The 57,671-nt window shown below is 65.9% G+C and carries 38 protein-coding genes and 1 pseudogene (2 of these 39 cut by a window edge); 16 read left to right on the top strand and 23 right to left on the bottom strand.

Annotated features, from left to right (window positions below; translation table 11 throughout):
• A protein-coding gene (locus DIE02_RS22610; RefSeq protein WP_124484771.1) for an MFS transporter crosses the window boundary here: on the top strand, window positions 1-813 show its 3' portion. It extends 567 nt beyond the left edge of the window; 813 of the gene's 1,380 nt are visible here — the last part of the coding sequence; the start codon falls outside the window, past its left edge; the stop codon is at window positions 811-813.
• 215 nt (window positions 814-1,028) lie between these two features.
• Here DIE02_RS22610 and DIE02_RS22605 read toward each other — a convergent pair whose 3' ends face one another.
• The gene (locus tag DIE02_RS22605; RefSeq protein ID WP_260426175.1) at window positions 1,029-2,087 is read right to left on the bottom strand and encodes a porin; all 1,059 of its coding nucleotides are present in this window, start codon (window positions 2,085-2,087) and stop codon (window positions 1,029-1,031) included.
• Between the two features lie 459 nt (window positions 2,088-2,546).
• Here DIE02_RS22605 and DIE02_RS22600 point away from each other — a divergent pair, with 459 nt between their 5' ends.
• Window positions 2,547-3,284, top strand: a complete 738-nt coding sequence (locus DIE02_RS22600; protein ID WP_260426176.1) for a helix-turn-helix transcriptional regulator — start codon at window positions 2,547-2,549, stop codon at window positions 3,282-3,284.
• Between the two features lie 63 nt (window positions 3,285-3,347).
• Here the strand turns inward: DIE02_RS22600 and DIE02_RS22595 are convergent, their stop codons facing one another.
• From DIE02_RS22595 to DIE02_RS35610, 14 genes are all read right to left on the bottom strand, one after another.
• Entirely contained in the window at window positions 3,348-4,055 is a 708-nt protein-coding gene (locus DIE02_RS22595; RefSeq protein WP_260426177.1) for an ABC transporter ATP-binding protein, read from the bottom strand.
• Entirely contained in the window at window positions 4,052-5,827 is a 1,776-nt protein-coding gene (locus DIE02_RS22590; RefSeq protein WP_124484770.1) for an ABC transporter permease subunit, read from the bottom strand. Before DIE02_RS22590 ends, DIE02_RS22595 begins: the two co-directional genes overlap by 4 nt.
• Window positions 5,805-6,650: a branched-chain amino acid ABC transporter permease gene (locus DIE02_RS22585; protein ID WP_124484769.1), complete on the bottom strand. Its 846-nt coding sequence runs from the start codon at window positions 6,648-6,650 to the stop codon at window positions 5,805-5,807. The genes DIE02_RS22590 and DIE02_RS22585 overlap by 23 nt, the downstream gene beginning before the upstream one ends.
• Window positions 6,651-6,654: 4 nt before the next feature.
• A complete protein-coding gene (locus DIE02_RS22580) occupies window positions 6,655-7,839 on the bottom strand; it encodes a substrate-binding domain-containing protein (RefSeq protein WP_124484768.1) in 1,185 nt (394 codons plus the stop codon).
• A 36-nt stretch (window positions 7,840-7,875) separates the two neighbouring features.
• Complete coding sequence (gene iaaH, locus DIE02_RS22575; RefSeq protein WP_124484767.1) at window positions 7,876-9,297, bottom strand: indoleacetamide hydrolase; 1,422 nt, start codon at window positions 9,295-9,297, stop codon at window positions 7,876-7,878.
• Between the two features lie 198 nt (window positions 9,298-9,495).
• Entirely contained in the window at window positions 9,496-10,728 is a 1,233-nt protein-coding gene (locus DIE02_RS22570) for an MFS transporter (RefSeq protein WP_221622556.1), read from the bottom strand.
• 149 nt (window positions 10,729-10,877) lie between these two features.
• Entirely contained in the window at window positions 10,878-11,930 is a 1,053-nt protein-coding gene (locus DIE02_RS22565; protein ID WP_124484766.1) for a carbon-nitrogen hydrolase family protein, read from the bottom strand.
• 151 nt (window positions 11,931-12,081) lie between these two features.
• The gene (locus DIE02_RS22560; RefSeq protein ID WP_124484765.1) at window positions 12,082-13,041 is read right to left on the bottom strand and encodes a helix-turn-helix domain-containing protein; all 960 of its coding nucleotides are present in this window, start codon (window positions 13,039-13,041) and stop codon (window positions 12,082-12,084) included.
• Between the two features lie 83 nt (window positions 13,042-13,124).
• The gene (locus DIE02_RS22555) at window positions 13,125-14,270 is read right to left on the bottom strand and encodes an alpha-hydroxy-acid oxidizing protein (protein WP_124484764.1); all 1,146 of its coding nucleotides are present in this window, start codon (window positions 14,268-14,270) and stop codon (window positions 13,125-13,127) included.
• A 93-nt stretch (window positions 14,271-14,363) separates the two neighbouring features.
• Window positions 14,364-15,710 carry an MFS transporter gene (locus DIE02_RS22550; protein ID WP_124484763.1) on the bottom strand — a complete coding sequence of 449 codons (1,347 nt, stop codon included), beginning with the start codon at window positions 15,708-15,710 and terminating at the stop codon, window positions 14,364-14,366.
• Entirely contained in the window at window positions 15,707-15,832 is a 126-nt protein-coding gene (locus DIE02_RS36095; RefSeq protein ID WP_260426178.1) for a hypothetical protein, read from the bottom strand. Before DIE02_RS36095 ends, DIE02_RS22550 begins: the two co-directional genes overlap by 4 nt.
• A gap of 141 nt (window positions 15,833-15,973) precedes the next feature.
• Complete coding sequence (locus tag DIE02_RS22545) at window positions 15,974-17,425, bottom strand: aldehyde dehydrogenase (RefSeq protein ID WP_124484762.1); 1,452 nt, start codon at window positions 17,423-17,425, stop codon at window positions 15,974-15,976.
• A gap of 55 nt (window positions 17,426-17,480) precedes the next feature.
• Complete coding sequence (mdlC, locus tag DIE02_RS22540; protein WP_124484761.1) at window positions 17,481-19,070, bottom strand: benzoylformate decarboxylase; 1,590 nt, start codon at window positions 19,068-19,070, stop codon at window positions 17,481-17,483.
• A gap of 413 nt (window positions 19,071-19,483) precedes the next feature.
• Window positions 19,484-19,636 carry a hypothetical protein gene (locus DIE02_RS35610; protein ID WP_185702648.1) on the bottom strand — a complete coding sequence of 51 codons (153 nt, stop codon included), beginning with the start codon at window positions 19,634-19,636 and terminating at the stop codon, window positions 19,484-19,486.
• Between DIE02_RS35610 and DIE02_RS22535 the strand changes: the two are divergent.
• Window positions 19,615-19,836, top strand: a pseudogene (locus tag DIE02_RS22535) (ankyrin repeat domain-containing protein); the annotation flags it as partial. The gene DIE02_RS35610 and the pseudogene DIE02_RS22535 sit on opposite strands and share 22 nt — an antisense overlap.
• Window positions 19,837-19,988: 152 nt before the next feature.
• Here the strand turns inward: DIE02_RS22535 and DIE02_RS22530 are convergent.
• From DIE02_RS22530 to DIE02_RS22520, 3 genes are all read right to left on the bottom strand, one after another.
• Window positions 19,989-21,905, bottom strand: coding sequence for a serine hydrolase (locus DIE02_RS22530; RefSeq protein WP_124484760.1), 1,917 nt, complete (start codon window positions 21,903-21,905; stop codon window positions 19,989-19,991).
• A gap of 9 nt (window positions 21,906-21,914) precedes the next feature.
• Entirely contained in the window at window positions 21,915-22,796 is an 882-nt protein-coding gene (locus tag DIE02_RS22525; protein ID WP_124484759.1) for a sterol desaturase family protein, read from the bottom strand.
• A 477-nt stretch (window positions 22,797-23,273) separates the two neighbouring features.
• Entirely contained in the window at window positions 23,274-25,043 is a 1,770-nt protein-coding gene (locus tag DIE02_RS22520) for a hybrid sensor histidine kinase/response regulator (RefSeq protein ID WP_124484758.1), read from the bottom strand.
• 139 nt (window positions 25,044-25,182) lie between these two features.
• On the opposite strand from DIE02_RS22520, the gene DIE02_RS22515 reads away from it, so the two are divergent.
• On the top strand, window positions 25,183-25,842 hold the full coding sequence (locus tag DIE02_RS22515) for a response regulator transcription factor (protein WP_124529781.1): 660 nt from the start codon (window positions 25,183-25,185) through the stop codon (window positions 25,840-25,842).
• A 121-nt stretch (window positions 25,843-25,963) separates the two neighbouring features.
• Here DIE02_RS22515 and DIE02_RS22510 read toward each other — a convergent pair whose 3' ends face one another.
• Window positions 25,964-38,368, bottom strand: coding sequence for an LWXIA domain-containing protein (locus DIE02_RS22510; protein WP_124529779.1), 12,405 nt, complete (start codon window positions 38,366-38,368; stop codon window positions 25,964-25,966).
• 570 nt (window positions 38,369-38,938) lie between these two features.
• Between DIE02_RS22510 and DIE02_RS22505 the strand changes: the two genes are divergently transcribed.
• The 3 genes from DIE02_RS22505 to DIE02_RS35605 all read left to right on the top strand — a co-directional run bounded on the left by DIE02_RS22505 (window position 38,939) and on the right by DIE02_RS35605 (window position 41,496).
• Window positions 38,939-40,198: a porin gene (locus DIE02_RS22505; protein WP_124484755.1), complete on the top strand. Its 1,260-nt coding sequence runs from the start codon at window positions 38,939-38,941 to the stop codon at window positions 40,196-40,198.
• Between the two features lie 334 nt (window positions 40,199-40,532).
• A complete protein-coding gene (pal, locus tag DIE02_RS22500) occupies window positions 40,533-41,024 on the top strand; it encodes a peptidoglycan-associated lipoprotein Pal (RefSeq protein ID WP_124484754.1) in 492 nt (163 codons plus the stop codon).
• 301 nt (window positions 41,025-41,325) lie between these two features.
• Complete coding sequence (locus tag DIE02_RS35605; RefSeq protein WP_185702646.1) at window positions 41,326-41,496, top strand: hypothetical protein; 171 nt, start codon at window positions 41,326-41,328, stop codon at window positions 41,494-41,496.
• A gap of 95 nt (window positions 41,497-41,591) precedes the next feature.
• On the opposite strand, the gene DIE02_RS22495 is transcribed toward DIE02_RS35605, so the two are convergent.
• From DIE02_RS22495 to DIE02_RS22485, 3 genes are read right to left on the bottom strand one after another with little or no spacing between them, the layout of a single operon-like run.
• Window positions 41,592-42,851 carry a cytochrome c gene (locus tag DIE02_RS22495; RefSeq protein WP_124484753.1) on the bottom strand — a complete coding sequence of 420 codons (1,260 nt, stop codon included), beginning with the start codon at window positions 42,849-42,851 and terminating at the stop codon, window positions 41,592-41,594.
• On the bottom strand, window positions 42,848-43,534 hold the full coding sequence (locus tag DIE02_RS22490) for a (2Fe-2S)-binding protein (protein WP_124484752.1): 687 nt from the start codon (window positions 43,532-43,534) through the stop codon (window positions 42,848-42,850). The genes DIE02_RS22495 and DIE02_RS22490 overlap by 4 nt, the downstream gene beginning before the upstream one ends.
• The gene (locus DIE02_RS22485; protein ID WP_124484751.1) at window positions 43,531-46,407 is read right to left on the bottom strand and encodes a xanthine dehydrogenase family protein molybdopterin-binding subunit; all 2,877 of its coding nucleotides are present in this window, start codon (window positions 46,405-46,407) and stop codon (window positions 43,531-43,533) included. The genes DIE02_RS22490 and DIE02_RS22485 overlap by 4 nt, the downstream gene beginning before the upstream one ends.
• Before the next feature lie 496 nt (window positions 46,408-46,903).
• Here DIE02_RS22485 and DIE02_RS22480 point away from each other — a divergent pair, with 496 nt between their 5' ends.
• The 6 genes from DIE02_RS22480 to DIE02_RS22450 all read left to right on the top strand — a co-directional run bounded on the left by DIE02_RS22480 (window position 46,904) and on the right by DIE02_RS22450 (window position 52,855).
• The gene (locus DIE02_RS22480) at window positions 46,904-48,463 is read left to right on the top strand and encodes a sensor domain-containing diguanylate cyclase (protein WP_124484750.1); all 1,560 of its coding nucleotides are present in this window, start codon (window positions 46,904-46,906) and stop codon (window positions 48,461-48,463) included.
• Between the two features lie 271 nt (window positions 48,464-48,734).
• Window positions 48,735-49,010, top strand: a complete 276-nt coding sequence (locus tag DIE02_RS22475) for a hypothetical protein (RefSeq protein WP_044844576.1) — start codon at window positions 48,735-48,737, stop codon at window positions 49,008-49,010.
• A 244-nt stretch (window positions 49,011-49,254) separates the two neighbouring features.
• A complete protein-coding gene (locus DIE02_RS22470) occupies window positions 49,255-50,289 on the top strand; it encodes a succinylglutamate desuccinylase/aspartoacylase family protein (protein WP_124484749.1) in 1,035 nt (344 codons plus the stop codon).
• A 34-nt stretch (window positions 50,290-50,323) separates the two neighbouring features.
• Window positions 50,324-50,533: a type II toxin-antitoxin system MqsA family antitoxin gene (locus DIE02_RS22465; protein ID WP_124484748.1), complete on the top strand. Its 210-nt coding sequence runs from the start codon at window positions 50,324-50,326 to the stop codon at window positions 50,531-50,533.
• Between the two features lie 406 nt (window positions 50,534-50,939).
• Complete coding sequence (locus tag DIE02_RS22455) at window positions 50,940-52,082, top strand: DUF3182 family protein (protein ID WP_260427227.1); 1,143 nt, start codon at window positions 50,940-50,942, stop codon at window positions 52,080-52,082.
• Window positions 52,079-52,855, top strand: coding sequence for a S9 family peptidase (locus DIE02_RS22450; protein WP_124484746.1), 777 nt, complete (start codon window positions 52,079-52,081; stop codon window positions 52,853-52,855). Before DIE02_RS22455 ends, DIE02_RS22450 begins: the two co-directional genes overlap by 4 nt.
• A gap of 154 nt (window positions 52,856-53,009) precedes the next feature.
• On the opposite strand, the gene DIE02_RS22445 is transcribed toward DIE02_RS22450, so the two are convergent.
• A complete protein-coding gene (locus tag DIE02_RS22445) occupies window positions 53,010-54,278 on the bottom strand; it encodes a M20 family metallopeptidase (protein ID WP_124484745.1) in 1,269 nt (422 codons plus the stop codon).
• Between the two features lie 755 nt (window positions 54,279-55,033).
• On the opposite strand from DIE02_RS22445, the gene DIE02_RS22440 reads away from it, so the two are divergent.
• The 3 genes from DIE02_RS22440 to DIE02_RS22430 all read left to right on the top strand — a co-directional run.
• A complete protein-coding gene (locus DIE02_RS22440) occupies window positions 55,034-55,594 on the top strand; it encodes a GNAT family N-acetyltransferase (protein WP_124484744.1) in 561 nt (186 codons plus the stop codon).
• 62 nt (window positions 55,595-55,656) lie between these two features.
• Complete coding sequence (locus DIE02_RS22435; RefSeq protein WP_124484743.1) at window positions 55,657-56,598, top strand: ABC transporter substrate-binding protein; 942 nt, start codon at window positions 55,657-55,659, stop codon at window positions 56,596-56,598.
• A gap of 40 nt (window positions 56,599-56,638) precedes the next feature.
• Window positions 56,639-57,671 carry the 5' portion of an LLM class flavin-dependent oxidoreductase gene (locus tag DIE02_RS22430; RefSeq protein WP_124484742.1) on the top strand. The gene runs 26 nt beyond the window's last position, so the window shows 1,033 of its 1,059 coding nt (coding positions 1-1,033); the start codon lies at window positions 56,639-56,641; its stop codon lies off the right edge, out of view.

The raw sequence follows: 57,671 nt of genomic DNA, 5'->3' as shown, positions 1-57,671 counted from the left end.
CTGTGGCTCACGTGCCGCCATGTCGAGCATTCGCCGCGCCATCCCGGCCCGCTGAACACGATCGGCCATCTGCTCGGCGCGCTCGCGCTCGCGGCGCTCAGCTATACGCTGATCGAGGGGCCGGGCACCGGTTGGCGCTCGCCCGCCATCGTCGCCGGCGCGGCCGCGACGTTTGCCGCCGGCGCGGCATTCGTGTGGCGCGAACGTCGCGCCCGCGACCGGATCCTGCCGCCCGCGCTGCTGCGCAACCGGCGCTTCGTCGCGGGCGGACTGCTCGGGCTCGCGATCAATTTCGGCATCCTCGCGGAAATCTTCCTGCTGAGCCTTTACCTGCAGCAGACGCGCGGCGCGAGCGCGCTGCGCGCCGGCTTCGAGCTGTTTCCGCTGATGGCGATGTTCGGCATCGGCAATCTCGCTTCCGCCCGCGTGAGCGCGCGGCTCGGCCCGCGCGGCACGCTGCTCGCGGGCCTCGCGCTCGCCACGCTCGGCAGCGCCGCGCTGATCGGCATCGAGGCACTGCCCTACACGACGCTCGCGATCGCGGTCGGCATCGCGAACTTCGGCGCGGGCCAGGCCATCCCCGCGATGAATCTCGTCGTCATGCAGTCGGCCGGCCCCGCGGACGCGAATCTGGCCGCCGCATCGCTGAACGCGAGCCGGCAGATCGGCTCGCTGGTCGGCGTTGCGATCGCGTCGGTCGTGCTGCACGCGATCGCCAGCCCGGAGCGCTCGACCGCGGCCGGTTTCGCCGTGATCGCGAGCGTCTACCTGGCCGGCTTCGCGATCGTGTTCAGACGCATCGACCCGGGTTGACGCCCCCGCGGGCCGCCCTTCTTCATGACAGCGAGGACATCATGCACACAGCGACTGGCCGCAAGGGATGGTGGATTCAACCGGTCGATGCAACACACTAGACACTGCCTAAGCAGTGGCTCGAGCTTCTCTGCATCCGACAACACTCTGGACTGTGCCCCTTCCCCAACAGATTGGTGAAGCTCCAGTTCGCCATCGGTCTTGCCCCGCAACAGTTAGAACTTGTGCCGAATGCCAATTCTCGCCGCAGTCTGAAAACTCGTGCTGGACGGCGACCCGAGCGCTGCTTCGATTTGAGCGCCGTGTGCATGATCATGCGCGAGCGCCCCAACGAAATAAACGTCCGTGCGTTTGGAAATGAAGTAATCCGCCCCGATGGTGACCTGATTCGCGCTGCCGACCCCGTTATTGCGCTCTTGAAACTGGAACCCTGCTCCAAGCGAAAGATCTGGCCTGACAAAGTAAGTCATGCCACCGTCATAGGTCAGCGCCCGAGCTTTGGTGCCGCTGCTCAACTGGACATCGGTCACTACGCCGAATATCTGGGCTTTCCCGAGACTGTAAGTTGCACCGCCTGCGTATTCCGTCAAATTCGCGGAGTTTGTCGCGTTATGCTGCTTGAAATACGACAGCGATGCGGCGAGCCCACCTTGACTGTAGTTCAGCAGAAAATTCATCGAGCTATTGGTGCCCAACGAGCCGGCGACATTGCCGAAACCATACATGGCGCCGGCACTGAAACCCGAAATCTTTGGCGAGAGATACTTCACCGAGTTATTGACGTTATCGCCCCACAGTCGGTTATCAAGCGTATACCCGCCAGCCGCATACGCCGGGATTCCCCACCCCAGGATGCCCGCTGCCGTGTTTCCTGCGATCGAGTACGCCGGGAAAATATCGCCGATGAAGTCGTATTGCCGCCCGAGCGTCAGCGTCCCGAAGCGCCCGTCAAGGCCCACGAAGGCTGCACGATTGAACAACAGCCCGCTCTGCGCCAAGGCCCCGTTGGAAAGTTGAAAGCCACTTTCGAGCGTGAAGATCGCCTTGAGCCCGCCCCCCAGGTCCTCTTTACCCGTCAGCCCCCACCGATCTCCCTGCGAAGACCCGGACGCAAACTGCACGAGCGCGCCATGTCCGGTGCTCGACGTCGCATTGTTCGTGTACGTAATGCCCGCATCCACCAGCCCGTACAGCGTCACTGAGGACTGCGCATGTGCCGCGCCGCACCCAACCGCGGCGCAGACAACCATGCTTCGCTTGATGACCATATTCATATCGCTTTCCTAATTTTATAGCGTAGTTTTCGTTGACGAGAATGACTGAGGAAAACGTCCCGCTGGAAATGCATCGGAATCGTTTGGTCAATGGGCAGGCGTCTCCGGGTAATCCTGCAGCTTGCCTCACTACAACGAACAGTCTCAGCACGTCCGCTTCCCACTGTGCGTCTACTCTATGAGCAGCTTTTTTTGAGCCCCATCGTTAGAAATGTCGACACGAATTCCCTGGCCTCCCCCCTCGCTCACGAAATTCGAAGGCCCCGGCGAGCGTCCCTTTTTGATCTGTAGGTATGCCGTGGATCCAGCTGAGACATGAATGCAACGAACAGGTAGAGGAAGCGAAGTTTCGTTGCCGATCAGCATTTTTTCCCTGCTATGCTTGACGTGTAATGCGAGCCTGTCTTTCAAGGCTGCCGCGCATGCTGTCTCTTGATTCTTCCTACCGATGAGGCACCCTTGAAGCCACCAGTTCACGACCTCACGCTCGACGAACTCCGACTTTTCGGGGACATCATCGGACGGCTCGAAGAGCTCGGACCGATGGTGGATGTAAGACGCGTCGTTTTGCCAGACTTGACCCGGCTGCTGCGATCCGATTTCTGCGTCTCGTACAACTGGGATGCAGAAAAAGGAACATACGTCGACCCGATCGCGGTCAATGTCGACTCCGATCATGTGCGCCGCTACACGAGCTGGTACCAGCACAATGACCCGATGACGGCGCAGCTCTGCAAGATGCGCAAAGCCACCTTGGTGGAGGAGGTCATGGACCGACCTGCACTAGAGAAAAGTGAGTTCTATAACGAGTTTCTCGCACAGGATGGTTTGCATCACGGGATCAACATGTTTGTTTTCGACGGCGAGCGCCAGCTCAGCGATCTGAGAATCTGGCGGACACAGGATCGACCTGAATTCGAGATGCGCGACAAACTCGTGCTCGATGCGCTCGAGCCGTTCCTTTGCCGCGCCATCAAACGTCGGGCAGGTAGTGCAACGGGTCTCACCGACCGTGAGAGCGAGATCGCGCAACTTGTCGCGAAGGGTTGTACCGATCAGGATATCGGCCGCCTGCTCTGCATCAGCTTGTCGACCGTGCGCACCCATTTGCGGCGGATCATGGACAAGAAGGGATTCTCCAACCGCGCGGAGCTTGCTGCTTCCGTCGCCGCGGCTAGAACGACCGCGCCGTCATGAGTGTTGAACGGCACGATCGACGATCAGGTGCACGCGACGCGACGAATCGTTTGATACGGAAGACTAAACCGCCAATACGGCTTCGAGCTGGTCGCGAGACATATCGATCGAGTCGCCCGACAGCACGATCTCTCCATGATCCAAACCGATGAAATTGTCGGCGATCGAAGTTAGAAACGTCAGATTCTGTTCGACAACCACGAACGCCGCTCCTTCTGCGGTCCGAGACCGGATAACAGACGCCATGCGCTCCAGGTTCTCCTGCTGAACCCCTTCCGACGGCTCGTCGATCAGCGTGAGAGGCGAACGCTCCGCGATGATTCTGGCGAAGGAAAGCAACTTCTTTTCACCACCGCTCAGCTTTCCAGCCGGCTGCAACAACCGCTCTTGCAGACGCGGGAAGATCCGGAACAAGTCGTCGTATGCGTCCAGGCTTCTTGTCTTGAATCCGAGTGTCAGGTTGTCTGCGACGCTCAAATTGTCAAAGACAACCCGTTCCTGCGGCGCGTAGCTCATCCCCAAACGTCGTCGCTGATGCGACGGCACTTTGCCGACTTCACCCCCGTTGACGGTTACGGCACCGGACATGGGCCGGATGACGCCCGTCAAAGCGCGCATCAGCGTCGACTTGCCCACACCATTGCGGCCGAATACACCCAGGACGTTACCCGCAGCCACCTCGCCGCTGATCCCTTTGAGCACCATCGTGTCACCATAGCCGGCGACGATCGACGAAAAGCTCAACATGGCTTCTCGCTGGCGTTCGCTCATTTTCTTCCTCCTGAGTAGACAGCCTTGACCTCTGCCGACATCTTGATCTGCGACAGAGACCCGACCGCGAGGCTTCTTCCCTGATGAAGCACCACCACGTTGCCGGCGATCTTTTCGAGCGCGCTCATGTCATGCTCGATCACGATGGCTGACGCCTCCAGTTCGCCGACGGTCGACGTGATCGCGTCCATCATGTGACGGGTTTCGTGCGCCGAGAGGCCCGCGCACGGCTCGTCGAGGAGCAAAAGACGCGGCTCGGTGATGGCCACCATCGCGAACTCCAGCATCTGGCGCATCCCTTGAGAAAGATCTCCCGCACGAACAGCCATATTCGATTCAAGAAACCCGAATTTTCCAAGCGTGCGGACGCGTTGAACCGAATTCCAATGCAGGGGCGCCGCAGTCAGCATCTCTCGAGGACGGATCCGATTCGCCCACAGGGCGATCTGAAGATTCTTGTCGACGGACAACTGGGCGAAAACCGTGGGAATCTGAAACTTGCGGCCGACTCCCAGTCGGGCGACCTGCCAGGCCTGAGAGGACGAAATCTCGGCCCCGCGAAAGTGGATTTCGCCTGAACGGACTGGCAAGCGGCCCGTCATTGCATTGAACGTCGACGTCTTCCCGGCGCCATTGGGGCCAATGAAACAATTGATGACCCCGGCTCCCACCTCGAGATCGAGCCCGTTGAGAATGTTGACGCTACCCTGGCTGACTTCCACCTTCCTGAAACTGAGCAGCGTGGATTGAAGCGGTCGTATGTCAATCGTAGCGATGTCGGGCGCATTGGCCCGTTTCTCCGGAATCGTGTTCGCGACTCGCAGACCCGCAATTCGGGCAAGCGCAGCGGCCATGCCGGCCAGGCCATCGGGAAACAGCCGCACCACACCGATGAAAATCAGCGCAACCAGCACTTCCCAATAGGTAAACAGATCACGCCAGGTCGCTGCGAGCAGTCCGATCACGACGGCACCGAGTTGCGCGCCCAACGGACTGCGCTTTCCCCCGACGGCCGCCCAGATGACAAACTGCGCTGACAACGCCACGCCGACCGCCTGAGGACCGACGAGGCCCTCATGAGGCGCATACAGCGCGCCCCCCAAACCTGCGATCGCGCCCGATAGGCCAAAAGCGGCAGCCTTCAGTTTGTGTGTCGCGAATCCAAAGAACTGGAGGCGATCTTCATTCTCTGAAGTGGCGGCCCAGAGCGTCCCGATCGGTCTGCGGTTCAACCAGGTGATCAGCGCCGTGACGACAACCGCAGCCGCGGCGATCACGTAATACAGGCTTCCATACCTGTCGGTCATCGGCAGATCGGGGATATCGGTCAACCCATTGAAGCCGCCGGTTACGCTGCTCCATTGATTGGCGACCAGAAACCCCAACATGCAAAGCGCAAGGGTAATCAACGAAAAGAACGGCCCACTGTCGATCCGGCGCGCAAAGACGATCAATCCGATTGCATAGGCCAGGGCCGCCGGTACTGCAATTGCAAGCGGAAGCATAATGATCTGCCATTCGCCACCGGCCGCGGCGGCGCAGCGCAATACAAAGGCGCTGACATACGCACCCAGCCCGAAAAACAGGCTTTGGCCCAGCGGCAAGAAGCCCGCATTCCCCCAGCACAAAGCAACGCTTTGCGTGGCCATTCCATACAGCAACAGAAGCCCGATCTGGTTTGCGCTGTAATCACCGGCCCACCGCGGCAAGCTGAGAAGAATCGCCGCCGTGACAACCTGGAGGGCCGTTTCAACGGCGCGAGACGAGGCCATTTGGGCGACTCCACAAGAAATAGATGGACAGGATCAGGACAGCGGTATAGCCCGACGTCTGATCGATGAAACTCGACACCGCGACCTGCGTCCCTCCGATGACGAACGTGCCTACCGCGAGACCGAGCAGGCTGCCCAGGCCACCGACAACGAGCACGAAAAACGAATTGAGCAGATAGTCGAGGCCCATGTATGGCTCGACCCGCACGATCGGTGCGAGAAGCACCCCCGCCAACCCGGCCAGCACCACACCCGTAATGAACGTGCCGCTGGCCAGTCGGGTCGTATTGATGCCGGCTGCCTTGGCAAGAAGCGGATTCGCGACCATGCCTCGAATCCGCGCGCCCGTCTGGCTGCGGCTGTACCATGCGGCGAGCCCCGCGAATGCCAGGCCCACCGCGAGCATCATCGCGAGCCGGAATGCCGGATACTGGGTGCCAAGGACATCCATCGATGTGCCATCCGCACCCGTCACGTCCTGGTAACCCTTTCCGAACAATGCGACCACGCCTTCGCGCAGTAGGATCGAAACGCCCCAGGTTGCGAGCAAGGTGTCGAATGGCCGCTCATACAAAGGGCGAACCAGCAGGCGCTCGACGATCCATCCGACAGCAGCGCATACGACGATCGCCAAAGGTATGCCAAGCAAGGCGGGTAACCCGAGACGCTGCACGACGACCACCGAATACGCGCCCAGCATGATGAACTCGCCATGTGCCATGTTCAACACGCCCAGCAGCCCGAACACGATTGCCAGACCTATCGTCGTGAGCGCGAGGGCCGCGCATGCGTATCCGAGATTGAGAAGATGGGAAAGCAGCATGACTTCAACCCGCACCCGCTCCGCTCGCACAGGTTTCGGCCGAGCTCAGTTGTGAGAACGTCTTGACGACGTCGTATCGGACGCCTGATGCCTTCGCGAGGAAGATGTCGGCCGTCACATTGCGCGACTTCATCGTGACCGCGCCGCGCGGGCCTGTGTAACTTGCGCCATCGGAAGTCTTCGTCAGATCGCCGATCGACGCGGAATTCGCCTTCCTGGCCATGGCGTCATACATCAGGATGCCCTCGTACGTCGACTCGCCGATGCTGCTCAAAACCGCCGAAGCACCGAACTGCTTGTGATAGCGCTCCAGAAACTGCCCGGACGTGGCGGTCGGCGTCGAGAAAAAGCCGGAGGCCGAGTAGAGGTTCCTGGAGTTGGACGCACCGATGCCGATCAATGTGTTTTCTTCGACCATCGTGCCGAAGCGGATCATCTTGTCGCTGAGACCGAAGCTCGCAAAACTTCGGTTGAACGTGACGGCCGACCCGCCCACCAGCGTGATGAAGACCGCATCCGCCTTGCTGTCCCGGATTTTGCCGAGTACAGCGTCGAAGTTGTCGACGTCGAATGGAACGTACTCTTCACCGACCACGGCCGCGCCGGAACCCTGAATCGCCTTTTTCGCCACTTCGTTCGACTTGCGCGGCCAGATGTAGTCGTTGCCGATCAGGAACCAGCGCTTGACCTGGTGTTTGGCGGTCAGCCACGGAATGACCGGCGCCAGTTGCTGCGCAGGCGTCTCGCCAACGAAGAACGTGCCCTTCGCGCAATCGCCGCCCTCGTACATCGGGGTATAGAAGTAAGGCACCTGGCCTCGGAACAGACTTTCCAGCGCCGTCCGGACAGCGCTATCGTGCGATCCGACAAAGACCTCCGCCTTGTCGCGCTTCCAGAGGCGGAGCGCCGTCTGCGCCGACTCGGAAGGTGCGGCGCCGGCGTCGCCCACCAGCAACTCGAGGGGGCGCCCCAAAACGCCCCCGCGCGCATTGATCTCGTCGATTGCCAACGCCGCACAGTTTTTGCAGGCTTGACCGAAAAATGCGGCCGGCCCGCTCATCGGCGCCATCAGCGCCAGCTTCAGCGGCTGGTTTGCCGCGCGTACCGATGCCGGAACGAGCCCCCCGACGCCCACCGCGGCACTTGCAGCACCGAGCGCAATACTTTTCAGGATATTTCGACGATTCATTTGCTTGCCTTTCTCGTTAAGCCGTTGCCGGATGAATCAAACGTGTGCGTCGAGACGCGGGAACGTCGCGGCACACAGCACGCGCTCCATTTCCTTGCCGATCTGCAGGATTCGCTGATCCGAATACGGAGCACCGTCCAGCGCCAGTCCAACCGGGAGCCCATCCTGGGTCAGACCTGCGGGAATGGTGATGCCGGGTACCCCGGCATTGCTGCCTGGTTCGGTATTTCGCGTGTACGCGGCAAAGACATCGAGCGCTTCAGACCCGACCGCCACGGTTTCAGAGCCGATGTTGCAAGCCGGAATCAGGACGGTGGGAAATAGCAGCGCGTCGGCCTCCATTTCGCGAAGACACGCCACGTAAGACGTGCGCGACCGCTCTCGCGCGAGAAGCGCTTCGGTATATTCGGCCGCGGAAATCGCACCGGCCCCCAGGATGTCGCTGACGATGCGGACTACATCCGGGCTTTTGATCCGGGCAACGATCTCCGGGAACGTCACAGCCACGCCACCTGTTTCCAGATAGCGGCCCACGGCACCGCCAAACTCGAAAAACGGGATGGTTGCGCTCTTCTGCGCACGGAAAAACGGATAACGTCGCAGGTCTACGTCAACCAGTTCGAAGCCTGCATCCTCGAGCTTCTGCAGCGCATGTTCGAGTACCGGCCGCGCATCGGGTGACAGCCCCTCCCACAACGTCGAGTACGGGACTGCCAGGCGAAAGTCACGTGCACCGTCGACAACGGGAGGCGCTGAACCACTTCCGGACAGGATCTCGTCCAGCAACAACATGTCGGAGACGGTTCGGGCAATCGGACCGACCGTGTCGCGCGTGGGCGATATCGGTACGACTCCCTCTGACGGATAGCGTCCATGCGTGGGACGAAAGCCGACCAGTCCACACAGCGCCGCCGGTATTCGCACCGATCCGCCCGTGTCGGTGCCGAGCGCCGCCGGCACCGCACCACTCGCCACCAGCACGGCAGACCCGCCGCTGCTTCCGCCAGGAATTCTGGACGGGTCATACGGATTGCGGGCCGGGCCGAAAAATCCGTTGTCGTTGGTGCAGCCGAAAGCGAGTTCGTGCATGTTGGCTTTGCCCGCGACCAACGCACCCGCTTCGATCACGCGCGCCACGACCGGCGCGTTCGCTCGAGGTACGGCGTTGCGCAGCGCTGCCGTTCCAGCGGCTGTCGGCATGCCCACGCAGTCGATGTTGTCCTTGATTGCCAATGGAATGCCTGCAAGTGACATCCGGCCTGTTCGGGCTGCGGGAGATTCATCATGCGCCCGCGCCGATTGCAACAATTTCTCCGGGTCGACATACACGAACCCGTTCAGCGACTCGGTTTCAGCCTGTCGATCCATCAGCGCCTGAACGTATTCCAGGCAGGAGATCTCGCGTCGATCGATCGCACCTTTGGCGTCGACGACTGAAAGCTGCGGGAGGGTTGGCATCTACGTCTCGCTTACATTTCGGTCTTCGTAGATTGCGCGCCTGCTTTTTTGCAGCGTATCGTCAGAAATGACGACGACACGCTCAACCGTGGCAGCGTCACCTCACCGCGCCCGATACAGCCCCGCGACCGACGTCGGCGGCCTTGATCGCGCGAGTCCCCGCAAAGGTCTGAAATCCGCCTGCTCTTTGCCGAACGTTCAGACCGTGTCGATGTTCGAGACGGAATGCTTCGACGTCGCGGCCGGCACCGTTTCATCGAGAAACATCCCCACGAAAGCGCTCACCAACGACACCCCACCGACGATCAGCATCGGATAGCCAAGACCGAACGTGTCGGCGAGCCCGCCAGCCACCACCGGCATCAGGACTCCACCGATGAGTTCACTGACAGCGGTAGGAACGCCTACGGCGGAGCCAGTCAGCGTGGACGGTACGGATTCGCATGGAATCACGGCAAGAAAGAGCGGTGCGATGCCGAAGCCGCAAATCCCGGCAGCAAAGAGATTCGCGAACATGACGATCGGAGAAGCGTGACAAAGAACGAAAGCCAACATCAGGATGCCGTAGCAAGTCGCAGAGACGACGAGCACGATCCGCCGCCCGAGCCGATCAGAGATCGCCGGAACGGCGATCATCCCGATAAACCCGCCGAAACCCCATCCGGAGATGATCAGGCCGACCGTGCCGAGGCTGAGGCCCGCCACTTTGGTCAGATAGAGCGCGACGAACGTCGAGAACACGAACAGGCCCGTCTGGAAAAGCGATCCGATGACCGTGGTCAGCCAGATGTTCTTGTATCGCAGCACGGTCAAGGGGCCGCCCGATGCCGATCGGACCTGCTTGTCGCGATTTGCCTCCGACTTCCGCATGGTCCTGCCGATCAGGAACGTCAGCAAAAGCCCCGGGATACCGAGAACGAAGAACACCCACTCCCAGCGCATATGCATCGCGAGCTGGGTAGCGATGATCGGTCCAAGACCGATACCAAGAAGGGGGAAAAACGACTGGTGAATGCCAAGATTCAAGCCGCGCCGACGCGGCGTCGATATCTCGTCGATGGTCGCAACGCTGGCGCTGAAGACGCCCCCCTCTCCCACGCCGAGGAGGCCGCGCACAAGCAGCATGCTGTGGAACGACTTGGCGACACCGGTAAAGGATGTCATCACCGAGAAGAAGATTGAAGAACCGAGCAGAATCTTGCGACGCCCATGGCGGTCGGACAGACTCCCGAGCACCCATGTCGAAACTGCCCAAGTCAATGCGAGAACCGAGGCGATGGCGCCTGCCTGCGTGTTGTTCAGTTTGAGCTCCGGCAGCAGCACCGGAAACAGGTACACGATGACCAGACGATCGAGACCGACGATTCCGAACAGCACCGCAAGAAAGATGACCATCTTCCATTCGTAGTCTCGATTTTCTTTGTAGTTCATATCGACGTCCTAAATATATGGTCGAGACCGGATTGCTGTTATTTCGAAAAAACCGTCCGGTTTCAATCGATATCAAGCAAACACGGTAGCGACATGAAAACCTCTGACCCGGCTCGCCATGGCATGACATGGCGAACTCGATGGTCCCGTTACTGATCTACGCCACTTCCCGCAAGCTCGGACAAGCAGCCGTTGTCTGATGACGTTTGAGCATCGGCGCGCGTCTCCACCGGCGTTCTGTCGAGAGTCTCGGCGAAAGGGGGGCGCGGCCGCCGATCGATCAGCAATCGCAGAACGTCCGGCCGCGAGTAATGCCCCGCGGGATCGAAAACGCACTTCGAAAGCGATTGCAGGCCGAGATCGATGTTGGCGTAGAGCAAGCCTTCTGCGGTTTCGTCGATCTTTTCGAACAATTCCGCCCCGTCAGGCCCGTATCCAACGCTATGGCCACCGCCTGGCCGCAACAGCTGACGTTTGTCCGCGGTGTCACACAGACTCTCGACCATCTCTTCGGTGACGACTGTCGAAGGCGCAAGGACAAAGCACCCTCCTTCGACGGCGTAGGTTCGCGAAACCGCGTTGTTCACCTGGTGGCTCAATGCGCTCGCAAATTCATAGAGGGAAAAGCTCGGCCAGGCGGCAACGTGGACCTGTTCGCCTTGCGCATACATGGCGGCTTTGGTCAAAGGTTGCACGTGCTCGGCACAACAAAGCGCGCCGAGCTTTCCCAGCGGACTGTCGACCACGGTCAAGCCACTGCCCTCCCCGTCACCGAAAACCGTCCGTTCGAGGTGTGTGGGCTTGAGTTTCTGTCGTTGCAGGAGTGTTTCCCCGTCGGGGCCGATAATCCATTGGGAGATATACAACGAGTGGCCCTTGCGCTCCGAGAGTCCCATCACCACCGTGATACGGTTTTTTCTCGCCGCGTCCCTCAGGGCGTCGGCTTCCGGACTGTCGTAGCTCAGTGAGTTGTCGAAGTAGCGCTGGACATAGCCTTTGCTCATATACCAGGCCGGGGTACCGAGCCAGACATAGAACGGATAGCCCGGCAGCCAGACTTCGGGGAATGCGATCAGGTCGGCGCCGGCCTGCGCGGCCTGTTCAATCAAGCGGATGGACTTTTCGATTCCGGCCTGAAGATCGAGGAACGCCGGGGCGGCCTGCACCACAGCCGCTTTATATTGGGGATGGTTGAGAGCCAAGATATTCCTCCACGACTCGCGGGCGGGACGCCCGCAACGTTGTAGATGAAGTGTCCCGGGCCAATATGGCGGACGCTTGACTCTGACAGAACAGGATTTTCACTTTTGCTGCCAGCAGGTGGGATCGCTGTCGCAGCCAACTCAGGACGCTTCAGAAAGCGTCGCAATGCTTCGCACGGTAGTCGCGGGCGGACATTCCGAAGTGACGTCGAAACGTACGGCTGAAATGCGATGCATTATTGAAACCCCATGCCATCGCAATATCGGTAATCGAGCGGTTTGCGTAGGCGCGCTGCTGAAGCCACTCGCCGCATCCATTGAGTCTGGTCGTACAGATGATCTCGCCTATCGACTCTCCGGCCTCGGCGAACAGTCGGTAAAGGTAACGGCTGGAAACCCCAAGCTCATCGGCGATCTGTTCGGGTCCCAGTTCCGGTTCGTGGATACGATCCTTGATGAACGCACGCGCCCGGAGCAGATGCATCTCCTTCACGTTGGATTTCGGCAGGGGAACCGTGTTGAAATGATCGGCCAGCGCCAGGGCGACCAGATTTGCGGTCACATCGGCAAGCTTCCCGCAGCCGGCCACGGCGCCTTCGTCTGACGAAAGCGCTCTGTGCAGGGATGCGATATGGTCGGCCGCGACGCGGCGGATCCCCGTCGCCGCGGGAATCCTCACTGCCGTATGCTGCCGGCCACACGGCACCAATTTCTCCAGCGCCCTGCGCGGAAAGCGGATCGTGTAATGCTCCCCGGAAAAATGCCACGCGAAATTGCGCGACGAGTCGAACAGCACCATGTCGGTAGGGTCGACGAACGCGGTGCGGGCATCCTGCTCGATTGCACCTCGCCCCTCGATCTGTATCGACACGAGCAGGTAGTCGTCCGCCGTGCGCCGCACTTCCTCCCAGTCATGCGCCGCAACGTGATCGACCGCCGAGATCCGTGACACGCACACTCCGTCGGTGTTCACGCTGGAGATCTCGCCACGAAATCCCTGATCGGACTCGGTCCTGAAAACCATGGGGACGCAGCTGGCCCGAACCTGATCCGCCCATGCCACAAGCCGGTCGTCGCGATGGTATTGATCCGTAGTAATCACTTGATTCATGGCACAAGATTCCGACTACAAATACGCGGGATAGCGATCCCGAACAATTGCGCATCCAGAATCCCGCGTCAATGCGCAGTAACCTATGACGGTCGCTTCGAAATGTAGCTGCGATCGAGCTCCCCGACCGAGCGGCAACCGATGAGGGCGAGCGTCCGGTCTGTTTCCCGTTTGATCATCTCGATGACGTCGCTCACGCCGATTTCCCCTCTGGCTGCCAACCCGTATAACGTGGCGCGCCCGAGCATCACGGCATGTGCCCCCAAGGCGATCGCCTTGACGACGTCAGCCCCTGTCCGTATCCCACTGTCGAGAATGACAGTCGTTCCCGAGGTGCGCTCGACAATATCCGGCAGCACATCGGCTGTCGCGGGCAGGTCGGCGAGCTGCCGGCCGCCGTGGTTCGAAACGATCACGCCGTCCGCGCCGAGCTCGACGCACCGCGCGGCGTCGTCGGCCGTCACGATGCCCTTGACGAGGAGTTTGCCCGGCCATTCGTCCCGCAAACGGCGCAGGTCGTCCCAACTGAAGCTCGCATCCATCTGTCTGCGAAGAATCGCTGCCTGGGAGGCCGTGTCCGATGCATCGTCCGTAGCGAAATTTCTCAACTCCGGCATGCCGTGCATCAGATAGGACCAAAGCCAACGCGGGTGCGACAGTCCGTCGACGGCCGCGCGCGCACTTGCCTTGAACGGCATGGCAAAGCCGTTGCGAAGATCGCGTTGGCGAAAACCGTTGACCGCTACATCGGTGGTGAGGATCAAGGTCGAATAGCGAGCCGCGCGGGCACGATTGACCAGGCTCTTCGCGAGGTTGCGATGAACCACATACAGTTGAAACCACAGTTCTCCGTCGGCTCCTTTTGCCACCTCTTCGATGGACATGTTGGAAGCCGTCGATAGCGCAAAGGGAATACCGGCCTTGGCCGCCGCACGCGCAAGTGCGAGGTCGCCCTTGGGCCAGAATGCGCTATTGAGACCCGTTGGTGCGATCACCAGCGGTGATGGAATCCGCTGGCCTAAAAGTTCCACCGACTGCTCTCGTATGCTGACATCCGACAGCCGGCGCGGCAACAACTGCAATTTATCGAACGCCGAACGGTTGTGCCTCAGTCCCGATTCATCGTCCGCCGCGCCTTCCAGATAGTCGAACACCATTCGTGGCAGCCGCCGTCTGGCTTCGTCACGATAGTCGCTGACGGAGAAAATGCCGGGAAATCCTGTTGTCATGATTGACGTACTGTCGGAGTAGATCGTGATGCGAAGAACACGAGGCGCGCTGCAGTCCGGATTCGCGCGCCTCTGTCAAGCTGGAGCCTGAGGTCAGGCGCGATTGACGGGCGGAACATGACGACGCACGATCATCAGGCAGATAAAGACCATCGACATCGCCCCACCAAGCATGCCCAGGTACGCGGACGCTCCCCCCTGCGTGATCACGAATGCCCCGGCGAATGCGCTGAGTATCGCTCCGAGCCGCCCGAATGCAAGCGCGGATGCGGTCCCGGTCGCGCGTATCTCGGTTGGGTAGACGTAGGCGCAAAGGGCATACATCGTCGACTGAACTGCGTTCACGAAGAGGCCGTGCAAACCAATTCCGAACACAAGCAACGTCGTGTGGGCAGAGACATCGATACCGCGCAGGAAAAGCGCGCTCGCGGATGCCATCAGGCAGCACACGAGCAAAGGCCAGCGTGACCCGAACCGGCCGATTGCCACTGCGCAGCCCAGTGCGCCGATGACGCCCCCCAGGTTGTAGGCGGTAAGACCCGAACCCGCCACCGAAGGGCTGAGCCCCTCGCCTGCAAGCATCGTCGGCAGCCAGCTGAATGCGCTGTAGACCGCGATCAGGTTCATGAAGAAAGCGATCCAGATTGCAATCGTGTCACGGCCTTGATCGTCCGCGAACAGAGCACGAAAGCCCGGACGCCGTACCGCTTTCTGTTCCTTCTGATCGGCGAACACGGCGTCCGGCTGAATCGAGCGGGACATGCGGGTCAGCAGGTGACGCAGTTCGTTCCAGCGTTCGTCATGGCGGACAAGGTAACGGGGCGATTCCGGCATGGCGAGATACAGCAGGAACGCCAGTGCCACGGGAAGCGTGCCGCCGATGAGAAAGAGCCCACGCCAGCCATAGTGAGGAAGCACGACGCTCGCGAACAGTCCCGCAAGCATGCCCCCCAGCGGTACGCACACGATGGTTGCGGTGACTGCGAGCGTCCGCCGGCGAGCCGGCGTAAATTCCGCCGTCATGGTCGTCGCGCTTGGCAGCGCACCACCGATACCCAGTCCCGCGAAGAAGCGCAGGATTGCAATGGTCATGACGTCAGGCGATAGCGCAATCGAACTCGTCGCCAGGCCAAATACCAGCACGCTTCCAATAATGGCCCAGCGCCGACCGAACCTGTCCGCGAAAAGGCCGGCGAACGCGCTACCGATACCCATGCCTACGAGGCCGGCAGCAACGGCGGGCGCAAATGCGTTGCGCGTAATGCCCCATTCCTTGATCAAGCTGGGAATGGCGAACCCGATGAGTTGCCCATCGAAGCCATCCATCACGATCGCGAACGCGGCGAGAAAGACGACCATTCGCTGAAACGCCGAGAACGGTCCGTCATCAAGGGTGCGGCCTATGTCTACGATCGGCAGACCGGGATTACGATCGTTCATTTCGCCCCCCCGACCAGAGCAGTGAAGCCTGAATCGCCGGCCTGGGTAATCCGTTTTCCGACGTGATGGCCCGACTCCAACTGGGTGCGATCGAGCGACCACTCAAAATTGACAATAGGCATTGCAGTCTCCTTAAGCCGATCGCTCGTCGTTACAGGAGCGAAGGCTACTCACCGGTACAGGGTTGTTGTTTTGTTCGCGCCCACGATCCAGCGGCGCGTCTCGTCCGTCGCGAACAAGACGCGCCCCGACCGTGGCAACCATCAGAACGGATAGTGACGAGGCGTCGTTTGCACGGTGATCCAGCGCAAATCGGTAAATTCCGCGATTCCCGCCTTGCCGCCGAAGTGCCCGAAACCACTGGACTTCATCCCGCCAAACGGCATTTGCGCCTCGTCGTGAACCGTCGGCCCATTGACGTGGCAAAGCCCGGACTCGATACGCTTCGCTACCGTCAACGCACGCGCGACGTCACGGCTGAAGACTGCCGCCGACAGACCATATTCGTTGTCGTTCGCGCATGCGATGGCCGCTTCGTCTCCCTCGACGCGGACGATCGCCTTGACCGGCCCGAACGACTCCTCCCGGTAGATACGCATGTCGGCCGTGACGTGATCGAGCAGCGTGGCCGGCATGAGCGTGGTCTCGGATTTTCCTCCGCAGACCAACGTCGCGCCTTTCGCCAGCGCGTCGTCGATCAGGTCGTTGCACTTCCTGACGGTCGTCATGTCTACAACGGAGCCGAGCACGGCCGGGCCCTTTCTCGGATCGCCAAGCGGCAGGCTCTTCGCCTTTTCGGCCAAGCGCGCGACGAATTCGTCGGCGATGTTCGCATCGACGACGATGCGTTCGGTGGACATGCAGATCTGACCGGAATTTGCGAACGCCCCGAATGCCGCGCCTTGAACCGCAGCGTCGATATCGGCATCGTGAAGAACAAGAAACGGAGCCTTTCCGCCGAGCTCGAGTACCGAGGGCTTCAGATACTTCGCGCACTGGGTGGCGATGATGCGGCCGACGCGGGTCGAACCCGTGAAGTTCACCCGTCTGACCGCGGGCTCGGCAATGAGCGCTTCGACAATGGCGCCGGCATTCGCCGGCGCATTCGTGACGAAGTTCACGACGCCGCGCGGCAGCCCGGCGTCCTGCAACGCCTCGATGATGAGGCCGTGGGTCGCGGGGCAAATTTCCGAACCCTTGAGCACGACGGTATTGCCGCAAGCCAGCGGCAACGCGATGGCACGCACGCCGAGGATGACGGGCGCGTTCCACGGTGCGATCCCGAGCACGACGCCGGCGGCCTGCCGAACCCCGAGCGCGAGATTGCCGGGCACGTCCGACGGAATCACTTCGCCCGAAATCTGCGTGATCATCGCAGCAGCTTCGCGCAATCCGTCGGCCGCAAGCTTGACGTTGAAATCGGCCCACAGGCGGGACGCGCCCGTTTCGGTTGCCATTGCCAGCGCGAAAGCGTCGCGCTTTTCTTCGAGCGCATCTGCGGCTCGATTCAGCAATGCGCGTCGCTCGCCGGGCCCCATCGCCGACCAAGCGGGAAAAGCGGCGGCGGCAGCGTGCACCGCGGCCTGTGCATCGGCGACGGTCGCGGCGGGTGCGGTCGATGCAACCGTGCCATCGAGCGGATTGCGGCGCTCGAATGTCGCCCCATCGCGAGCCATCGTGCGCTCGCCGTTGATCAACATCGATACCTGATTCATAGCCGTCTCCTGGAATATGCTTGAAAAGCCAGCCTGTCGAACCACCGACTCGCGGTCAGGCCACGACAATTTCTACAAGGCGCGTTTTGCCCGAAGACAAAGCGTCTTCCAGCGCGGACTTCAGCGACGGCGCGTCGCTCACTCGCACCCCTTCGCAACCCATGCTGTTGGCCAGAGAAACGAAATCCAGCCCCGCGAGGTCGGTGCCCTGTACCGGATCCGACGCGGAGAAGCCAAAGACGGGCGCAAATTCCTGCAAGGCGGCGTAGCGGGCGTTATTCAGGATGACAAAGGTGATCGGGAGATCGAGTTGGACCGCGCTATAGATCGCTTGGGGCGAATACATCGTCGAGCCGTCACCGATGAGGCCGATCACGCGGCTGCCGGGTTTGCCCAACGCCACGCCCACCGCGGCGGGCATGCCGTAGCCCAGACCGCCGCTTGCCATCGTGTAAAACGTCTGACTGCGCGTGAACGGCAGATAACGCTGCATGACGGGCCGCGAACTTGGCGCCTCCTCGACCACGATATCCGCTGCGTCGCGCACCTCGGAGAGCGTCTGTAACGCATACGCGACCGACATGACCGCCGTGGGCTCGGCTCGCTCGACGACCTCGCGAGGCGCCGGCAACGGCCGGCCACGCGGCGCCGGACGGGCGAGCAGGTCCGACAGCCCCAGGCGAACGTTCGCCACCACCGACGTGCCGACCGGGGTCCACGCCGCGGTAGCCGGATCGTCGATCAGCTGGTACAACGCCGCGCCGTCAGGCACATGCGGCCCACTGCCTTCGACGTGATACGCAAAAGCCGGCGCCCCGACCACGAAGATCAGGTCATGCCCATCCAGAATCCGAACGATTTTTTCGCGCATCGCCGGAAGGAATCCGGCGAAAAGTCGGTGATCTTCAGGGAAGCTGCAGCGTGACGACATCGGCGCGACATAAACCCGCGCATTGTGGCGCTCGGCGAGCTGGATGGCCTCGCTCCAGGCGTCGGCACGATCGAGTTCCGCGCCGACGACGATGGCCGGCCGTTTGCAGTTGTCCAGCGCGTCACCGATCTCCGCGATCGATGCCGGATCGGGGCGGAACCGGGTGCTGACCCGTGTCGCCTCGACCAGGTCGGCCGGCTGATCCCAGTCGTCGACCGGAATGGAAACGAACACCGGGCCACGCGGCTCCTGCATCGCCACGTGGTAAGCACGGGCGAGCGCAAGCGGAACATCCGCGGCACGAGCCGGTTCGATGCTCCACTTCACATAGGGCCGCGGCAACTCGGTTGCTTGCGATGCCGACAGAAACGGATCGAACGGCAGAATTGAACGGGCCTGCTGGCCGGCAGTAATGATCAGCGGCGTCCGGTTCCTGAAAGCCGTGAATATGTTGCCCATCGCGTTGCCGACACCGGCCGCCGAATGCAGATTGACCAGAGCGGCATTGCCGGTGGCCTGGGCATATCCATCCGCCATACCGACGACGACGGCTTCCTGCAATCCCAGCACGTACCGGAAGTCCTCCGGGAAGTCTCGGAACATGGGCAGCTCGGTCGAGCCGGGATTGGCAAACACCGACGTCATGCCGAGGCGCCGCATCAAGTCCACGACGGCATCGCGAACGGTCGGCTGCCCACTTGTGTTTCGTTGCATCTCGAGTCCTCTGCGGTTCGCCACTCAGGCTGGCGGTGATTGGATGAGCCGCAGTATGGGATTCGATGCATTGTTTGAAAATTGCCAAAATTGCTCAAAGTCATTACTTTCTGGCATGGGTCCATCGGGCTGCCGGATGGGTCCATTCTGCCGGGAAGCCTTGCGGGTCAAGGCCGTACGCCGTCATCGCCGGCTCTGCGGCGGCCGCGGTGAGCGGCCATGGCGATCCCGTTCAGGGAAGACACCTAGTACCGGACAACTCGGGACCTTGTTCGATTCCTTCAGCCCCTTTCAACGGCCGAGCGGCCGTCGCGGCTGAAACAAGCGGCAGCGTGACGCTGATCGACGCGGCCATGACAACTGCGCCGGCGCACGCTCGCGTGTCCCGCGCCGGCTTCACCCGGGCGGGCCGCCTACGCGTCGGTCCAGGCGCCGGTGCCCTGCCGATACTGGATCGAGCCGTTGTTGAACCGCACCTGCAGGTTGCCGTCCGGCAACTGCACCCAGGTCGTCATGTCGAGGCCCTGCATCAGCCCTGCGAAGAAATCCCGCCGGCGAAACGGCATTGTCGTTCGCCGCGCTGTTCGGCCGCCTCGACATGCTGCCGGTGCTCGTCGGCCGTGGCGCGAACCCGGATCACGTCGATGCGCTCGGCCGCACCGCACTGCAGAACGCCATCCTGCAAGGCAACGACGCCGCGGTTGCGGCGCTCGAAAAGGTGGGCGCGACGCCGAATGCCGATGTGACGTTGCGAGCGAGGCCGTGACCGCTCGAGCTTGCCCTCGAGGTTGACTGCCTGTCGATCGTCATGCGGCACAAGGTCACGAAGGCACACGTTCCGGCCTTAACACCGGAGCCGGCTTGCCGGCGCGTCGGTCATGCCGCTGATGTCGCGCCTCGCGCCCTTCCCGCCGGCCCTCACGCGCGCTGGCACAGCCATCCGGAAGCCGCCATCGTCTCGACATTGCTCACGTTCGTCATGCTGATTTCGAACAGATCGCGGCCAGGCATCACCGGTATCTGCACGGTCATCCCGCAGCGGTCGTCGGCCAGCGGCTTCAACAACTGGTAGTTGAAGTGGGCGCCGCCGCTGGTGCTGTAAGCGAACAGGACATAGCCCGGCAACGCGTCGAGGCTGCCGAGCGACACCCGCAGCTTGCCGCCCGAGAACACCGACTGCGCCGATTCGTTGATCACGTTCCACGACGTGTTCACACGTGCCTGCCAGGCGGCGTCGAGCCGCGGCAGCGCCGGCAGTTGCTGCGCATACGGCGTGACGCGGAACACATAGCCCGAGCCGTCGACCACACGCTTGGTCAGATACCGATTGCTCACCGCGTTGCCCGCGTCGTCCGTGCCCGGCAGGATATCGAACCGGTACGACACGGTATCGCCGTCGCTCCACCACCAGCCGTCGCTGCGATACACGTACGGCGTGCTGTTCGAGCCGGCGTCCGTCCACGCCGTGCCGTTCCATTGCGTCAACGCCAGGCTGCCGTCCGCGTTCACGACGACCTGCATCGGCGCCGATTCGTTGCCGTAGACGCCGCCGACGGCGGAAACGTCCGGCGACGCAGCCGCCGGCGGTGCAGCGACATTCACCTTCGCGGGGGCCCCGGCGATGCTGCCGTCCTCCTGCAACGCCTGCAGCAGGATCGCGGGCGCGATGCCGGCCGCGTCATAGCCGGTGCTGCCGGTGATCATCAGCGCCATTTGCGCCGCCGGCAGCACGTAGAAATGGCTTGAAAAGAACTGCGTGCCGCCGCTCTTGTACGCCCCGGCGGCGCCGGCCGCGCGCAGGACCGGATCGTCGACGTCGTCCCAGCCGAGACCATAGGCATACGAGTAACCGAGGCGGGTCGACTTGATCTGCCACCGGTCGGTCTGGTCCGTCAGCATGTCGGCGATTCCGGCCGCCGACGCGATGCGCCGCCCCTGGAACACGCCGTTGCCGATGAACAGTTGCGCGAGGTTCATCATGTCGAGCGGCGTCGTCGACAGGCCGCCGGTGGCGTACGGATTCGCGAATTCCTGCCCGTACTGGATGCCGTTCGCGTACGCCAGCGCGAACTGGCCGCTCGTCGGCACGCTGGTCAGGAAGCCGGAATTCGTCATGTTCAGCGGCGCGAGAATGTCGCGCTGAACGAAATCGGCGAAGCTCAGCCCGGTGACTGCCGCGACCACCAGCTCGAAGATCGTGAAACCGTCGTTGCAGTACACCGCGAACTGGCCCGGCGGATGATTCAGGTGTTCGTTGGCGAGCACCTTTTGCGCGGTCGCCGCATAGCCCGGAAGCGGTGCATACGAGAACATGTCGTCGACGTTCTGGCCGGGCAGCCCGGACGAATGCGACAGCAGATGACGCGACGTGATCTGCGTATACTGCGGCGACAGCATGGTGAACGACGGCACGTACCGGACGATCGGCGCGTCGAGGTCGATCAGCCCGCGATCCTGCAGGATCACGCCGGCCAGCGCCGCGATCACTTTGGATACCGAACCGATGTTGTAGCGCGTCGTCGGCGTGGCGGCGACCGCCGGGTTGATCGACGCATTCCCGAACGCCTGCGCCCACACGACCTGATTGCCCTTGAGCAACGCGACCGAGATGCCCGCGAGGTTCCGCGGATGGGCATCGAGCGCGGCCTGGATCGTTTGCCGCCCCGCCGCGATGGTCGCGTCGTAGGTCGACCGCTGAATCGTATCCGCGCCGCCGCAACCGGGCAGCATCGCGGACAACAACCCCGCGCCCGCGTATTCGAGGAATTGCCGGCGGCCGGCGCTGGATGGCGCCGCATCGTGGCGCCGGTCGTGTGGATCGCGTGTGTGAGCCATATCGCCTTCTCAGGAAACCTGCTGTGCGGCACGCCGCGCATCGCGCGTCGTCAGGGAACTGCCGTCGGGACTCCAGCCGGGCGGCCGGATCAGATACTGGATCGCGGTGTGCAGGCTGTCGGTTTTCGCGAGGTCGCGCGCGATATTGCGCCACTCGTAGAACGCGATCCTGAACGGATTGTCGGTGCCGATGCTCGACGTCAGCCCGTAGTGCGGCGTGAATCGCTCGGGCGTGTACGAGCGGAACAGCCGATCCCAGATCATCGTGGTGCCGGCGTAGTTGGTATCCAGATAGTCGAAATCGCTGCCGTGATGGACGCGATGCTGCGACGGCGTGTTCAGCAGCGCCTCGAACCAGCGCGGCATCTTGCCGATCGCTTCGGTGTGGATCCAGAACTGGTAGATCAGGCTCACCGACTGCATGAACAGGATCATCTTCGGATGGAACCCGACCCACGGCATCCACGCCCAGAACAGGAACGATCCGGTGATCGTGCCCGTCCACGTCTGGCGCAGCGATACCGACAGGTTGTATTGTTCCGACGAATGGTGGACCGAATGCGACGCCCAGAACCAGCGCACCTCGTGACTCAGGCGGTGGAACCAGTAGTAGCTGAAATCGTCCGCGAAGAAGCACAGCACCCACGCCCACCAGACGTTCGTCGGAATCGTGAAGAGCCGGTGCGCGTACACCCAGCTCAGTACCGCCAGCACCAGCCCGCCGGTCAGCACGCTGGCGACGAATGCGCCGGCCGCGAGCGCGAGGTTCGCCAGCGTGTCGCGGGTCCGGTACAGCGACCGGCCGAGCATCGTCGCGAGTCCGATTTCCACCGCGATCAGCACCGCGAAGGCCGGGAACGCGGCCACCATGATATTGGGCAGATTGTCCATCACCGTTGCGCTCCAGGCAGGCGGGCGGCAAGGCCGCGCCATGACCGTTCAAGGATTCGACCGCGAGAGGCCGGTCGGCTCATGCGCAAGGCGAGCGCGATTCAGGGTGCAGGCACGGCACCCTGTCGCGTTGCTTTCAGAAAGGACGACGCCTGGAACAGGATCGGCCGCACTGCGACCGATCCTGTTCCGCGGCATCAGGCCGTGCCGGCGCCGTGCCGATTCGATCGGACGTGCGGCCTGAACCGTGGGTTGGTCTCCCCGGCTGTCCTGCCTTCTTCGCTACCCCGCGCGACTGTTTTTTACGATTGCCAGCAGGTGCGAAGGTACTGCACCCGTTTCGTTTGGGAAATACCGCAGATGCAGTAGTGCCGTCGCCGCTGCGCCGGCCGCGCCGGCTGCCGTCGCGAACGCGTCGCATTCGCGTGCGGGTGCCGAGCAGGCGCGGTGCGATGACATCGCGGCGTCGTCACGCCGTCACGCCGGCGCGTCGATCAAGGTCTGCATTTCCTGCGGGTCGAGCGGCTTGTGCATCACGCTGAAGCCGCTCGACGAAGCGGCATGGATGCCCTCGGGCGACGTATCGCCGGTAATGATGATGGCCGGAATCTCGCGTCCGATGACGCGGAACACCCGGTGGACGACATCGGCGCCGGTCACGTGCCCCGCCAGCCTGAAGTCCGTCACGATCATGTCCAGTTCGGCGCGCCGCGGCACGGCAAGCTCGATCGCACGCTCCAGCGATGGCGCGGCGATCACGGTATGCCCCCAGGTCTGAAGCAGCGTCTGCATGCCGGCCAGCACGTCGCGATCGTCGTCGACGACGAGGATGGTCTTACGCGCCTGCCCCCGCCCTGCGCCCGCACGCTCGCCCGACGGGTGCGCGCCGGTGGCGTGCGACGGGGCATGGTCGGCCATGGCCAGCCGCACCGAGAACAGCGAGCCGCGGCCCGCGGTCGAACGCACCTGCACGCTTGCATTGATCAGCGCCGCCGTGCGCTGCACGATGGCGAGCCCGAGGCCCAGCCCCTGCTCGCGGTCCCGCGCCGCGTTGCCGATCTGGTAGAACTCCCGAAAGATGTGCGGCAGTTGATCGCCTGCGATGCCGATGCCGGTATCGAAGACCTGGATCTCGACGTCGGTGCCGCGACGCCGGCAGGCCAGCAGGATGCCGCCGCGCTGCGTATAGCGCACGGCATTCGACAGCAGGTTCGACAGGATCGTGTGCAGCAGCACCGCATCGGTTTCCAGCCAGATCGCGGTCGGCCGGATCCTGAGCGTCACCCCCTTGGCCAGCGCGGCCTGACGAAACTGGCTGTCCAGCGCGTCGAGCGCCTGCTGCAGCGCGAAGCGGCGCGGCTCGACATCGATCACGCCCGCGTCGAGCCGGGAAATGTCCAGCAACACGTTCAGCAATTGCGACATGCCTTTCAACGCGGTGCGGAGCCGTTCGGCGATGTCGTCGAGAGCGGTTCCGTCGACGCTCGGCGCGCGCGCCATCGCCCGCAGCGTCGCGATGTAGAGGCCGAGCGCATGCGTCGGCTGACGCAGGTCGTGGCTGGCGGCGGCCAGGAATTGCGATTTGCTTCGATTGGCGAGTTCGGCGCGCTCCTTCTCCTGCGTCAGTTGCCGGATCAGGTCGACGTTCTCGAAGCGCAGCGACACGGCATCGCGCACGGTACGCTGCAGCGTCCGGCTGAAGGCGAGATTGACCGCGAGCAGGAACAGCGACAGGAAGCCCAGCACCGAAAACAGCGAGCTGCCGTACGCGAACGAGCGGATCGCGAACGGCAGCACCGTCGGCAACGCATAAGCCACGTAGGTCGGCCACCACGACGAGAGCGACGCCACCGAGCCGCCGGTCATGCCGGCCAGCACGATGCAGATCAGCGCGGTCACGATCGTGTTGTCCGGCGAAAAGAACAGCACGCCCATGGCGCCCCACAGGCAGCCGGACACGCCCGCGAACACCATGTATTTCCGCGCGCGGCGCGTGGCCGTCCCGGCAGGATGTTCGCCTGCGCGGCGATCCCGCCAGACCATGGCGGTACGGATCGCGGTCAGCACGCAGATCGCCGCGGCCCACGCGAGCAGCGCATGCCGCGACACCTCGTGCCACAACAGAAAGGTGGTCAGGCTGACGACGGCGATGTTGCCGAACAGGATCGGCGGAGACTGTCGGTACAGCGTATTGACCAGTTCCAGCTGCACGTCGGCACGGTATTCTTGCGCTATCCTGTTTGCCATTTCAAAATCGCGTAGCGGATCCGGCGTTGAACGGAGCGGGCGTCGATCTCGCCCGCCGCGTGACACGTCGCAACGGGGTTGCATCGTATTGTCGCAAAGGAACGAGCTTCCGGGTGCCCCGGGAGAAGGCGAAAGAAAAATGAAAAAAATCGTGCTTGCCGAAGATCACGCCATCATTCGCGACGGGCTGAAGTTGCTGCTGAAGACGCGAGCGAACTGGACCGTCGTGGGGGAGACCGGCGACGGCCGGATGGTCGGTCGGCTGGTGTGCGATACGCAGGCCGATTTGCTGTTGCTCGATCTCGATCTACCCGGCTTCCCCGGCATCGAACTGGCGAAGCAAGTCAAGGCGCAATCGCCGCAGACCAGGATCCTGGTCGTCACGGGCAATCAGAACCCGGCCACGGTCCGGGCGGCCGTGGCGATCGGCGTCGACGGCTACATGCTCAAGCACGAAGACGGCGACGAGCTGCTGCGTGCCGTCGCGCTGGTGCTGTCGGGCATCCGCTATGTCAGCGACTCGCTCGCCCATGTCCTCGAGCACACCGGCGCCACCGCCGTGCCGCCGGTGACGGCCCGGGAGAAGGAAATCCTCGTGCTGATCGCCAACGGGCACTCGAGCAAGGACATCGCCATCAGGCTGAATCTCAGCGTGCTCACGGTACGCAAGCATCGACAGAACCTGATGTCGAAACTGGCGCTGCACAACGTCGCCGAAGTGATCGCGTATGCGCTGCGCGACGGCCTGACCGTGCTGCCGCGGTCCGACGATGTCGGCGCGGAGGCAATCCTGCGCTGACGCGCGGGCCGGCGACGACGACGCATGCATGTGCATCGTGGCACGCCCGCCCGTCGGTCGTCGTCACGCGCGACGTGTCGCTTGCTTCCGCCCCGCACACGTTCCGCGCGCCGCCCCCCCGTCACCCGACCACGACCAGCTGCCCCGGATCGATCTCGCCCGGCTTGCTCGCCAGGTTCGGGTTCAGTTGCAGGATCTCGTTGAGCGCGACGTCGATCCGCTGACCGTCCGACATCCGCTGCTGCTGGTCGGCCGGCACGTGTGCCGCGGCAAGCAACGATCCTTCGTGACTTTGCGCGATCGTCCACAACGAATCGCCGGCCGCCACGGTCACCGTCAGCGGCGTGGGCACGGGGCTCGGTGAACCCGTCGAAGGCTGCGCCGGTTGCGATGGCGTGCCCGACGGCTGCGCGCTCGCCGTCGCCGTCGCCGACGCCGATGCCGACGCCGATCCCGACGGCGTTGCCGACGCATTCGGCTGCACCGGTGCGCCCGTCGTGCCGGGCGACGGCGCAAACGACGCACCCGGCGTCGGCGCCCCGGCACTCGAACCCGACGGTTTCGGCGACGAACCCGGCGCCTTGTGCTGATCGTCCGACGCGGTTGCCGACGTGTACAGGCTGATCCCCTGCATGATCCCGAAGATCGCCACGGGCGCCAGCGCGATGCCGGTCGGCAAGCGCTCCATCCACGGCGTCGCGTTCGGGAAATGCGAATGCAGCCGCCCGGCGCCGAGCAGCGCGCCGGACATCGCGGTCAGCGTGCCGGTCACCGGATCCACGGTCAGCGCGGTATGCACGCCGGTTGCGATGCCGACCGCCGAGGTCAGGTAGTCGCCGGTCGCGCTCGCGATCCGCGCCAGCTGGCTGCGGTTCTCGGCATTCACGCCGCGCAGGCTGCCCTTGTAAACGATGCCGGTGTAGACGGCGCTGAACGCGCCGCCGATCGCCTGTCCGCCGGCCAGCAGGTCGCCGTGCGTGATCGCCCTGAACGCATTCATCGTGATCGAACCGCCGTAGCCGCCGAGCGCCAGCACGCGACCGACGCGGCCGACCGAATGGCGCGGGCTGCCGTGATGCAGCAGCTTCAGCGACGTCCCGCCGACCACGCCCTGCATCTGCGCGAGCATGTCGGCGGAGATCGCCTTCGTATGCGCGACGGTATCGTCGAACGACAGCATCCCGTCGTCGTTCAGCGCGCGCAGCTGGGCGGCCATCGCCTTGCCTTCGTGCGCGATCTGCTCCAGCTGCGCGCCGCGTGCGTCCACGTCGAAGCCGTTCGCCTTCAGTTGTGCCTGCAGCCCGCGCACGAGCCGGTCGACGACGCGATCGAACACGCGCGGATCGCCGTTCTTCAGGCTGGCGACCGCGCCGTGATGCAGCGCCTGGAACACGCGCCCGACCCGCAGGCCCGCATACAGCGAGTTCGTCGCGGTGCGCACCGACTCCCGGCCGACCGCGACGAGCACGCCCGCGCCGGCGCCGCCGGTCACGGTGGCCGCCGCGATGTCGCCGGCGATCCGCCTGGACGACGGCGGCGGCGTGTTCTCGCCGATCGGTTCGTCGTGCACCCGCAGCGCATGCAGTTCCGCCTGCGCGCGCTTCGCGTCGGGAATGTCGACCTTCGCGAGCTGCGCCGCTTCCCGGCGGCTCGTGCCGATCGGCTTGGTGCCGTCGTTGATCAGCGCCGGATCGTGCACGACCGCGCGCCAGTGGTCGAGCGGGTCGGCGGCGGCCGGCCGCTTGCCGGTGGTCACCCGGTCGGGCACGCCGGCGCCGTAGTCGGCCAGCCAGCGGCCGCCGAACCTGCGTGCGCCCTCGTCCGTCCCGGTGCGCGGCGGGTTGCCGTCGGCGTCCCACAGCGGCATCGCATGCTCGATCGTCGCCTTGCGCGCCTGGTTCAGCCAGACGGTCGTGTTGCCTTCGTAGAGCTTCTGGCGCAGCGCGGCGATGTCCGCGGGCGTCATGCCGTCCGCGGCGCCGAGCCGCTCGACTTCCGCGAACAGCAGCTGATGCTGGTTCGCCAGCGTCTGCCGGTCGACCCGCTCGAACACGCGCGTGAGCGCATCGGCGCCATGCAGGCGGTCGATGATCTCGGGCCGGTTGCGGTTCTCCACGATCAGCTTGGCGAGCGCGCCGGTGAGATCCTGGTTGCCGATGAAGTCGGCGCCGTGGGTGCCGTACGACAGCCCCATGTGCACCCATTCGAGCCCCTTGCGCTCGAGCACCGCGCGCAGCAGCTTCTCGTGTCCGCCGCCCGGCACCGATTCCGGCACCGCGTCCCAGCCGTGGAACGTGACCATCACGTTCGGCGCCTTCGTGTCGGGATGCGCGTTCGACCAGCGTTCGAGGGCGGTCATCACACGCACGTAATCGTGATACGTGTCGTTGGTGCCCGACTGGAACCGGTAGTCGGCGCCGGACACGAGCGCGCGCGACGGCGCCGTCTCGAGCCGGATCGCGAAACCGGTGCGTGCGGCCTCATCGAGCCAGCGATGCAGATGCGCGAGATCGTCGAGCGCGAGCGCCGTCCCGTCGGAGCCCGGGGCCGGATGGATCATCCCGTTCTCGCCGTCGAACACCGCATGCTTCTGGTCGCCGAGCGCGCGCACCGCGCGCAGGAAATCCGGATCGTGCGCCTTGCCGAGCACCGCCGCGAGCGAATGCGGATCGATCACGAGCGTGGCGACCGGCATCACGCCGCCGTACCGCTCGACCAGCGCGCCCATCAACGCCGGATCGTCGCTCAGCGAGAACGAGCGCGCCATCGGCACCATGCGATCCTGCAACGCTTCGCTCGAGCGCGTGAAGATCTGCCGGATCCGCTTGTCGGCGACGGTCGCCGCGCCCAGGTTGCGCGTCCGCGCGCGCAGCTTGCCCGGCACCGGCAGGAACCGCGATGCGGACGTCGACACGTCGCGCGCGACGTACAGCTTGTTGAGCAGCGTGCGCCACATGCCGACGTCGACCATCACGGCCTGCGGCTCGCCCTTCAGCACGAGGTTCACGTCGCCGGGCCGCTGCGCCTGCTTGTTGTATGCCTCGATCTGCTGGTGCGTCGCGAAATACTGCTCGGGCTTCGCCGCGCCGTGGCGCAGGCTGAACTCGACGGAGGTCGCCGACGACAGCCCCGGCTGGTACGGCTCGATCGACAGCGGCTCGGGCGCGGTGCCCTTGCTCCCCAGGCGCCGCAAGTCGGCGAGCACCTCGTTGTAGCCGTGCCGCGTGCGCGCCGCGAGCGCGCGGAACGGCGCCGAGTGCAGGCCGCGCGCTTCCGCCGCCTTCCATTGATCGTGCAGCGCCTTCGCGCGCGCTTCGAGCGCGGCGACGCGCGTCGGCCGCGCGCTGTTCAGGAAATCGCGCGGCGACAGTTGCGTGAGCAGGAAATGCACGTCCGTGCCGAAGCGATCGTTGCCGATCGGCATGGCGTCGAGCGGCACGCCCGGATGGTTCTTGTTGCTGACCTGCGGGATCTTGTCGAACCAGCGCATCTCGCCATCGCGCTCGGCGATCACGCCGAGCGGATCGCCGAGCGCCTCGGCCACCGCGCCGTCCGTCCTGAACACGTAGATCACATGGCGGCCGCCGTCCAGCGCGCCGTTGCGGATCGCGGTCAGCAGGTGCGACACGCTGTTGCCGCTGAAGTCGACCGCGTTGAGCGCGGACTGGTCCGACGGCAACAGATGCGGATCGACCGGCGCCAGCGGCGCGGCGTTCGCGTCGTCGCCCTGCTCCGCGCGCGCCAGCGGCCGGCGCACCGGGACGATCGACTGGAACAGGTCGCCGGCCGAGCGGATCGGTTTCTTCTCGACGGCCGGCGCCGCCTTCGCCGGCCGGAACCCGCCGATGCGGTCGACGGTGGCCGGCGCCACGTCGCTGACGACGAAACGGATCCCGCGGCGCGGCGACCGGCCGACCGGAATGCCGCCGCGACGGCGGCGCCGGAACACCGTGCGCAGATCCTGCTCGGGAATCTCCGTATCGCCGAGCGACGCCTTTTCGAAATATTTCCACTCGTGATTCGTGTTGCGTTCCGCATGGCCGAGCACCTTGCCCGTCTCGTCGTCGACCACGTGAATCCAGCGCTGCGCGCCGGAAACCGCACGCACGGCCTGGCGCGGCCGCTTGAAGACCGGCGCATCCTGCAGCTTCGACACGTCGCCCGCGAGCGTCGTCTCGATCGCATGGCCCGACGCCGTCACGTCCCACGACGTCTTGCCGTCCGGCGTCTCGATCTTCGACGGGCCGCCGAACGCCACTAGTTCGTCATGCGCGACCGGCGACACATGGAAATCGAACTTCCCGCGTGCGCGTCGGCCGCCGCTGTTGGCATTTTCCAGCGCCTTGGTGAGCGCGGGCGGCATGCGCTTGCCGTTCAGCATCCGCACCGGGCCGAGCGCGCCGTTCGCGTCGGTCTCGAGCACCGCGACGAAGGCCGGCGGCGTGTAGGCCGCGGCGCCGTCGGGCGGCGTGTGATGCGCGGTGACCAGCACATGCGCGTTGGGGCCGAACTGCCGGGCGAGTCCGTCCAGCGTGGGCGCATGCCGGCCGTCGACACGCTTGAGCGTGCGGCGGCCGAGGGTGTCGAGCCAGTCGGCGGCGCGCGCCTGATGTTCCGCCTCGATCGCTGCGGCACCCTGCGGCGCGGCCGGGGCGGCTGAATGACCGGAAACGGTAGCCGGGGTCACTGCAGCGGACGGGTTGCTTGCCGGGTCGCCGGCCGGGCTCGCCAGACGGCCGGCCGGCCCCGCGTGGCCGAACCTCGGCCAGGTCGGGTTGCCGTCGACCGCGCCGAGCGCGCGCGTCCCGCCGGCATGCACGGCCGCATAGCCTTCCGGCAAGCCGGAACGATCGACGCCGACGAGCCGGTACGACACGTCGCCCGTCGCCGCATCGCGGGTGCGCACGACGTACATGTCGACGCCGGCCGGCTTGAACAGCGAGCCGCCGTCGGGCGTGGTGATGCGCAGCGCACTCGCCGGATCGTGGCCGAGCGCCGACAGCAGCACGACGTCGGCCGGTGCGGCGGCCTCGACCGCGGCCAGGTGCGCGGTGGCGCTGGCCGCGACGCGTTCCGCCGGCGTCAGGTCGCCCTGCGCGAACGCGGTGTCGTCCGGCAGCGCATCGGCCGGCACGTACGCGTGATTGCGCGGCCCGGCTTGCGCCGCATCGAGCGCCTGCCCGAGATCGTCGTGCGCGACCGTCGTCACGCCTTCCGGCAACGCGCGCCGCGCTTCGGCGGCCGTGCGGCCCGTCGCGTGCGCTGCCGACGCCGCGGCGTCCGGCACCGTGCCGCTGAACCGGAACCAGCCCGCCTCGGGATCGAGCGCGCCGAAATCGGTGCCGCTGCCCAGCACGATGCTGCCGTCGCCCGTCACGAATTCGACGCGCAGGTTCGTCAGGCCGGCCGCGTCGAACGCCTGCATCACGTCGTCGATCACGCGGGTCGGCTCGGGGCCGTCGAGGAAATAGCTCGGCCAGTGCTGGCTCACGGTGCCGCCGGCCTGCGTCACGCGCGCGGCATCGCCGATCACGCCCGGCCGGTCGGCCAGCGCGCTGCGGAACGGATGGTCGAGCGTGACCGATTCGAACGTGCCGTCCGGAATCGGCGTGAAGTCGTAGCCGGGATCGGCGAACGTCGGATCGGGCACGCGCGGCACCGTCGGACGCGCCGGCCGCTCGGCCCGTGGCGGCGGCGCCGTATGCGCGGCGCTCGGCGCCGGTTCCGCGTCCGGTCCGGCGGGCAGTGCCGGGCGGCCTGCCCGCGCGGGATCGCCGACGAAGCGCTGCATCGGCAGGCGATCGGTGTCGACCTCGCCGGTCCGGCGCGTCACGCGCACGGTGGCCGAGCCGTCCGGCTTGACGAGCAGGATGTCCTGCGGCGCCCAGACCGACGTCGGCCGCCCGGTGAGTTCGGACAGGCGCTGCGCGAGCGCGGCCGCGAACGTCCCGCTCGCGGCCCGCACCTGGCCCGGCGCGACGCGCAACGGATCGTGCTTGTCCGACCCGCCGAAACAGGAATACAGCGTCACGTCCTGCCCCGCCTCGAGCTGCGGCGCGACACGCTCGGCCACCTCGTCCGGCGTCACCGGCCGGCCTTCCGGGCCGAGCATCGCATCGGCCGACATGCCGTGTCCGAACACGACGTGATGGCCCGGCGGCGACATCAGCCCGCGCGCGCCGACCGGATGCAGCGGGTCGCCGGCCGGCATCAAAAGCGTGTCGGCCGGACGCAGGAATTCGGGGTGCTGCGTCGCGTCGACGCCGGTCACGTCGTCGAAGCCCGGTTGCAGTACCGACTCGCCGCGAATCGTCGTCGTCATCACGCCGTCGTTGGCGATCGCGCGGTCCGTATAGACGCGGCTGTTGTTCCGGTACGTCTTCTGCGGAATCCCCGACAGGCCGTCGTCGGCTTCGGCCTCGGCGGCCTGCTCGGTGCGCGCGGCCCACTCGTCCGCCGTGAAAATCTGCCCCGGCGCGACGTCGACGACCGGAACCGGCTCGTCGACGGGCGGCTCGCCCGCATCCGGCTCTGGTGCGAGACGCGGATGCGCCGGGAGCTGCGGCTGGGCCGGCCCATGTGCCGTCGCGCCCGGCCGCGCGGCATCGCCCGGCGTGCCGGTGTTGCCGCGCGGCCCGCTGTCGGCGTCCGGATCGATCTGCGCGTCGATCGGGCGCACCGGTTCGACCGGCGCGCCGTCGTACCCGTGCGCCACCGTGCCCGGCACGGGTTCGCCGCGCCGGGCGAACACCAGCGGCGGTTCGCTCGCGTCGGGCGCCTCCGGGACATGCAGGTAGAGCCGGGTCGACACATCTGGATCGTGTGCCGGCACGACGATGTCGTCGCTGTTCGGGTGCAGTTCCAGCGCACCGGTGCCGCGTATCGAATTGGACGCGATCGAAGCGATCACGGGCACCTGAAGTTCATACGCGAGCTCCTGCGCGAACGGGTAGCCGCCGGAGCCGAGATAGCAGCCGGTCAGCAGCACGCCGTTGCCTTCCGTGTAGGCCGGATCCTCGAGCAGGCTGCGCGCGAATTCCCTGGGCGACATCGTGTTGCCGTCTTTCGTGATGGCGATCGCGCTGTCCCAGCTCACGTCGCGCGGCTTCGTGCCATGCGATTCGGCGATGTCGAAGCCCGACACCTTCAGGAACTGCCGCGCGGTCGCGTGGCCCAGCAGGTTCACGACATTCGAGCCCGGCACCGGCCGCAATTCCAGCGGATTGACGCGAACCGGCTGCGCGCGGCCGGGCGAGAACTTGCCGTTCACGTCGGGTTCGATCTGGAAGCGCGCGAGCCGGCGGCCCGGATCGGGGATCGCGCGCCGCCAGCCGGCCGCGTCGTCGTCGCCGAGCCGGCCGAACACCGGCGCCTGGATCAGGTCCGCGAATTCCTGCAGCAGTTCGGGATCGGCGCCGCTGTGCGGCCCCTCCAGCGCGATCGGCGTGCCCGGCGTATAGCCTTTCCACGCCAGTTCCTCGAGCGCGTGGGTCATCTCGAGCGCGCTCGCCGGGCGGCGGCTGCGCGGATTGATGACCGCGCCGCCGCGATTCGTCAGCACGCGCCAGACGTAGACGCCGAGCGGCACGCGCGCGTCGCCCGACGCGCCGCTGGCGCCCCAGCGATTCGACACCGGGCGCGGCGCCACGGTGCTCCAGTCGACCGCGTGCGCGCCCTGGTCGATGACTGCCAGCGCCGGCGAGAAGCGGTAGGTGCGCGGCGCATGCTGCACCGAATGGTCCGGCTTCCCCGCGAGACTGGGGGCGCCGGGCTCCACCACGATGCCGGTCGTATAGCCGGAGTCCGGGCTGCCGTCGCTGCGATAGCGCGGCGAACGCCACGCGACGAAGCCGCTTGCGCCGTACACGTCCACCCCCAGCACGTTCGCGAGCAGTTGCGCGAGCGGGCTCACCCGCGTACCCGCGCCGCATGCATAGAGGATCACCGGCGATTTGCCGTCCCAGCCGCTCTGGCGCACCAGCTCGGCCAGGTCTTCCGCGCTCATCGGCTTGCCGGTCGCGCTCGCGAACGCGTCGGACCACGCATGCGCGTACACCGCGAAGTAGCCGGGCGGCACCGGCATCAATGGCCGCTCGCCCGCCGGCAGCCGGTTCTCGGGCTGGTCCGGATGGTTCGAATAGATCGCGAGGTCGGCTTCGCGGCGCGGATACGCGCCCCATTGCGTTTCGTCCATGCCGGGCGGCGCGTTGATCACGTCGACACGCCGGCCGTCCTCGCTGCGGATCAGCGGCTTGGCGGGATCGAACCCGCGCGGGTACATCACGCGCAGCGTGCGATCGTACGCGTCGTTCATCGACAGCATCAACGCGTCGCCGGCGTCGTTTAGCCCGACCCGGGCGACCACCGCTTCGGGCGGCACCGTACCGTCCGCGGCGAGCGCACCGTGGTCGACCAGCGCGACCTGGTAGCGGCCCGCCGCCACGCCGCCGCGGGCGACCATCATCGCGTCGTGGAACGACGCGTAACGCGTGACGCCGATCGTGCCGTCCTCGCTGGAGGCGGCGGCCGCGAGCTTCACCGGATCGTCCCCGGCCGCCGCGCGCCGCGCGTCCGCGTTCGCCGCCCGGATGTCGTCTCCCAGGTTGCCGCGTTCGGTCGACGGGAGTCCGTCTTCGTCCGGCTTGCGCACGTTCCCTTCGCCGTCCTCCAGCGCGTACACGTAGTATTCGACGTCCTCGAGGCGGTTGCCGCTGTCGAGAATCGACCCGACCACGCCGGCCAGCGCGTCCGGATCGGCCGCCACATGCGCGGGAATGGGCCACGACGCGGGGCGTCCCGCCGTGGCCGGCGTGCCGGCCCCGGCCGGCGTCGCATCATCGCCCGCGATCGCGGCGGCAACGGCCGGCGTCGCTTCGCCGTCGATCCCTTCGGCATCGGGCGCGAGCCGCAGCAGGATCGCGTCGCCGTCGTCCGGCGTGCCCTGCGTGCGGCGCGCGCGCAGCCACGCGGTGAAGCGCGACCGCAGCCCGCCTTCCGCCGGCGACACCGGCTCGCCGTCGCCGACGGGCTCGCCGAAACTGGCCGCCTGTTCCTCGGCGTGCTGCCACGGGTTGCCGATCTCGCCGACCGTGAGGCGCTGGTTCGCCAGCCCGTTGGCGAACATCGCGTTCGCCACGTCGATCGTGATCGGCCGCTGCGTCGCCGGCGGGGCCGGCGTCTTCGTGATCGCCCGAATCGGCCGTTCCATCAGCGTATGCGAGCCGAGGCCCATCTGCGCGACGCCGATCCCGAGGTTCAGCAACTGCTGCGCGCGATCGGAATCGGACATCGCGTCCCAGTTCTTCACGAGCGACACGCCCTGGTCGACCATCTGATAGCCGCCGATCGCGCCGCCCGTGACGTTGAGCACGCCGGCCGTGCGGCCCGTCGTCTGCGCGACCGACTGGAACGCGTCCGCTTCCTGCGCGAAACGGCCGAGACCGGCCACGTCGGCCGTCACGCCCTCGCCGCGCGATGCCAGCGTGACCATGTCCGAGACCTGGCCCGTCGTGCGCAGCAGCGACGACGCCTCCGCGAGCGACTTCGCCGCGACGCCGAGCCCGCCGCCCGCGATGCCCGCGCCGCTGCCGATCAGGCTGATCCAGTCGCCGCGCGCCTGCGCATTGCCGAAGCCGATCGACTGCCCGTGCTCGCTCAGATTGTTCAGGTCGCCGATCGCGGCCGGCACGCCGACTGCCATCCCGGCGCCGACCGCGGTCCACGCGGCGCCGAGCATCAGGCCGCCGACCGGCGCACCGATGCCGCTCGCGACCAGCACGACACCGCCGGCCGCGGCGAGAATCCCCGTGCCGATCTCGAGATAGTGTTCGACGTGCTGGTACCACTCCGTCTTGTGCGCGTCGATCGATTCGTATTGAGAGTAGCCGCCGGACGCCGCGCCGTTCGTCAGGCTCTTCGGCACGTACAGCTTGCCGTCGTCCGACAGTGCGTTGTTGTGCTGGTAGTCGTCGACGGTGTCGTACTTCCAGCCGCGATCGTCGATCAGCTTGAACTGGTCCGGATGGTTCGCGACCTGCACCTTGAACAATGCGCTCGGCGCGGTACCGGTCCCCTTCGACACGTAGTAGATCGGCACCAGCGACACGACCGCGTGGTCGCCGCCGACCTTGCGGATCTGGTCGACGACGGTCTGGATCATCTGCGTCGCCGCCGAATTCCTCGCGTACAGCGACCGACTGTTGACCGCCACCCCGTTCTGCAACTGCCCGTTGCCGACGATCAACTGCTCGAGCATCGCCATCGACGGCACGTCGTTGCGGTCGGTCGGCGTCGCGGCCGGGTCGTCCGGCTGGATTCCGAGCCCCGCGCCGACGAAGTTCGTCATCTGGTCGGAGCCGGTGGTGAACGTGTAGGACTTGTCGTCGAAGTTCTTCTGGAAGTCGTCGAAATACGCCTTCAGCTGCTTGTCCGGATCGGCCTGGAACAGCTTGTAGCTGGCGTTGGCGGCGTCCTTGTTCTGCTTGTTCTGCGCACTCTTGATGCCCTGGTCGTAACGCAGCTGGAAGTCGTTCGCGAAGCCCGCCTGGAACCGGTCGTCGTTCTGCATCTTCGACAGCAACGCCTTCGACAACGCCGGATCGACACCCGACGACAGCGCCTCGCGCACGGTGTCGAAACCGTAGCCGGTGTTGCTGCCCCGCAGCGTGTAGATCAGCGTCTTCGCGTTGCCCTTGTCGTCGAGCAGCCAGTTCGCGACGTCGTCCTCGCGCCGCACGGGCACGCCGCTCGCGCTCGGCTGCTGGTCCGCCAGCCCGACCGCCTTGCTGAGCCCCTTGTAGAACTCGGTGCCTTGCCCGTACGGCTGCGGCGTGCCCGTGTTCGTCTGCATCCACTTGTTGCCGAAATCGTGCTCGACGGTATCGAGCACGACGCCCGCGAACTCGGGCGGCGCATTGTTCAGGATGTCCTGCATCCACTTGCCGGCCTTGTCGGCGTTCATCGTGTCGTCGTAACGCGCACGCATGCTCGCCTGATCCGTTGCATCCGCATCGGGCTTCTGCATCAGCGGATCGATCTGCGTATGGATGAACTTCGCGTCGAAATGCGGCTGGCCGGCCTGGGTCCACAGCGTCTGGCGCTCGTCGAGCGAGAACGACGCGTCCATGTTGGTCTTCAGCACCTGGAGCGCCGCGCCGGGATTGCTGCCCGGGCCCTGCATCAGCTGCGCGACCTGCTGCTTCGTGTACTGCAGCCGCACCTCGGGCGCCGCCGCAAGCAGCGTCTGGATCTTCTGGTAACCGGGATTGTTCTTGTCCGCCTGCGCCTGCGCCATCGCGTACGCGAACACGCCGCCCGCCTGGTCGATCTGCGCGTTCAGCGCCTTCGCGTCCGCGTCGCTCTTGCCGTCGGTGCTCACCGGAATGCCCGTCAGCTTGACGAACGCTTCCGCGAGCGGATTCTGCTGCGCGAGCGCCTTCTCCTGCGGCGACAGCTTCGGATCGTTCGGATCGACGGTCACGCCGGTGTCCTGCAACAGCGCGAACGTGACCGGATCGGATTGCGCGAGTTGCTTCATCTGCGGCGACAGCGACGGATCGTCGGGATTGATCGTCGCGATCGTGCGCTTGAGCTGGCTTTCCTCGCCCAGCGCGTCGACGAGGCCGGTGTACCACATGCCGTCGTGATTCTGCTTCACCGACGCGACGACCTGCTTCTGCTCGTCGGCCGTCACGTAGGTCAGTGCGGTGTCGTCGCCGCCCGTCACGACCTTGTCGTACTGGCTCTGCGCCTGTGCCAGCGCCTGCGTGACGTCGGCCTCGTCGGCACGGCGCAATCCGCCCGGCTCCTTCTGCCACGCCGCGTAGTCGGCCTTCGCGTCGTTCAGGCGCAGCGTCGCGGCCGACGTGCTGTACTCGTGGCGCAACGCGGTGGTGAGGGCCGTGTAGGCGTTGTTGGCATTCGTGTCGGCCGTGCCGGCCGCCTGGCGAAGTTGCACGCCGGTGTCGGGATCGGCGCGCCGGATTCCGCCCGGCAGCGCGTCGTACTGCTTCACGTCGGCGTTCGCGGCCTGGTCCTTCTGCATCGCCAGCGCGAACTGGAACGCCTTCACGTTGGTCGCCCGCTCGGGCGCCGATTCGGCCGACACCGCCTTTTGCGCATCGTCGAGCACCGAGCCGAGCACCGGATCGTTCGGCGTCGCATTGCGCAGATCCGCGGCCACGCCCGCGATCGCCTTGTTCGTGTCGCCGCCGCCGTCGGCCGCGACGCGCATCTGGTTCTCGACGGCCGCCTGCACCGAGCCCCATGCCGCTTCGGCCTTCTTCACCTGGTTGTCGAGATCGGCCTGCGACGCGCCCTGGTCGTGCAGGCGCTTGAGCGTCGCCATTTCGGCCTGCGCGAGCTGCAGCAGGCGCTGCGTCTCGGCCTGGGCGGCCGCGAGGGCCTGCTGTTCCGGCGTCTGCGCCGGCGGGGTGCTGCCGGCCCCGTTCGTCGGTGCCGGATCGTTGTCATCCTGCGGCTGCGGCACGTTCACCGGTCCGCCCCCGCCCACAGCCATCAACACCATGTCCGTTCTCCCGCGGCATGCGTGACGTGCCGGCACAGCGGCAGGCGGGCCACGCGCAATGGTCCATTGTGCCGAACGGGCGCATGTGAAAAAGCCGCGCATTACGTAGTCGCCGGGCCGGTTGCGGCAGCGCGGGAAGACCCGCGCTACGAACGCAATCAACCCGATGCCGCGATTCGGTCCTTGGCGCTTCGGCGCGGAAAATTTTGCTGGTTGCCGCGCATCGGGTCAGAAATACACGCTGCCGCCGACCGGCGACACACGACCTTTCGCGACGCGTCACCACCCCGCCGCCCTCCGCCGCCTGCTCCTGAACGCGCCGACGCTCACGCTGAACCGCCCCGGCGCTGCCGAATCGTTCCGCACGCGAGACGGCCGTATTTCGCGCAGATTCGACCGAAACACCCCGCGTCGAAACGCCGCGATTCCACGCGATCCCGCAGAGGACCTTTCCTGTGCAGCGCCTTAATCGCCGGTCGCACGTTCTCCAATAATGCCCACTCGATCCGTCGGCCCGCGCGCCGATACGACCCACCGGCGATCGGGCCGGAGACCAGCGAAAAAAGTCATATGCATTCCTATAAAACAACCAAGCCCGCCGGCGCACGCGTCGCCGCGCCGCTTGCCGCCCGCCGCGGCCGTCGTACCGGTGCGCTCCCGCTGAGCGTGATTGCCGCCTGTGCGGCCGGCTTCCTGATTCCCTGCGTCGCGCGAGCACAGAGCAGCGTGACGCTGTACGGCCTGATCGATACGTCGATCACCTATTCGACCAACCAGCGTACGCAAGGCGCCGGTTCGCCGGGCAGCGGCAGCGTCGCAATGACGAGCGGTGCGTTGAACGCGTCGCGCTGGGGGTTGCGCGGTCGCGAGGATCTCGGCGGCGGGACGGCAGCGGTCTTCACGCTCGAGAACGGCTTCTCGGGCACGACCGGCAAGCTGTCGCAGAAAGGCGTCGACCTGTTCGGCCGTCAGGCGTGGCTCGGCCTGAGCTCGCGGACGGCCGGCACGCTCACGTTCGGTCGCCAGTACGACCTGATCCTCGATTTCGTGACGCCGCTCGGCGCGTCGGGCCCCGGCTGGGGCGGCAACCTCGCGGTGCATCCGTACGACAACGACGACTCGAACCGCAACCTGCGCATCAACCATGCGGTGAAGTACACGAGCCCGACGTATCGCGGGCTGACGCTCGGCGCGATGTTCGGATTCTCGAACACTGCCGGCGCGTTCTCGAACAACGCCGTATGGAGCGCGGGGCTCGGGTATGCGAACGGGCCGCTGAAGCTCGGCGCCGGTTACCTGAAGATCAGCCGCGACCGCAACGCGCCGAATCCGGACGGCGCACTGAGCACGCTCGACGGCTCCGCGACGATCACGGGCGGCAACCAGCAGATCTGGGCCCTGGCCGGCCGCTATGCGTTCGGCCCGCATTCGGTCGGTGCCTCATGGTCGCATTCGGCCACCGACGGCGTGAGCGGCGTGCTCCAGGGCAGCGGCATCACCCCGCTGAAGGGTGAATCGCTCGTGTTCGACAACTTCACGGTCGACGGCCGCTACTTCGTCACGCCGGCGTTCAGCGTGGCCGCCGCGTACACGTACACGATGGGCCGTTTCGACACGCGCACGGGCCAGACGCGCCCGAAATGGAACCAGGTGGTCACGCAGGCGGACTACGCGTTCTCGAAACGCACGGACGCGTATCTCGAAGCCGTCTATCAAAGCGTGAGCGGCGGCAACGGCAACCCCGCGTTCAACGCGACCGTCTGGACCATGACGCCTTCGGCCAACAGCAACCAGGTCGTGGTCGCGCTCGGGCTGCGGCACAAGTTCTGAGTGCGCCGGCGACGCGCGACACGCCCGCACCGGAAAGGCGCATCACGCATGCGCGGCGCATGCTGCGCGCGTTCGCGCAAGCAAGAATGCGTCCTGCGTCGTTTCCGCGCGAAAAAGACGAAGAAACTGGTCACGCTGTGACATTTTTCCTAATCTTGTTGCAGCGGCGCCGTGCGTCGGCGTCCGGCCGAGACAATCTTTCATCTGGCACGTCGCCGGCTTACGAAAGCGCATCGCGCACGGAAGCCGGCGCTTTCATGTCGTCTCGCCGCATGCGTGACGCGGCAGATCGCCCCACCACGCTTTCCATGCAGTCAACCGCAGGAGACGCACGATGAGCAAAACGAACCGATTCGCGGTCATTGCGGCGTTCGCGCTGCTGGCGGGTTGCCACCACGCGGCGAAAACGCCCGAGAATGCCGAGATGGCGCCGGCGCCATCGAGCGAAGCGGTCGCCACGGTGGCGGCCGACGATCTCGACAACCCAAACAGCCCGCTCGCGAAGCGCAGCGTCTACTTCGATTTCGACCAGTACTCCGTGAAGCCGGAATACCAGACGCTGCTGCAGGCGCACGCCGACTACCTGCGCAGCCATCCGTCGCGCCGCGTGCTGATCCAGGGCAACACCGACGAACGCGGGACGTCCGAATACAACCTCGCGCTCGGCCAACGCCGGTCGCAAGCCGTGATGGGCGCGCTCGAAACGCTGGGCGTGCAGGCCACGCAACTCGAAGCGGTCAGCCTCGGCAAGGAAAAGCCGGTCGCGCTCGGCCACGACGAAGATTCGTGGGCGCAGAACCGCCGCGCCGATCTCGTCTATCGTTGACCGGATGCCGCCGCGACGGCGACATTCCGGCCCCGTCCTCCCGTTACCTGTCATGCGACGAATCGCCGGGGCGCCCCGGCTGCGTGCTCGTGCTCGTGTGAGCGCGTGCGCCACTGCGCGAGCACGGCGCCGCCCGACGCGCGTGCGCCCCGCGCGCCGATTCGTGTCGCTATATGCCGCGACGCACCGATACCCAAAAAACATGGAATAAACCGCCTGACGGAGACGTTTCGTCATCGCGCGGTCGCCGGTTCACGCGAACCGCCCTGCCGCGCGGCCTGCGCGGTCCAAGGAGAGTGAAATGAAATCGGCAAGATTGGCCGCGGCGCTCGTCGCGGCGCTGGTGCTGGTGCTGTCGGCGGGATGTACGTCGTCGGGCAGCGGGATGTCGCAAGGATCCGGCATGAGCCGCTACGGCGGCGCGGGCGGCAACGGAGGGGGTAGTGGCGGCGGAGGCGGCGGAGGCTACTGAAACACCGCCTCCCGGAATCGGGCGAGGCATCGCGCGGGAACACAGCCGGGAACCGGCTGCGTTGCGCGCGACGCCCCGCCCTGCCGCTCGACGGCTCAACGCATGGCCTTCACGTCGGCCGGCGTGACGCTCGCGGGCTGTCCACCCCACGTCGCACGCAGGTAGTTCGCGAGCTGCGCGAGTTCGTCGTCGCTCAGCGTGTGCGAGAAACCCGGCATCGGCTGCAGGTTTTCGTAGCCGGCAAACTTCTGCTCGTCGACGCCGTCGAGCATCGCGACCAGCAGGTTGCGCGCGTCGCCCTGACGCAGCGTCGAATTGCCGTTCATCGGCACCGCCACGTGCGGCTTGCCTTCGCCGTTGAAGCCGTGGCAGCCCGCGCACACCGCGAGATACACCGAGCGGCCGGCCGCGAGCTGCGCGGCGTCGGCCGACACCGGCTTCACCGGCTGCGGTGCCGGCGGCGTATCGCCGAGCAGGTACACGGACAGCGCGCGCAGGTCGTCCTTCGCCAGGTACTGCGTGCTCAGGTGCACGACCGGATACATTTCGCCGAACGCCGAGCCTTGCGGCGCGATGCCGACGCCGAAGAACGTCTGCAGGTCGGTGCCCGTCCAGCCGCGCGCGGCGAGGCCGGCCGGCGTGATGTCCGGTGCGGCCACGCGGCCGAGCGCCGCGCCCGCGAACGGCTTCGCGCCGTCGAGCTGGCCCGTGAACGCACGCGGCGTGTGGCATTCCGCGCAGTGGCCGAGCGCGCCCGCGAGGTAGCGGCCGCGCTGCCAGTCGGCGGACTGGCCGCGCGACGCGTCGGGCAGGCTGTCCTTCAGGAACACCATGTCCCAGAACACCATGCCGAAGCGCAGGTTGTACGGGAACTTGAGTGCGTGCGCGCGGTTCTCCTGCGCGACCGGCTTCACGGTCCTCAGGTACGCGTACATCGCGTCGCTGTCGGCGCGCGTGAGCTGCCGGTACGACGTGTACGGCATCGACGGATACAGCCGCTTGGCCGGAGACTTGCCGTCGTGCAGCGCGGCATAGAAGTCGTCCGCGCTCCAGCTGCCGATCCCGTGATCCTTGTCGGGCGTGATGTTCGAACCGTAGAACGTGCCGAACGGCGATTCGAGCGGCGCCCCGCCGGCGAACGGCGCGCCGTCCTTCGCGGTGTGGCACGCCGCGCAGTCGGCGGCCTTGACGAGATAGCGGCCACGCGCGACCGGGTCGGCGCCGGGCGCGCCGGAAGCCGCGTTCGAGGCAGGCGCGTCTTGGCCGCCGCAGGCGGCGAGCAGCAGCGCGCAGGCGGCCGCGAGCGCGGGCAGGCCCGCGGCCCGCGCGGCACGATGGGCGAATGTGCGTTTCATGCGGCGTCCTTCACGAGTCCCGGCGTCGTCAGGATCACGTCCTTCACGGCCTGGTAGTAGCGGACGTAACCCGTGCAGCGGCAGAGGTGCGCGTTCAGCGCGTCGGTGATCGTGCGTTCGACGTCGGCCTTCGCGACCGGCTCGCGCGCCAGCCGCTCGATCAGCACCGTCGCCGCGTTGACGAAACCCGGCGTGCAGTAGCCGCACTGGAAGCTGAAGTGCTCGAGGAACTTCTGCTGGATCGGCGACAGTTCCACCACTTCGCCGGCTTCGTTGCGCTTCGCGTGGCCTTCGATCGTGCGGATCGAACGGCCGTGGAAGAAGTGCGCGCCGGTGATGCAGGTGCGCATTTCCTCGCTGGTGCCGTCCGGCTTGTCGACGATCACGACGCATGCGTGGCAGATGCCCTGCCCGCAGCCGAGCCGCGAACCGGTGAGGCCCGCGTACTCGTGCAGGAACTCGATCATCATCAGCCCCTCGGGCACCTGCATCGGGCCGACGGACTTGCCGTTGATCTTCAATGACAGCGGCTTCAGCTGAAAGCGCACGAGCGGACGCTCGACGGCGGCCGGAGCGGCAGCGGATGCGGATGCCGGCGCGGCCGAAGCCGCGTTCGGCACGGACGCGGCGGTCGCGGCCGCGCCGGCGCTCGCGGCCGACGCGGCGGTTTGGGCGGTCGTCATGCGAGCACCTCCTGAATCTTTTGCGGGGTCACCGGCAAGTCGGTGAAACGATGGCCGATCGCGTGCGCGATGCCGTTCACGATCGCGCCGACGACGGGGATCATCACCACTTCGGCGACACCCTTCGGCGGATCGGTCTCGGACAGCGGCGGCAGGATGTCGCCCGTCTGCGACCACACGGCGACGTCGGTCGCGCGCGGCAGCTGATAACGGTTGAAGTTCCACGTGCCGTTGCCCGGGCCGTCTTCGTAGAGCGGCAGGTACTCGTGCAGCGCATGGCCGATACCCATCGCGAGGCCGCCCTGCAGCTGGCCCGACACGAGCTGCGGCGAGATCTGGTTGCCGCACTCCATGATCGAGTGATGCGTGAGCAGCTCGACCTTGCCGGTCGCTTCGTGCACGGCCAGCTCGACGATCGTGCCGACCGCCGTGTAGTACGTGACGGCCGCGTTGTTGCGGCTCGTCGGCGGGATGAACACGCGCTTGCGGTCCAGCACGCGATAGCCGTTCGCGGTCGGCGCCAGCGTGCCGTGCAGCGCGGTCGCGCCGGCCGGCGCGACGGTGCCTGGCAGCGGGCCGTCGGCGCCCGTCTTCGGCGCGCCGACACGCAGCGACAGCCCGTCGATCGGCAGACGCTCGACCGCGCCGCCCACGTCGAACTCGGCGTCGGTCCATTGCCAGCGGTTGAACACGTGCACGACGGCGCCGGTCGGCAGGCCGAGCGCATGCGCCTGCTTCGCGAGCTGCTCGAACGTCAGCGGCTCGAGGCCGTCGGCGCTCAGCTTGCCGTCGACCCAGCGCGCGTCCTCGATGCGGATCGTGTACGGCGCGGCCTGGCCGCCGCCGAGGCCGCGCGTCCAGATCGACATCGCGGCCGGCCACAGCCCGTAGCGGAACACCGCGCGCGCGGCTTCGCGCGTGCTGTGCGTGAAGTAGTACGCGGAGTTGGTCGCGCTCGACGGCGACGCATAGCCCGGCGACCAGCGCGGATTCGCGCTCAGCCGATCCTGGTCGGCCTGCGACATCAGGTACGGATCGCCGCTCGTCTCGACCGGCAGGTCGGGCCATTCGGTCACCGCGACGCGCACCTCGGTCGCCGGGCGGCCGAGCCACTTCGCGACCGCGACGGCCTGCGACGTCGACATCCCGGTGCCGATCTCGGCCGCCGTGTGTTGCAGCGACACCTTGCCGTTCTCGTCGAATTCGACCTTCGCGAACGATGCCTCGGCACCCGTGCCGAAGTCCTTCTGCACGCACGCGAAGCCGACACCGTAGCGCTTGCCCGGGTTCGCGGCCTCGAATTCGGCCTTGCGCGCCGCGCGACGCGTCCACAGCGGATGCTGCCTCGCGCGCTCCAGCACTTCGTCGACGCGCAGCGCGCCGGCGGGAATCGCGCCCTGGGTGTTCTTCATCCCCGAACGCAGCGCGTTGCGCAGGCGGAATTCGATCGGGTCGAGGTTCAGTTGCGCGGCGATCTCGTCGACGGCCATCTCGGTCGCGGCCATGCTCTGCAGCGTGCCGTAGCCGCGGGCGGAGCCGGCATCGATCGCGCGCGACGCGATCGCGACCGCCGCGAGGTCGCTCTTCGGGAAGTAGTAGATCGATTGCGCGGCCGTCGCGCCGACCATCGCCACCGACGGCGAGAAATTCGAGCGCCCGCCGCCGTTCGCCTCGAAGTCGCCCTTGAACGATTGCAGCAGGCCCGTGTTGCGGTCGACCGCGATCCGGTAACGCATCCTGAACGCGTGACGCTTCAGCGACGTCTGGAACTGCTCGTAGCGGTCGTTCGCGAACCGCACGGGGCGGCCGTCCGCGTACAGCGCGCAGACGAGCCCGTAGAACGGCACGTTGAAGTGATCCTTCGAGCCGTAGCCGACCGTGTAGCACGGATGCACGAACAGCTTCTTCACCGGGAAGCGGCATTTCGCGACCATCGCGGCCGCGTTTTCCGACACTTCGAGCGGCGACTGGGTCGGCACGACGAGGTGCAGCGACTGCGTCGCGGCGTCGTACCAGCAGTTCGCGTTGTCGGGTTCGAGCGCGGCGGTGTCGACCGACTGCGTGTTGTACTCGCGGTCGAACACGAGCCAGTCGGCCGACGGATGGTCGAGTTCCGCGGCGATCTGGCCGGCGAGAAACATCCCCTGCTCGTCGAGCTTGCCGTGCTCCTTGCCGTCCGGCCAGACCGGCAGGTGCTTGCGCATCATGCTCGGGAAGATCGGCGCATCCTTCAGGCTCGAATAGACATCGTCGTCGTAGGCCGTCTTGCCGCCCACCCGCACGTAGCGGAAGGTACCCCACGGATCGCGCTCGAGCGGGCCCGTGACCGCGCCGTAGCGGATCACGTCGTCGCGGAACTTGAGCGCGTTCTTCGCGAAGCGGAAGCGCGCGAAGTCGTGGTAAATGAGGATCGCGACCGCATGACCGAGATACGCGGGCGTCTTGCCGGCGGGCAACAGCATGTCGTCGCCGTAGAACGTCGGGAACGCGACGCCGTCGCGCGCGAGATCGTCGGCCGTGACCACGCGGTCCGGCTTCAGCTCGTCGCCGAGCAGCGACAGGTCGAAGCCCTCGTAGGTGCGGTCGGCCTGCGTGACGCGCAGGATCAGCGCGTGCGACTGCTGCTGCGGCCAGTGCGGCATGTCGGCCGCGCGCACGTCGCGGGCGAACACTTTCGAGCCCGTGACCTTCGCGATGCCGTCGATGCGGAATTGGGGGATGCCGGTGACGCTATCCCATTTGACGGGAGTGAGGAGTTTTTCTTCGAAGAGCGCCGCGAACGCGCGGCTGCCGATGGGCGCGACGTAGACCGCGACGCCCGCCAGCACGCTGGCTTTCAGAAAACCCCGCCGTGACAGGCCGTGGTTTTTCATTGGGGGGAACCTCCTGATGCGGCTCGGACGGCGATCGGGTGTCGCGGCGTTCGGAGCGGCGCGCATTCTGGCATTGTTTTTGATATATCGCCTATAGTATTTCTCGCATGAATTGCTTATTGGATTTCTTATAACGGGATTCGGACGAGCTGCGGCGCGCGGTCGCGGGCGGCACACGCGTGCGACTGCGCGGTGTCGCGCCGGCCGCATCGGTGGCTGCCGGCCGATCGTGCGCCATCGGCGGCCCGCGTGCGGCGCGGGCTGAAACCGGTCCGCGCGCGGCTGCCCGAGATCGTTCCGTCGGCAACGATCCTGCCTGCGCATCGGCGATCCGCAAGATGCGCGCGAACGAGGTTGACGACGACGCGCCGACGTCCCCGCACGGCACGCGCGGCCGATGTTTCATGTTAATGTCGTGCGCATCCGGTTCGCCGGCCATCCCGTGCCGGGCGGGGCGGCCGGCGGTGCACCGCATCGTGTCGAGGTCAAAATAGCCATGGCAGTCAAGGCACGCCTCCTGAACGCCGTTCTCGCCACGCCCCCCTGCGGCGATCACTACGTGACGGCCACGCTGCGCCCGTCGATGCTCGTCACGCTGTTCGAGGACGTGCGTCCGATGGCGCTGTCCGGCTTCGCCAGCGCGTTCGTCGCGGCGATCGCGCTGATCCGGCTGCAACAACTCTGGTGTTTCGTGTGGCTCGTCGTCGACGTCGGCCTGCTCGCCGCGCGGCTCGCGATCGCACGTGCGTATGCGGTACGTCGTGCCGCCGGCGACGATCGCGCCGAATACTGGGCCCGGCGCTATGCGCCCGTGTCGCTCGCCGCGTGCTGCGTGCTCGGCCTCGGCGTGATGGGCTGCGTGGATGCGCCCGACGTCGAGCTCGGCACGCTGGCCGTGATGGTCGCGGGCGGCGTGTTCGGCGGGATCGCGTCGCGCAATTCGGCGCTGCCGCGGCTCGCGATGACGCAGGTCACGCTCGGCGTCGTGCCGATCGGCGTCGGCGCGCTGCTGGTCCAGCGGCCCGGCGCATGGCTGCTGCTGCCGCCACTCGTGATCTATCTCGCGGCCATGCGTACGGTCGTCGAACGCCATTACCGCGTGCTGGTCGCGCTGATCGCCGCACGCCAGCGCAACGCCGAGCTCGTCGCGCGCTTCGACGCCGCCCTCACCTACATGCCGCACGGCCTGTGCATGATCGACGGCGAAAGCCGCGTGATCGTCGCGAACCGCCGCACCGCGCAGCTGTTCGGCTCGCCGCGCGAGATCATGCTGGACACGCCGCTGCCCGACGTCGTCGCGGCGCTCGGCGCGAACGCGCTCACCGATCCCGACGGTGCCAGTCTCGCCGTGCAATGCGACCTCTGGCTGAACCATGACGAACCGGAGCCGCTCGACATCGCGCTCGCCGACGGCCGCCAGCTCGAACTCACGCGCCACCGCGTGCCGGACGGCAACGCGGTGATCATCGTCGAGGACGTCACCGCGCGCCGCCAGACCGAGCAGCATATCCGGCACCTCGCGCGGCACGACGCGCTGACGGGATTGCCGAACCGCCACGAGTTGCATGCGCAACTCAAACGGATGCTCGCGCACCGGCCGCACCTGCCGCACGTGCCGAGCCCCGCGCTCGCCGTCATGTATCTCGACCTCGACGGCTTCAAGGCGATCAACGACCGCTTCGGCCACCAGGCCGGTGACGAAGTGCTCATGCAGGTCGCCGAGCGGCTCGGCAAGACGCTGCCGCCCGGCGAACTGGCGGCGCGGGTCGGCGGCGACGAGTTCATCGTCGCGCTCGACGCAACCACCATGCAGGCGTGCTCGGTCCTCGCCGCGCGGATCATCCGGCAGATCTCGGCGCCGTACACGCTGTCGATCGGCGAGACCGTCGTCTTCGGGATCAGCATCGGCATCGCGCTCGACGACGGGCACGGCTCACCCGACGAACTGATCCGGCAGGCCGACAGCGCGCTGTACGACGCGAAGTCGGCCGGCAAGGGGATCTACCGCTTCTATTCGGCCGGAAGCAGCCGCGTGACGCCCGCGACCGCGAGCTGAGCGCGCTCGTTCCCGCCAGCGGCCGCCGCGCTGTCCAGCTTGCCCGTTCGCTTCCCGCGATTCATTCCGGAAACGCCTTGCGTGGTACGACGCGTGCGCGCAGGTGTTCCGCCGCGGCCGCCCATGTCACGTGACGTGTTCCGTAACATCGGCGCGCGCCGCGCGTAGCGTTCGCTGCAGAAGCCCGCACGATCGCGACGGCGCGCGGCATTTGATGGCTGGCACTCTTATTGCTCCTTGACCGGGAAACAGGATGTCAGGGAGGCCACTCATGAATACCGTCGAAGTTCTCAGCCGCGCGGAAACGATCGATCAACTGGACGTGATCGACGGTGCCTCGCTGATCCGGCGGCTCGTTTCCGAGCGCCGCATGCCCGCGGCGCGTGAAGCCGCGTGCGTCGCCAATCCGCCGCTGACGCTGTACGGCGCGTTTCGCCAGGGCGTCACCGACCATGCGGCGCGGCGCGCGAATCCGTATCGCGCCGGCAGCCGTTTCTGGACGCTGTGGGAAGAAGGCCGTATCGAGGCTGAAACATCGGGCCGCTGACGCGCTCGCGCGCCGGCCGCCGTCGCGGCAAGGGGCTGGCGCACCACACGGCGTGTGCAGGCGGCCGGCCCGCACGCCGGCGTGCGTTTCAGCGCTGCAACATCGCGCGCGGCTGCTCTGGTTGCGCTTGCCGCGCGTTCGCGCGCGGGCCGCCTGACGGCGCTCGACCTCGGCCGCACCGCTCGCCGCGCGGCGGTCGTTTCCCGATAAGATGGCGGATTCCCGTTCTCCGAACGATGTCGCCATGACCGCCTCCTCCTCACACCGAAATCCCATCCACTGCGAAATCGATCTCGATGCGCAAGGCAAGCATGCGGGCTATCTGCGCCTGCCGCATTCCGTGCATCGCTCCGCGTATGGCTGGCTGCCGATCCCGATCGCGTCGATCCGCAATGGCGACGGCCCGGTCGCGCTCGTGATGGCCGGCAACCACGGTGACGAATACGAAGGCCAAATCATCGTCTCGCAGCTGATGCGCGAGATCGACCCGGAGAGCGTCACCGGGCAGCTGATCCTGCTGCCGATGGCCAATTTCCCCGCGGCCGACGCGGGCCTGCGCGTGTCGCCGCTCGACGAAGGCAACCTGAACCGCTGCTTTCCCGGCAACCCGACCGGCACGCCGACGCAGATGATCGCCCACTACATCGAGCATGCGCTGCTGTCGCGCGCGCAGTATCTGGTCGACCTGCATTCGGGCGGCAGCTCGCTGCTGTACCAGGGCGGCAACATGCTCGCGATCGACCCGCTCGACGACGACGAAGCGGCGAAGCTCAACGGGCTGCTCGTCGCGTTCGGCTTGCCGAACGCGCTGCTGCACGCGCCGAACCCGGTGCATTCGGCCTCGGCCGCGCGCCGGCAGGGCGCGATCTCGATCGTGACCGAACTCGGCGGTGCGGGGATGGCCGATCCGTCGCTGATCCGGCTCGGCCGTCACGGGCTGCTGCACTATCTCGGCTACATCGGCCTGCTGCACGGCGCGCTCGTGCCCGACGCGCCGCCGACCGTCACGCGCTTCCTGCGCGTCGACGGCGATCGCCACTTCGTCTACGCGTACGAACGCGGGCTGTACGAACCGCTCGTCGAACTCGGCGACCAGGTGAAGGCCGGCCAGCCGGCCGCGTGGGTGCACTTCCCCGATACGCCGCTGCGCGAACCGGTGCTGCACCGCTTCAAGGGCGACGGCGAAGTGGTGTGCAAGCGCGTGCCCGCGCAGGTGCAGCGCGGCGATTGCCTGTTTCAGCTGGCGGAGGCGTCGACGCCGCCGCGAGTCATCGGGTAATGTGCGTGATCGAGTCGTCGAGGAGATCACGAACATGAAATGTCCCGCCTGCGGTGAAGCCGAACTGATTCGCGACACACGCGATATTCCGTATGCGTTTCAGCGTGTGTCCACGGTCGTTCGAGGTATAACGGGCGACTTCTGCCCGGCATGCGGCGAAGCGGTGCTCGATATCGAAAATGCCAGTCGTCTCGGTGATGCGATGACACGGTTCGCCACACAATTCGACGGGCGGGCGAACTAGATGCACGTCGTCGTTCGATGGGATGAGGGTCGCTGCGTAGATGGCGTGTCATGACCGGTACAGACCCTAAGCGGACGGCCGGCTTTCTACAAAGCGGCCGTTCGATCGAGATGGGCTGGACGCCTGGTGCGATGGAGTTGTCCAGACCGGACTGCGGTCGCTCGGCTCTACAGTAGCCATTTGGAAGATCAATCACATTCATCTTCCGCCACCGATCGGACCAATTTTCCAGTAGAGCGACAGAGCTACAGCACGCTCGACTCGCCGCCCCGCGCAGACAAACGATTGTCGGATAGACAAAGGCACAAGCCTTGCTCTATGCAAGGATCGGCATCGACCGATGATGCCCTCGCATAGCAACGAATCCCCAATCATTGCGCCACGACGCGGGGAGGACAACTTGAAGATGCGTACATTTCCTGCGACACCGGCGCTGCCCGTCGTCCTCGTCTATCGTGGGCAACGCAAATCCGTTCAATCCGGCCACGACGTCGGCACGCTCTGGGCGCTCGCCCGGCAGATCGCTGAGCTCAAGGGCACGGAACTGGCGGGCGAGTTCGATGAAAAGCATGCGTACCCCGCGCATCGATATCTGGTCCCCGACGATACGCTGACGTTGGCGCAAGCGCGCAAGCTTGGCGTGCGATCCGAGCGCTATCTGTTCGGCGGCGTCGTGCCGTTTGCGTTTGTCGCGACGAAGCTGATCGCACATGCGCTTCCTGATGACGCGCAGGCCTCGCCGCCGGGCTGGTCACGCGTATTCGGCGAGCACATTGGTTCGCTGGTGCTGCCGGGCTACGCGGCGTTTTCGCGGGTCGATGCCTGCAACGCGGCGCGCATCCTTTGGCAGGAGGGCGGCGTACGGATCAAGCGCCCTTATGGGGTCGGAGGAGCAGGACAGTCAATCGTCGCCGACATGGACGAACTGGAAGCAGAACTCGATGCGCTTGGTGACGCGGCGCTGCGAGCCGAAGGCATCGTCGTCGAAAGGCAGTTGGATAGCATTGAGACGCTGAGCGTCGGTCAGGTGACGCTCGACGATCTGGTCGCGAGCTACTATGGCGTGCAGCATCTAACAGTCAATAACCATGGCCACCACGTCTATGGCGGCACCGACCTGGTCGCCGTGCATGGTGGCTTCGACCTGCTTATGCAACTCGATGTCATGAGCGATGTCCAGGAGGCGATCATCAAGGCGCGTGCATTCGATGCCGCCGTGCAAAATGACTACGCCGGTTTTTTTGCATCGAGACGCAACTACGACGTCGCCTGGGGCATCGATGCACAAGGCGTGCGCCGTTGCGGGGTACTCGAGCAGTCGTGGCGGATCGGCGGCGCAACGGGCGCCGAGCTTGGCGCGTTGCGAATGTTCAGGGCAGATCCTCGGGTGCATGCGGTGCGTGCGTCGACGCGTGAGATTTACGGAGGCGATGTGCAGGTGCCTGATGGCGCCTGCGTCATCTATCGAGGCGTCGATCCGCAAGCGGGAGCCATCACGAAGTACTACACAGTGGATCGTAATACCTTGCAAGGGAGCAACGGCATATGACAGCGGAGCGTTATGGCGTGCGGATCAAGGTCGAGAACGGTTACCTGGACGGGACCCTGCTCGCTCCGAAGACAACGGTGCCGGGCATTCTTTTCGTGCACGGCTGGGGCGGCAATCAGGAACAGTATCTCGAGCGCGCCCGGCAGGCATCGGCATTCGGCTGCGTTTGCCTGACCTTCGATCTGACGGGACATGGGCGTACGCAGGACGAACAACAAAACGTGACCCGGGAAACCAACCTGCAGGATCTGCTGGCCGCCTACGATACGCTCGTTGCACATCCATTGATCGATCGCGATGCGGTTGCAGTGATCGGCAGCAGCTACGGAGGCTATCTCGCAGCCATCCTGACGGAACTGCGCGCAGTGCGCTGGCTGGGTCTGCGCGTACCAGCGCTTTACCTCGACGAAGGATGGAACACGCCGAAGCGCGCCTTGCATGTCGAACATGATCTCGTCGCGTATCGCAAACGCACCGTGCCAGCGTCGGAAAATCGGGCGTTGCGTGCGGCGGCCCGCTTTCGAGGCGATGTGCTGCTCGTCGAATCGGAACACGACGAGATCGTGCCGCATACCGTGATCGCCAGCTATCTGCAGGCGTTTTTGCAAGCCCATTCGCTCACGTACCGGATCATCGACGGTGCGGACCATGGACTATCGGATGATCCCAGCCAACGTGCCTATACCGCGCTTGTCGTGAACTGGCTGAACGAGATGGTTGCGGGCCTGCGCGCTGGCGACCGCGGAGCTGCGCCCGCTCAGGCAGAGACGTAGAAGCCCGTCAGTGCACCGATCGGACCGATCCGGCCCGCCCTGAAGAGCCGGGATTTTCCAAGCAGACCGGGACGGCAATCGGGCTTGCCTCAAAGCTATCAAACTTCCTGCTGTACGTGGATTCGACGCATGGTCACCGTGCCGGCGTGCGAAGTCACGCCGATGCATCTCGCTTGTCGAGCCACGCCCCTGCCGCGCATAGCATCGCTTCCAGCCCCGTACGCAGCGTCGGGTCGAGTACCGGCGCGAACTTCGGCGAATGATTGCTGGGAATCTCGTTGAGCTTTTTCTCCGCCAACGCCTTTCCAAATGTATCCGGATCGGTCCCGCCGATGAACCAGAACCCATATGGGACGCCCCATTCGCGCCCGAATACGCTGAAGTCCTCGCTCGCTGCTGCCGGGGGCGTTTCGTAGGCGCGCTCGCCAAAGTGCGCTTCGAATGCCTCCCGCACACGCTCGCTTGTCTGCGCGTCGTTGATCGTCAGCGGATAGCTCGAGAGCGTCGTGAATTCGGGCTCGCGTGGTGCGTTGGAGGCCATGCATTCCGCGCAACAGATGCGACGGATCGCACCCAGCATGTATTCGCGCACGTCTTCGTCGAATGTGCGCATGTTGAGCTTGAGCGTCGCGTCGTCGGGGATAATGTTCTCTTTCGTTCCCGCCTGCAGCGCACCGATCGTCAGCACCGCACTATCGCGCGGGGAGATTTCCCGCGATACGATCGTCTGCAGACGGAGCGTCGTCGAAGCCGCCATGATGACCGGATCGATCGAGGTTTGTGGCTGCGATCCGTGCGAACCGCGTCCAAACAGCCTCACCTTCAAACTGTCGCCCGCCGAAAGAATCGTGCCGCTCCGATAGCCGACCGTGCCCGCCGCGCCAACCATGACGTGCTGGCCAAGGATCACGTCAGGCTTCGGGAAGCGTTCGGCCATGCCGTCGTCGATCATGCTGCGGGCGCCGCGCGCCACTTCCTCGCCCGGCTGAAAGACCGCCATCAGCGTTCCGCGCCAGGCGTCCCGGTGCGCAGCCATCAGGTGCGCCACACCCATCAGCCAGGCCACGTGCATGTCGTGGCCGCACGAGTGCGCGACGCCCACTTCGAGGCCATCCTCGTCCTTCGCCCTCGCCGTGCTGGCATATGGCAATCCGGTCGCTTCTTCCATCGGAAGCGCATCCATGTCGGCGCGCAACATTACAGTCGGACCGTCGCCGTTGCGTAACACCGCCACGACGCCGGTCACGCCGACACCCCGCGTAACGTCGTAGCCGACATTTTCGAGATAATCGGCTGCAATACGTGCGGTACGCACTTCCTGCATCGACAGTTCGGGATGCTCGTGCAGGTCCTTGTAGATCGCTTCGAGCTCGGGCAGGAGGCTTTCGATGGCGTCCTTGGTCGCTTCCACCAATGCAGGCATGATCGATCCTTTCAAATGGTTCGTTGCGGGGGCCGATGTTGCATCGCACGCGTCGGCCGTCGTTGAAGCGTGGCAGCGCTTGCGCCCGATCTGGCGACACGGCGGCAGGAGCGCGGTACGCAATCCGCCGACTAGTCCGATGCATGCGACAGGGGGGAAACACGGAACATCCGGGCGAGCCCGCTCTACCCTGGCACTTCGTATTACGTTTCCGTCAAGTCGCCTGCTGCCCGAAGCGGGACAGGACTAGAAGAGAACCATAGTCTCGATAGCGAAAATCCGGAAGTTCCTGTCGATTCATAAGACAAAGCGATCGCCCGCAGGTCCGGCTCGGCGAGGCGGCGTATGACTCCTTCTGGCTGCTTTGCCGCTTCCCGCCAAACCTGATCGCCCCCAAATCGGCAATACCGATAGAACATCGAGCAATAACAGCGTGCAAACCCACGGCATTCATATGTATTGCACACACATCCAACTGGCTCGGCTCTGCACTACTCTCGATCGCCTCCCCCACCCCACTCCCCCTGCAAGCCTTCTGACGCCCCCCGCGAAATCCTTATCGAAATTGCTTCGTTCGCCTTTGCCGCCCACGCCGCTAACGTGTTCGAAACGGCGGCGGCACGCCGGATGCAGCGCAGGAAGCACCGCGGCCGCCGTCATCACGACAACCGCGTCGCGATAACGGAACAGACCGGCCGGGCAATGTGCCCCGCCCCCGCCAGGAACGTCCGCATCGCGCGCCCTTCGCGATGCCCATGGCCACGAACGACCGCATCATCGACACGACGCCGCTCGACGTCCGCGCCCAGCCGTTGATCGACGCGCTGATCGACGAATACGCGACGCGCTACGACGCGTACCGCCCCGACAGCCGCGCGTCCGCACGCGACGAACTCGCGCGCTACCCGGCCGAGCTGTTCGCGCCGCCCGAAGGCGCGTTCGTGCTGCTGCTGCGCGACGGCGAGACGATCGGCGGCGGCGCATTCAAGCGCTACGACGCGCAAACCGCCGAACTCAAACGCATCTGGACCCGCGCGGACCTGCGCCGCCAGGGGCTCGCGCGCCTGATCGTCGACGCGCTCGAACTGCGCGCCGCGCAACAGGGCTATCGGCGCGTGTACCTGACCACCGGCTTTCGCCAGCCCGAAGCGTGGGCGCTGTACGACCGCACCGGCTATACGCGGCTGTTCGACTCGTCGATCGACCCCGAAGCGTATTTCCACCTGCGCTTCGGCAAGGATCTCGCCGATCCGTCGCGCACGTCGACGCTTGCGGACCTGTGGGCGCCACTGCCCGAAGCGGTGCTGCCGCGCTGAACGCGTCGCGTCATCCGATTCCGCTCCCTCGCTCCCGACGACAACACAACAAGGACGCATCCATGCAACGAGCCGTACCCTTCACGCCGCGTGCGCTCCGCACGCTGGCCGCCGCGCTGGTCGGCGTGACCGCGATCGCCGCGGCCGCCGCGACCTTCGACCTGAGCCCCGAGCAGCGCGGCCGCCCGCGCGGCACGGCCGATGCGACCGTCGAGCGCGCGGTGCCAGCGTCGTTCAAGTTCGCCGAAGCCGGCACGCTGACCATCGGCGTCGCGCCGAGCCTGCCGCCGATCAGCACGTATGCGACCGACGCGCGCACGGTGGTCGGCTTCGACGCGGACGTCGGCCAGCTGGTGTCCGACAGCCTCGGCCGCAAGCTGAAGATCGTCCCGCTCGCGTGGGCCGACTGGCCGCTCGCGCTCGAATCGGGGAAGGTCGACGCGGTGATCTCGAACGTCACCGTCACCGAGGAGCGCAAGCAGAAATTCGATTTCTCGACCTACCGCAAGGACCAGGTCGGCTTCTACGTGCGCAACGACAGCAAGATCCAGTCGATCCGCGAGCCGAAGGACGTCGCGGGGCTGCGCATCGTGACCGACGCCGGCACCAACCAGGAAAAGATCCTGCTCGCGTGGGACCGCGAGAACGTCGCGCACGGCCTGAAACCGGTGCAGGTGCAGTACTACGACGACCAGGCGATGCGGATCGTCGCCGTGCAGTCGGGCCGCGCCGATGCCGTGTTCAGCGTGAACTCGGTGCTCGCGTACCAGAGCGCGCAGCAGGGCAAGACACGGCTCGTCGGCGCGATCAGCGGCGGCTGGCCGCGCACGGCCGACATCGCGATCGCGACGCGCCGCGGCAGCGGGCTCGCCGATCCGCTGACGGTCGCGCTGAACGGGTTGATCAAGAACGGCCGCTATCAGCAGATCCTCGACCGCTGGAACCTCGCGTCCGAAGCGATCGACCAGTCGCGCACGAATCCGCCGGGTTTGCCGAAGAGCTGAGCGCCGGCCCCTTCACGCCTTCGCAGGAACGCCGAACACCATGGCTTACTCGCTTTCATTGCTGGACAAGAGTCCGATCGCCGACGGCGCGACCGCCGCCGACGCGCTGCGCTTCACGACGACCCTCGCGCAGCGCGCCGAACAGCTCGGCTACGAGCGCTTCTGGGTCGCCGAGCATCACGGCGCGCCCGGCTTCGCGAGCTCCGCGCCCGAGATCGTCGTCGCGCACCTGCTCGCGCACACGTCGCGCATTCGCATCGGTTCGGGCGGCGTGATGCTGCAGCACTACAGCCCGTTCAAGGTCGCCGAAACCTTCAAGCTGCTCGCCGCGCTCGGGCCGGGCCGCGTCGATCTCGGCGTCGGCAAGGCGCCCGGCGGGCTGCCGCTGACCACACGCGCGCTGCAGTGGTTTCACGACAAGGCGAAAAAGCCGGGCTTCGCGGGCCAGCTCGCCGAACTCGATGCGTTCCTGGGCTGGGGCGTCGCCGAAGATCATCCGCTCGCCGGCGCGGTCGCGATGCCGGTGCCACCGCACGCGCCGGAGCGCATCCTGCTCGGCGGCTCGCCCGACAGCGGTGCGCTCGCCGCCCGACACGGCTGGCGCTTCTGCTACGCGGGGCACTTCAACGGCGACGACGCGAACCTCGAACGCTCGCTCGCCGCCTACCGCGACGCAGGCGGCACGCGAGCGCTCGTCGCGCTGTACGCGGTCGCCGCGCCGACCCGCGAGGAGGCCGAGCGACTGATCGGGCCGCTGAAGATCTTCAAGCTGCAGTTCGCCGGCGGCCAGAGCTTCAACCTGCCGAGCGCGCAGGCCGCGGCCGAATTTGCGCGGCAAAGCGGCGCATCCGACTACCGGATCGACGAGTTGCGCCCGACCGTGCTGGCCGATACGCCCGAGCGCATCCACCGCGCGCTCGACGCGCTGAGCCGGCGGCTCGACGTCGACGCGTTCGTGATCGACTCGCCGGTGACCGATTACGCGGCACGGCTCGCGTCGGCCGAATGGCTCGGCGGCGCGCAGTCGATCACCCCCGTGCAGGCGGCCCTCGCGGCCGACCGCTCCCTTCGCT

This window comes from Burkholderia sp. Bp8991 (assembly GCF_003853795.1).
In the GTDB taxonomy this organism is placed as follows: domain Bacteria; phylum Pseudomonadota; class Gammaproteobacteria; order Burkholderiales; family Burkholderiaceae; genus Burkholderia.
Note: the sequence above shows the minus strand (reverse complement) of the source record. Positions and strands in the feature narration are given on the sequence as shown.

Coding starts and splice junctions, on each gene's coding strand:
- DIE02_RS22605 (WP_260426175.1), bottom strand. CDS start 2,087: ATGAATATGGTCATCAAGCGAAGCATGGTTGTCTGCGCCGCGGTTGGG.
- DIE02_RS22595 (WP_260426177.1), bottom strand. CDS start 4,055: ATGAGCGAACGCCAGCGAGAAGCCATGTTGAGCTTTTCGTCGATCGTC.
- DIE02_RS22590 (WP_124484770.1), bottom strand. CDS start 5,827: ATGGCCTCGTCTCGCGCCGTTGAAACGGCCCTCCAGGTTGTCACGGCG.
- DIE02_RS22585 (WP_124484769.1), bottom strand. CDS start 6,650: ATGCTGCTTTCCCATCTTCTCAATCTCGGATACGCATGCGCGGCCCTC.
- DIE02_RS22580 (WP_124484768.1), bottom strand. CDS start 7,839: ATGAATCGTCGAAATATCCTGAAAAGTATTGCGCTCGGTGCTGCAAGT.
- iaaH (WP_124484767.1), bottom strand. CDS start 9,297: ATGCCAACCCTCCCGCAGCTTTCAGTCGTCGACGCCAAAGGTGCGATC.
- DIE02_RS22570 (WP_221622556.1), bottom strand. CDS start 10,728: ATGAACTACAAAGAAAATCGAGACTACGAATGGAAGATGGTCATCTTT.
- DIE02_RS22560 (WP_124484765.1), bottom strand. CDS start 13,041: ATGAATCAAGTGATTACTACGGATCAATACCATCGCGACGACCGGCTT.
- DIE02_RS22555 (WP_124484764.1), bottom strand. CDS start 14,270: ATGACAACAGGATTTCCCGGCATTTTCTCCGTCAGCGACTATCGTGAC.
- DIE02_RS22550 (WP_124484763.1), bottom strand. CDS start 15,710: ATGAACGATCGTAATCCCGGTCTGCCGATCGTAGACATAGGCCGCACC.
- DIE02_RS36095 (WP_260426178.1), bottom strand. CDS start 15,832: ATGCCTATTGTCAATTTTGAGTGGTCGCTCGATCGCACCCAGTTGGAG.
- DIE02_RS22545 (WP_124484762.1), bottom strand. CDS start 17,425: ATGAATCAGGTATCGATGTTGATCAACGGCGAGCGCACGATGGCTCGC.
- mdlC (WP_124484761.1), bottom strand. CDS start 19,070: ATGCAACGAAACACAAGTGGGCAGCCGACCGTTCGCGATGCCGTCGTG.
- DIE02_RS35610 (WP_185702648.1), bottom strand. CDS start 19,636: ATGCCGTTTCGCCGGCGGGATTTCTTCGCAGGGCTGATGCAGGGCCTC.
- DIE02_RS22530 (WP_124484760.1), bottom strand. CDS start 21,905: ATGGCTCACACACGCGATCCACACGACCGGCGCCACGATGCGGCGCCA.
- DIE02_RS22525 (WP_124484759.1), bottom strand. CDS start 22,796: ATGGACAATCTGCCCAATATCATGGTGGCCGCGTTCCCGGCCTTCGCG.
- DIE02_RS22520 (WP_124484758.1), bottom strand. CDS start 25,043: ATGGCAAACAGGATAGCGCAAGAATACCGTGCCGACGTGCAGCTGGAA.
- DIE02_RS22515 (WP_124529781.1), top strand. CDS start 25,183: ATGAAAAAAATCGTGCTTGCCGAAGATCACGCCATCATTCGCGACGGG.
- DIE02_RS22510 (WP_124529779.1), bottom strand. CDS start 38,368: ATGGTGTTGATGGCTGTGGGCGGGGGCGGACCGGTGAACGTGCCGCAG.
- DIE02_RS22505 (WP_124484755.1), top strand. CDS start 38,939: ATGCATTCCTATAAAACAACCAAGCCCGCCGGCGCACGCGTCGCCGCG.
- pal (WP_124484754.1), top strand. CDS start 40,533: ATGAGCAAAACGAACCGATTCGCGGTCATTGCGGCGTTCGCGCTGCTG.
- DIE02_RS35605 (WP_185702646.1), top strand. CDS start 41,326: ATGAAATCGGCAAGATTGGCCGCGGCGCTCGTCGCGGCGCTGGTGCTG.
- DIE02_RS22495 (WP_124484753.1), bottom strand. CDS start 42,851: ATGAAACGCACATTCGCCCATCGTGCCGCGCGGGCCGCGGGCCTGCCC.
- DIE02_RS22490 (WP_124484752.1), bottom strand. CDS start 43,534: ATGACGACCGCCCAAACCGCCGCGTCGGCCGCGAGCGCCGGCGCGGCC.
- DIE02_RS22485 (WP_124484751.1), bottom strand. CDS start 46,407: ATGAAAAACCACGGCCTGTCACGGCGGGGTTTTCTGAAAGCCAGCGTG.
- DIE02_RS22480 (WP_124484750.1), top strand. CDS start 46,904: ATGGCAGTCAAGGCACGCCTCCTGAACGCCGTTCTCGCCACGCCCCCC.
- DIE02_RS22475 (WP_044844576.1), top strand. CDS start 48,735: ATGAATACCGTCGAAGTTCTCAGCCGCGCGGAAACGATCGATCAACTG.
- DIE02_RS22470 (WP_124484749.1), top strand. CDS start 49,255: ATGACCGCCTCCTCCTCACACCGAAATCCCATCCACTGCGAAATCGAT.
- DIE02_RS22465 (WP_124484748.1), top strand. CDS start 50,324: ATGAAATGTCCCGCCTGCGGTGAAGCCGAACTGATTCGCGACACACGC.
- DIE02_RS22455 (WP_260427227.1), top strand. CDS start 50,940: ATGCGTACATTTCCTGCGACACCGGCGCTGCCCGTCGTCCTCGTCTAT.
- DIE02_RS22450 (WP_124484746.1), top strand. CDS start 52,079: ATGACAGCGGAGCGTTATGGCGTGCGGATCAAGGTCGAGAACGGTTAC.
- DIE02_RS22445 (WP_124484745.1), bottom strand. CDS start 54,278: ATGCCTGCATTGGTGGAAGCGACCAAGGACGCCATCGAAAGCCTCCTG.
- DIE02_RS22440 (WP_124484744.1), top strand. CDS start 55,034: ATGGCCACGAACGACCGCATCATCGACACGACGCCGCTCGACGTCCGC.
- DIE02_RS22435 (WP_124484743.1), top strand. CDS start 55,657: ATGCAACGAGCCGTACCCTTCACGCCGCGTGCGCTCCGCACGCTGGCC.